The organism is Nostoc sp. (genome assembly GCF_036919555.1).
Lineage (GTDB): Bacteria > Cyanobacteriota > Cyanobacteriia > Cyanobacteriales > Nostocaceae > Nostoc.
Genome location: NZ_JBALCS010000041.1, coordinates 1 through 57,671 on the forward strand (window position 1 = coordinate 1; position 57,671 = coordinate 57,671).

Below are 57,671 nucleotides of genomic sequence, written 5' to 3' on the forward strand. Positions count from 1 at the left end.
ATTTCGTTTAACATATTCCCCTCCGTTTTTCATCTCTGGAGGGAATTTTATTGCACAAAGCGATCGCCTGAATCAATAACTAGCAACTTGGGTTAAGTACTGAATATACTGAGCTATTATATTGTCATTTTTGCTCGTCCATAATAGTCCAGCACTTTCCTGTATCAATATCCCAGAGGATGACCGTGTTGTGACCACCACCTTAGAAATAGTCTTTGGGATTCAGTTTAAAAGGATCATACTATCTATGCTCCACAGTCTTTAACTTTTCCCTAGTCACAAATTACGCTACAATCTTTAACCCCTGTTAGTTCTGTACGCTCGCCACATCCATCGTGAAACACTATCAACAACAAACCAACGCCTTCCCCAACGATTACCTAAACAACTTGTGGGGAGAAATCCAAGCTTGTCCTTACTTTGCTATCAACAACCTCAACCGCGATTTTGTCGCTACTAAAGGATTCTCCGTAGTATTTCAACGTTCTGGATTAGCAAAAGTAGAACAGCAGTTTCCGTACTTCAAGCCTTACCTCGATTTGGCTCTCCAGTCAAATTGTAATGCTTTTTACCTCAATCCTTTACAGCTAAAGGAAGGCTCCCGTGTCGATCAGCATATTGATCGCTCCTTACGTTCTTACTCCAAAACCATTGAACCGCCTGCGGTTGTCAGTGTGCTTTATGTGCGAGTCCCAGCAGATATGGAAGGGGGAGAACTGGTATTGCGATCGCACAAACGCCAACTTGGGCAAATTAAGCCCCAAATCAATACTTTACTTTATTTTCAAGGTGATTTAACCCATTCGGTTAACGCTGTGAAAACCCCAGGAAATCGCCTAAGTTTAGTTTGTGAACAGTATAGTTTGAGTGATGCTGAACTCCAGGAAATTCCAGAGTTTACCGTGGAGTCAAGAAGCTCTCAGTCTACAACTAAAAAGAGAAAGTATGCCTCATAGTTTAGTATTGAATTTACTACCTCAATCGCCCGTTTCACCACAGTTTCTCACAGGTAGACATCTCCACGCCCTATTTTTAACCCTCGTTAGTTCTGTAGATCCCACATTGGGCGATCGCTTGCACGATTCCACTGCTGATAAAGCTTTCACCCTTTCTCCCTTACAAATTAGTAACACAAACTCTCCCCTTTTAAAGGGAAATAGAGGGGAATCTAAATTGCAATACTCACATCAACAACCCATTCTTGCCAATACACCTTGTTGGTGGCGCATCTCTTTATTAAATGATACTTTATTTGGCAAACTTACCCAAGTCTGGCTAAATCTTAATCCCAATCGCCCTTGGCATCTTGGATCTGCTGACTTGTATATTACCAGCATTGAAGGCATACCTCAATCTATTCAACCTTGGGCAAATGCCAGTACTTATGTTCAATTATACGAAGAAGCTAGCGACCGCAATTGCTCTATTAACCTTACCTTCTCCACCCCTACCGCCTTCCGTCAAGGACAGTATGACAATACCCTTCCTACCAGAGAATCTGTTTTCAATTCCCTACTTTCGCGCTGGAATAAGTACAGTGGCATAGAATTTACTCAGATTGCGATCGAGTCAATCTTCGCTTCTTTTGTCAACATTCACACAGAAATATTAGCTGACTCCCGCAGCAAATTTATTGGCATTATTGGCGAAGTTAACTACAAGATTTTAGGACCAATTGAACCGATACAAATTAAACAAATTAACGCTTTAGCTGACTTTGCTTTATATAGCGGCGTCGGTAGAAAAACAACTATGGGCATGGGGATGACACGGCGGCTATATTCTCACTAATTTCAATAATAATTTAAAAACCACCTAAGTTATGAATAACATCGAATATACAGCAGATTGCAACAAGCGCCTCTGTACAGATTATTGTAAGGGCAGAACAATGTTGTGCCCCTACTTGTGTACCTCATTTATCTTAAAAACGCTGTATTTCCATTGCGGCGTTGAATCAATACGCTGGAAATTTTGGATTACAATTTATCAAAATTGGTTTGAAAGAAAGTTGCACACGGCGTTAAATTGGGGAAAGGGTGAGCAAGCAGCCCACCCCAGACCATTATTTATTTAGCAATAGTTTATACTGGTGCTTCAGTAGCAGTTTTGCCAACCAGCATTGCGGTATTTTCGTCGCTTTCGAGAATACCGAATTCAATCAACAATTCTTCTAGTTCTTCCATTTCGATGGGTGTAGGAATAGACAGGTTTGTGTTGTCGATAATTTTGGTAGCTAATGTCCGATATTCATTAGCTTGGTTGCTGTCAGGTGCATACTCGTTAACAGTCATCCGGCGCAATTCTGCGTGTTGAACGATGTTGTCACGAGGTACGTAGTGAATCATTTGGGTGTTCAAGCGTTTTGCCAGGGTTTCGATTAGGTCGATTTCCCGGTCAGTATTACGGCTATTACAAATCAGACCACCCAAACGTACGCCACCAGTGTGAGCATACTTGAGAACACCACGAGCAATGTTGTTAGCAGCATACATTGCCATCATTTCACCGGATGTGACGATGTAGATTTCTTGTGCTTTACCTTCACGAATAGGCATAGCAAAACCACCGCACACAACGTCACCTAATACGTCGTAAGATACAAAGTCTAGGTCTTGGTAAGCACCGTTTTCTTCCAAGAAGTTGATGGCGGTGATGATACCACGACCTGCACAACCTACACCGGGTTCTGGACCACCAGATTCTACGCAAAGAACGTCACGGTAACCCTTGAGCATCACTTCATGAAGTTCTATATCTTCTACTGCGCCACGTTCAGCAGCGAGGTGAAGAACGGTTGTTTGAGCCTTGCTATGTAGCATCAAACGGGTAGAGTCAGCTTTGGGGTCGCAACCGACAATAAGAATGCGCTTACCTATTTCAGCCATTGCTGCTAGGGTGTTTTGAGAAGTGGTAGATTTACCAATACCGCCTTTACCATAGAAAGCTATTTGTCTAATCTTTGGGTCAGTCATGGTTGTGTTTTCCTACAATGATTTAGTTAATTAATCTGAAGCTTGATGTGAAATTTTCACTCTTGATGCTATTGGGAAGTAGAGCCTATTGGCGTAGATATATAGCGATAAATTGCTATATATCACACCCTGACAAAAACAGTTGAAATCAGAATATATTTACCCAAAAAACGATTGCTTAAGGGATAGATAAATCTCTATCTCCTAATAACGAAGCCTTGAAAACTTTCACTTCAGCATTGTCAGTTGTTGTAACAAAATCCCAAATGGTTGCTCAAGCCTCAAGAGTGGTTGCAGCAGGAATTCAAATGAACGCAGATTTGTTCTCTGAACCACACAACCAACCAAATTGCAATCCACTCTAAATGGTCGCTACAACTTCTCTGATTTTGCTCATGTCAAGTCGCTAAGAACTTCTATAGCGCTTCTCGTTTCCTGATTCATGCAGCCGGATAAATTCCAGCCCAAAAGTGGTAGCTACAGGTGCAATACTATATATAATGTCTGCACAGGCAACCCCAAACATTTTGGCTTAGACTAGTATCTTGGTGACTTTTAACAGTATGGTTAAATTCCTGAAAATTTTGGAACGACACCATTCTGCTGAAAGTTTTCCTTCCAAAAGTCAGCAACTGCTTCAACTTAGTTCGCGGTTGAAAATATTTGCTCCTGCTTATACTAAGTTAGTAAATATTCTGTATTTCTATGGATTTGTCAGGCTGTACTAAGAGTCTTTCTTCCCAGACTCCAAGAGTAATTGCCTTTAGTGGGTAATGCTCTTGCTAGGTTAACCAACTATTATTGGCTGATACCCAGATAAATTTTGATTGACTTCAAGTTGTTACGGAGGCTACTATCTTACTCAATCTAGTTTTAGATTTTCGTGACAAACAGATGTAGCTAATTGAAGTGGACTTACCAGAGCAAAAAAACTTTCTTGAGATTGCCTCAAACTTGTCTTGAAGTCTTTTTGTGTTTTTACTTTTTTGATTCCTATAAAAACCATAACATACATCTCACTAATTTATTTGCCGAATATCCAATTATTTATCTACTCGCTAAAAGATTATCTTTAGAATCTTTAATAGTCATAAGTTACGCGCTCCCAGGTTGCCAGTTAGTGAAATTATTTATCATCGCCAATATGTGCAGTTAGATACTTTTGGGTATTTGATAAAAGTATTTAAAACTAATGTTTGACAACAAAAACATAATTTCTGATTTTTGCACTCAAAAATTTTTTAAAACCTCGTTTCTAGTCAAAGGCTGGAAATGCTCTTTATTGGGCTGCTGGCGCAAGTCTTGAGGCGGAACCTCAAAATAGGCATTCCCAGTCGGAGACTGGGAACGAGGTAAAACGAGCAACTGGTATGCGGTTTCTAACCGCTACAATCGATTAGTATCTTTTGTAACTAACTTCCAGCCTTCAGCTTGGTCAACTAGCTTCATCGACTCTAGTTGAAGATTGTTGAAAGCAGATGTATGAAGTAAAAAGTAGGGTTGGCCGTTGTAGTGCCAATAATATTGCAGTTCACCAACAGAAGCGGGAATGATGGTGCGATCGCTATAATAATCCAACGAGGGACGATGATAAGGAAAAGATGTGTAAATCTTCCTCGTGGCTGGATTTGCCCGCACAATCATGGCGGCGACTGGTTTAACTGGATAGGCTTCCGATAATTCCCAAACCCAGTAGTTAGATTTCATTAACAGCAGCAGCGAAATATAACTTCCCCAAAACAAAATCTTCAGAAATTGCCCATCGCCTCGTTCTGCCAAAATAGCTGCTAAGGTCATAGTTAAAGCTACTGCTGTAAAAATGAGTTGTAAGTCTGTTTTCGGTGTTGTACCCCAACTGAAATAAATACTACCAGCAGAAGCGACTACTGCAAGTATCGCCAAACCAGCCACCCAAGCACGGGGATAAGATGAGAGTAAAGGCGAATTTTCCGTCTCTGATAACTGGATACCAAAAGCTAAGGCTAAACTAGGGTAAATCGGGAATAGATACCAGGGAACTTTACTAATCATGAAGGAAATTACCAGCAGGTAAACACCACTCCACGCCAGTACTAATTTTGCCCAGCTAAGGTTACGATTTTCCCAGGTTAAGCGGACAGTTTGCGGTAAGAATAATAGCCACGGCCATGTATACTTGAGAAGTTCAATCACATAGTACCAAGGTGGTTGAGAATTCCCTTCTACAACAGAGCTAATTCGGCCTAGTGATGAGTTTGCAAGGCCAATTTGGGCGAAAGTGTAACCATAGTGAATTAGTTGAGCACCATACCAACCAGCTACGGGGAGAATGCCAATTAAGATTGCTATCCACAGATAGTGACAGGTGAGGAGTCGTGGCGTATCCCAAAACAGAAATGCGATCGCGATCGCACCTAATAATACACCTAGCAGTCCTTGAGTTAGGCAAATCAACCCAAAACTAACGCCAACACCAAGACAATAACGTAAATCTCGGCGCGATCGCAACACGCACAACATCATTACCATCAAAAAACTTACCATCGCCCCATCTAACATTGCTAACCGCCCATGACGCACCACAGGTAGCATTGTTAGGTAAATCAAGGCGCTATAAATCGCTGCCCAACGTTGGCGAAATATCTCTCTAGCAATGCAATACAGTAAAGGTACAGATGTCGCTGTTAAAATTGCTCCAGGTAGGCGCGTTGTCAACTCATTTTCGCCTCCTAGAGAATAAGCCCAAGCAATTAGCAAATGCATCAAAGGCGGCTTGTCATGATATGGTTCGCCTCCTAGTGTTGGGTAAAGCCAACGCATTGAACCTGCTGGTGCGTGCCAAATTTCACGAGCAACCTGTGCCACAGTCCCTTCATCCCAATCTCGCAGGGGCAATCCTCCCAGATTGATGCTAAACAGTAACACTGCTGCCAACAGCAACACTATTAGCCATACCCAATCAATCCATTTGCCAACCGTGCGATGCTGTTTTTCTAGATGACTCCAAATAAAGCTTCCTTCTTGCATATTCTCTGGTAATCATTTTACTTGCTGGTTTGATTACATAGAGATATCTAGCGAATCTCCAATGTTGCCACCCAGTAGCAACGTATATTCTTAACAATTGCTAGTTTCCAAGATTAACTCAACTTTCTCTAATTGGCGCTATTTTTTGAAAAATTTATCTTAGTTATTTCAAGAACATTTAAGCCGATAAATGATAAAAATAATACAGCCAATAAATTATTTATTACCTGCTGATTCGTCCGTAAATGAATTTGTATTTTATTTTAATGCCACGCTTAGTTTAATTTTTATCTACTTAGTTGTAAGCTAACTAAATTCCGAAAATTAGGAAATAATTGCTACAGAGTTTCAATGGGGGGAGCTGAACACTTCAAGGAATTATTTGTAATTTTTTTGCATAGTAATAACCAACATTTTTTAAATCTTCTGCTTAGTTCCCATCCCCTCTTGGAATAAATTCTGAGGCAATAGCTTGCATTCCTCTCAATGAGGACTAAATAAAAGATTTTAAGCGATATGAGCCAATTTTAGTATTTTAAATTTAATTAAGCGATTATTTAACTTAGATATCTGTGTTGTATAATTTTGTCAAAGCCTTTTTTACAAAAATAAGCAGCTATAAAATTATAGGAGCCTGTCAATGAATTTACCTGTAATTGTGGATATTACTGTTGGCTTAGTTTTTATTTACTTAATTTTGAGCCTGCTAGCTTCTGAAATTCAGGAGTTGATTGCCACATTTTTACAATGGAGAGCTAAACATTTAAAAAATTCAATTGAATTACTTGTAGCAGGTGGTAGCGAAACTGAAGAATCAGATATTACTAAGGCAAGAAATTTAGTACAGAAACTTTATAACGATCCTTTGATTAATACCTTGAATCAACAAGCAAAGGAGAAAGTAGAAAAGCAGTTTCGGGAAAATACTAAAAGCAGTAACAAAAAAGCACTAGGAGACAAACAAAGCGCCCCTTCCTATCTTCCTTCTGAAACATTTGCAATTACTTTATTAGATACCTTAAAAATCCCCCAGTTAATTAATTATGTGAAACATCCTAATGATGAAGTTCAAACCAATTTGCACATGATATTAGGATCTTACAAAGAACTTCAAGCCGGTATTAATGATCCAAATAGTGAAAGTTACAAAACGATTCAAAGAGTTTATGGAGATATTGACCAGAAATTTATAGATTTTGTTAATCAAGAGTTACCTAATGATGTACCTGATAGTTTAATTAACAGTCTTCGTGTGCTTGCTCAACGTAGTAGGATAAAAATTGGCGACCTCACAGAAGAAATAAATCAGTTTAAAAATGAAGTAGAAACATGGTTTGATCGCTCTATGGATCGAGCCAGTGGTGTTTATAAGCGCAATGCCAAAGGAGTTGGTATTATCATTGGAATATCAATTGCCATATTAACTAATACTGATACATTTCACCTCATTAATAGATTGTCGCAGGATTCGGTTATCCGCTCTGCCATTACTCAAAGTGCAAGTCAACGAACCGATTTCATTAAAGATCCAGAAGCCAGAAGTGAAATCGAGAAAGTTTTAGGAAATGCTTCTGTACCTATTGGATGGCAAAATATTAATCAACAGTTTGAGCCGAATAGTGGAAGCATTTTATTCATCAGAAGTTGGCAGGTTTTTAGATTAATTTGCGGTTGGATAGTCAGTGGTTTAGCTATTGCTATGGGTGCGCCTTTTTGGTTTGATATCCTCAATAAAGTTATTAATGTGCGGAATTCCGGGCCAAAACCTGTTGCGTATACTAAGGATCAACCCTCTCAGAAGTAGCGTTTTGGAAGTCCCTAAACTTAATCCAGATAAAAAAGCATATTTCTTATTTTCCAAGAAAAAGGTTAACTTTCCCTGCAAATAGAGATTTATAGCCGCATTCCTTATTCAGCCTCCAAAACACTTAACACTTTTTCTTCCAACCCAGTCAAATAAGCGCGTTTCAGCTTCTCCAACGACTCCAAAAACTTCTGCACCGACTCCTCCAATGCACCCGAATACACGCGACTGATGCGATCGTTCCTAGAAAAATGCCAAAAAAATCAAGGAGATAACCAGAAGTAAATTTATCACAATTCATCATACCCATTGGGGAATTGAAACTTTTCATCGAGCCATAAAACAAGTATGTGGAATTTTTCAGTTCATGTTTAGAGATACCTATGCAATCAAGACCCACATATTTTGTTCACTTCAAGCTTTTGTTAGATTGGAGTTTATGCGGTCTGAAAAAATAATTAGCAATTGGTACAAAGTACAACCGAATATGTTCACGTACAACTAACGTGAACATATTTTTGCAAACCTTAGCAGTGATGGCATTATCTAGACAACATCGATGATGTTCTTTGTCAATGCGCAAGTCCTATATTTAATAGGTGAGTTGAAGAAAAGCAGCCATCACAGAAAAAAAACTGAGGAGAGCGGCGACAAGAATGAGTCATCAGAACCAACTGAAGTTACCGCTTGTTTACCTTGATCAGAAGTGCTTCCAAATCAGCAAGTTGAACATCTTCGTTCAGAGGCTCTCCATTCAATGCCAGTCTAGGAGTACTATCAACTCCAATCTCTTCTGCGAATTGAATATCGTTATTAATAGCAGCAATAGCAGCACTGCTACTACGATCCTGGTTAAACTGCTTTATATCCAAATTCAATGCTTTGGCAGTTGCAGCATAGAACGAGTTGCTCAACTTGTCTTGGTTTTCAAACAGTGCATCATGGAACTCCCAGAATTTTCCTTGTTGACCCGCAGCCCAGGATGCTTTGGCTGCGGGCATTGCTTCTGAGTGAGTTGAGGTCAAAGGTAGATGCTTGTATACCAACGTAACTTGACCTTGATGTTTTGCCATAAACTGCTTGAGCGTTTGATGCACCTTTGCACAATAAGGACATTGAAAGTCAGAAAAATTTACCAATACAATTTTTTGCTCAGAGGCGCCAGTAGTTGGAGAAGAGCCAATCACCGATTTAGGGTTAGCTTTCATCCTTTTTAAAAAAGTCATTTGTGCTTTCTGTTGTTGTTCCTGTTTTTTCTGTTGATATGTCTTAACAGATTCCATAACAACTTCTGGATGGTTGCGGATGACTTGTATAACCTTGGCTTCTAATTGTGAATCTACTGGTTGAGAATTTCCAGCCTGTGTAGACATTGAACAGTTATTAAATCCCAAGCACAATAACAGCAACCCTGTGGCTGTAAGTACCCTGTTTCTAGAAACACCGTACCGACTGAATAATTCTTTCATAATAAATTTCCTAATTGCAAAATAAAGCTGGAGAATATTTAGCGACCGGCTTTGTCACTTTCAAAAATCATTTTTTGAGGAATAAAGATTGTCATATAACCTAATTTAATATAAGCATAATATTTATTATTCCTATCTATACTAGGCTGTAATGACACATTTTGAGTAATTTGATATGTATTAACTTCTCCAGCAGATATTGAAGCTGGAAAACCAAAAACAGCAGAAGCTAAAACAATAAGTGAGCTAAAGTGCCGCATAAATTTATTTTTAAGACTTTGCTAAAGGTTGCTAACTTCTAATAACTCGGGTTTCTTGACGATAAATTAAGGCTTTATAGCATAACCTTTCTCAACACACCCGGTTTCTGAATAAATTCTTTGAATAATCCAGATATAACCGCCCCTAGTGGGCGGTTATATCTGGATATATCAGAGGAATGAGGTATTATCAGCTAATGATGGTTAAGGGTGAAATTTTCTAGGATTAGTCACACACAATCACAAACCGACACAATCACAATACGAATTTTTGCCTGGGTCGAATGTATACCAGCCACCGGTCCATCGCAAACCGACTGAACTACAAACTTGAGGGCATCTTTGTTGTGCATGTTCATTGTTCCAGATAGGACCTGCAATAACATTTCCAGCTAAAGCTTGGTTAGCAAAGCTAAAGATAGCAGAACCACCAACAATCATTGCACTAAGTGGTAGTAAGAATCTCTTTGTAATTAAGTGACTAGAAGTATTAGACATGAATTTCTCCTTTGAGTTGTTTCATAGTTCAATTAATAGCCTTGAAAACTAGGATTAATAATTAAGTATTTTTTGGTAAAACTCAAACTCATAATTAATTATTTTTAGTTATTCATACCTGATTAACTTAGATATTGCTCCTAGAACACCGATTCAGTAATCGGAGAACAAACTAAAAATCCACTTTGCCGCTTAGTAAATAGTGAAGGATAAAATAGATGAAAAGCAGTCCAGGCAATGATTGTAGTCAAAAGCAAGGACTTGGCGATATTTAATAAACTCTCAAGATCAAGTGCGCTCTGGGTTCAGCTATATTCGGTACTTAGAGGGTGTTTATAAAATAAATATTAAGCAGTTGAGCAACGATGATTACGGGCTAATCGACGTAACATCAGATGTGTCATGGTAGCGTAGATCATGGTTTCACTGGTTTGCGGAAGATATTCGTAATCTTTACTTAGACGGCGGTAGCGACCAAGCCATGCCAGTGTACGCTCTACGACCCAACGTCGAGGTAAGACTTTAAAGCCAGAGGTGAGATCGCAACGTTTGACTTTTTTCTTGTCCGCAACCAATGAAATATCTGACCCAATCGACTAACAAGCCTGCATATGCGGCATCTGCCCAAATTAAATGTAACTTGGGGAACAAGTTGCAAATTTTATCGAATACGAGTTTTGCCCCGTCACGGTCTTGGATCGAGGCTGCATGTACAACAACCATCAAAATTAGACCCATCGTATCAACAACGATATGGCGTTTACGACCATTAATCTTTTTTCCGGCACATAGCCCTTTACTTCTCCTTTTTCAGTTGTTTTCACAGTTTGAGAGTCTATAATTCCGGCAGATGGTTCTACGTCTCGTCCTTCGAGTTGCCTGAGTTGCGTAGCTTGCCGCCGTAGGCATCGCAGAACTGAATGGATTTTTTGCCATATACCCTTGCGCTGCCAACGTTGAAAATACGAGTATGCAGTTTGCCATGCCAGGAAATCATGAGGCATCATTCGCCATGAGCAGCCTGCACGCAAAATGTAAAAAATGGCATTTACCACTTCCCGCATATCGACTTCGCGCTTTTTTCCACGTTTACGTTTACGTTCTGCTGGAATCATTGATTTCATCAAATCCCATTCGATATCGGAAATATCTGTGGGGTAAGGCTTTCGGCTCATTGTGCCCGACTCAAATATGACTACTTCTTGTTTTAAAATAAGTGTTCTAGGTGAATAACTGCGGTGTTCTTTATTTTTTATTTATAAATACCCTCTAAGTGGTTGGAGTGAAAAGTCAACCTTGAAAGTTATCGCAAAGTGCCAAATTCCAGATTCCAATTTTAAGACCCAAATAGACCAAGCGATCGCAGCTTAATTTCCGCACCTTTTTTATGCTGACGTGTACTAAGGGTGGATGCCATTCGTTGGGTCGTATACGTAAACTCTCGGTCTTTAATGCACCACTAAGTACCGAATATAGCTGAACCCAGAGCGCACTTGATCTTGAGAGTTTATTAAATATCGCCAAGTCCTTGCTTTTGACTACAATCATTGCCTGGACTGCTTTTCATCTATTTTATCCTTCACTATTTACTAAGCGGCAAAGTGGATTTTTAGTTTGTTCTCCGATTACTGAATCGGTGTTCTAGGAGCAATATCTAAGTTAATCAGGTATGAATAACTAAAAATAATTAATTATGAGTTTGAGTTTTACCAAAAAATACTTAATTATTAATCCTAGTTTTCAAGGCTATTAATTGAACTATGAAACAACTCAAAGGAGAAATTCATGTCTAATACTTCTAGTCACTTAATTACAAAGAGATTCTTACTACCACTTAGTGCAATGATTGTTGGTGGTTCTGCTATCTTTAGCTAAGTCCAAAGTTGCTACAGCCCAAGCTAACGTGGCTCAGGCTCAGGTAAGGTTAAATCGAGCAAAAGAAGAACTTCAGCGCAACCAACTGCTAGTAAAACAAGGAGCTATCTCCCTAAATACTTTGGGAGACTTTTCCAGTAAAGAGGGTGAGGCAAGGGCTAACCTAGAAGCACAATTAGCCCAGCTAAGAGAACAAAAGCAGACTTTGGAGAAAGTTCAAAACGGTACGCGCAAAGAGCAGATCGCTGCTTCTGAAGCCGACGTTACTCAAGCTCAGGCACAGTTGCGGTCTTACCAAACCCAACTGAAAGAGACTCTGATTCGTGCTCCTTTTGCCGGCACAATTACACGCAAATTTGCCCAAGAAGGTGATTTCGTTACCCCAACGACATCTGCTTCCTCCAGCGATGGTGCGACATCTGCTTCCATTGCTGAACTTTCCAGCGGTTTGGAAGTAGAAGCCAAAATTCCTGAAGCGAGTATTGCTCGCATTCACACAGAGCAGCAGGTAGAGATTCGCTCAGATGCCTATCCGAATAAGACCTTTAAGGGTAGCGTTCGTCTGATTGCGCCTAGAGCTATACAGGATAGTCAGGGAAAGCAATCGACTGGGGATGTTACCTCTTTTCGGGTCAAAGTGGTACTACAAACGGGTCGAGACTTGCTCAAGTCAGGCATGAATGTGAAATTGAACTTGATCAGCAATAAAATCCATAATGCCTTGATTGTTCCTCTAGCGGCAATTGTCACTCAAAAAGATGGACAGACTGGAGTGTGGGTAATGGATGAAAACAACAAAGCTCTATTCCGGCCAGTTACTACTGGTTCAGTTAGTGGCAATCAAATTCAGATTCTCAAAGGACTGATTAAGGGAGAACAGATTTTGCTCAACCCTCCGTCAGATCAAGCTATCCCTGGTGTTAATACTATGAAATAGCCACTTACAACTCATCATTGCAATATGGACATATTTGAAAGCGTCAAAATGGCAGTTACTACTCTGACTGCTAATAAGCTACGCAGCAGTCTGACAATGCTGGGAATTACGATTGGCAATGCTGCCGTGATTGCCTTGGTTGGCATTGGACAAGGTGCACAAAATTATACTTCCGAAAAGCTGGAGTCGTATGGGGCAAATAGTTTATTTGTTTACGTCAGTTTCGAGGATGCTGAAGGCTCAACGACGAGTGAAACACCCCAGCTAGTGTTGTCAGATGCGGAGGCGATCATTACTCAAGCACCCGCTGTCAAAGCAGTAGCTCCCCAAATCAGTTCCCAACTCTCAATCTCTTACCTCAACCGCAGTACAAAAACCAGTATTACAGGGACAACCCCAGGGTTCCTCTACGTCCATAATATGACTGTCGCTAAAGGACGGTTTTTCAATTCTTCCGAACAGCAACAGAATGTGCAAGTAATGACCTTGGGAGCAGAACTTGCCCAGAAACTATTTGGCAGTGAAGACCCGCTCGGCAAAAAGGTGCAAGTCGGCAACGTGAGCTTTCTGGTGATTGGAGTCATGAAAGCCAAAGGTTCCTTTGCTGGACAAAATTCAGACGATGCTGCTTATGTGCCAATTACCACAATGGCTGACCAGTTGACCGGACTGCGATCACCCTACGGTATTCCCATTGATAGCATGCAGGTGTCATAGTATCAAGGAGCATCCATTCCCAAGATTGCGTTCCTCCAGCAATACGTATGAATATCACCACAAGCAACACCATTATTCCTGGAGGTGCAGCTTGTGACCACAACCCAAATTCTTGGCGAATGCGATTCCAGATTCTCCTTTTCATCTCGCTTCCGGTTTGATAATCCTGTGTATTAATCAATTAAACCTTCTTCACGGGAACGAACTTCGGTTTGGATTCGCATATTCTTACCACTTTGCTTGCAGTCTTCCGGATACACTCCCAAAACATCCTGAATCTTCGTCCAGTAAGTACGTACTGCCCGCTCTGATTTATACATTCGATCTGCGATCACTTTATCTGTCAAACTCTCTTCAACAGCCAACCGCAATACCCCCAACCATTCCGGTTTGAGTTCGATCCCCGTTTTAATATCTTTGGTGTGAGTGGCACCATGAAGTGCCAAATGAACCCGCATGAGCATTTCCGATTCGGGTAATCCTTTGTCTGCGATCGCAAACCCAGCTTGATGATTATCAATCTCGTGTTTAATCCGGATTAACGCTTTCACATAACTACTTTGCACCATGAAATTGTGATCGGGATATTCTTTGAGCAAAGTTTGCAAAAGCTTAATTCCGGTATCAATTTCTGCTGTCTCCCCTTGCTGATTGGAAATCGACAAATCCATCACAATCAGGTCAAACGGTTGAGATTGAAGTTGATCAAGTGTCTCTTTGGCTGTCTGAGCCTTAAGTATATTAGCTTCTGGATACTCCCTACTTAATACATCTAGAGTACCAGTTAAAATTAATTGATGGTCATCGACAACAAGAATATGAAGCTTTTTTTCCACTGGTAAATGCTCATAAAGTTGATGTTTTTCTAAGCTTACTACTGCCATCGTATTCTACCCTTGTTCAGGTGAAGTTTTTTCTAACCTCAGTAGATCGAAAACTTTTAAGATTAAGAACCAAGGTAGGCAGCAGCCGCCCAATTAGGCATTCCCAGTCGGAGACTGGGAACGAGAATCTTTTGCTCCTACTGCGTGGTCTATTTATTTTAGGACTCACGCAAAATTGTCTTAAAAACCTGATTTGTCGTAGCGGTAATTTATGAATTACCGCTACTTCAGAACTTTTTTGCGTGAGTCCTGTACTTAAAAAATAAAAATAACTCGGAGTTTTAATTCTTTGTTCTGAAGAATAATCTCAATTTGCTTGATGAATTCTCGAAAGTAAAATCGTCGCTCTGTTTCCGACAAATCTAACCAAAATTGTGGAATAGAAACAGCTTGAGCAACAGAACGCAAGTTAACTGGGGGAAGAGTCGCCAACTTTGCTTCGAGTGCAGAAAGTTCTGTACGGAGTTTGTAAGCCCTTAACTTTGCTGTTTCAACATCTAAAATTCCAGTTTCAATTAATGCGGGTAACTGAGCAAGTATTTCTTGCTGACGTGCGATCGCTTGCCCTAAACTATTCTTGACTGCATCCAACTGAGGAAAATTCATCCCCGCTACAGCTAAGGGTAAGTCACGGCAAACGGTTTCAATTGTATGTTCTAAAACCTCTTGGTAGGGAATAGCCTTACACTTGGGGCGTTGGGGACAGCTAGTAGAACGTAAATAAAGATACTCCTTATCTTGGTTGCGTTGGGTGACACGAGTAACTGTCAGATGTGACTGACACTCAGCACAGACAACCAACCCAGCTAAAGAACGCCTAGCACTAGCAGTTCGGGATGGTAAACGGCTGTTACGGCGTAAAAGTCGGTCAACTTGGGCTGCTTCTTCTTTAGAAATTATCGGAATATGGGTATTGGAGATAATTTCACCATTTTGGTAAGCTGTATTGCCGCGATAAACTGGATTAGTCAGCCAGCGTCTTCCTGTGGTAACAGAGATTTTTTTGCCGTATTTTTTCGCCAAGTAACGAACTGAACCCCGCAGGGAACCATAGAGTAAAAAGTCTTCAAAAAAATCTTTGACTACTGGTGAAGTACTGCGGTCAATAGTATATTTTCCCTTACCTCTGCGATAGCCGTAGGGAACTTTTCCGGGTGGCGGTGCAACATCAAGACGATTACGGGCGTGTCCTTCACGGATGCGACGACTACGTTGTTGACGTTGGATTGTGTCTACCAAATTCAGCAAGTCAGCGCCCAGAGGATAATTTTCGGAAGTGTAGGGCTGTTCAGTAGCAATTATCGCTACTCCCATTGCTTCGAGTTTATGCAAGCGATCGCTAATTTCCTCTACAGTATCCCCTAATTCTTCCAACCGACGAATCAGGAGATAATCTGCTGGTTCAGTTTGACAATCGGTGAATAATTGTTGTAATTGCGTTCGCGTAGCGTGTCCAAAGGACTCTCGCTTGCCCAAATCTTCATAAACTCGATCCACCTCCCATCCCCAACTGGTTTGATCAGGAGAAGATTCTAATAGCGGATTGGTATAAGAGTAGGCAATGATTATCATTTATCATTTATCATTTGTCATGGTTATCGGAAATCGAAGGGTTGAAGACCTGTACCATTACACGTAGCTCGGAGGGGGAGTGTCTCCGACTGTGCTCAATTTCAGTCAGGGTTTAAATAAGAGTCTGAAATTGTCTAAAATGTTTGAATTTTGAATGCGTGAATTTTGAATTGTTAATTTCCTTGTCCCCTACTCCCCATTCCCTACTCCGCACTCCCTCTCACTGCTGACTCAACTCAATAATATTTCCATCAGGGTCTTGAGTAAATAGAGCAGGGCGACCGGAAGCACTGGGTTGAATGGGATAATTATGATTGAGCAACTCTTGTTTAGCAACGTCCAAGTAAGCAACTGAGAAAGCGACATGGGGGTTGCGTCCCCATTTTTCGTTTGGGTTTTCGGTGGGGACGGTAGGTGCAACTATCAAGTGAATTTGATAGTCGCCGACTTGATACCATGCACCAGCGTAGTTTAGCGAACGATCTATTTTGGCTAATCCTAATACTTTGCCATAAAAGTGTTCAGAGCGTTCTAAGTCAGTGACAAGAATTGCTGTATGGAGACTTTGGGTAATCTGCATTATCGGTAGGTGCGATCGCGTTTATCTAAATTTTGACGTAGTTTGAACCCTTGTGGGGAGTGGGAAAGCAGGGGAGCAGAGGAGAATAATAATAACCAATGCCCCATGCCCAATGCCCAATGCCCAATGCCCAATAACAAAAAAATGAGGATAAATGATGGATGCTCAACTAAGCCTTACAGAAATCAGTGTTGCACGGGAGATTTTACAAAATTACGACCCTGCACAACACGCTTTGAATCACTTGGAAAAACACAATGGCAAAGTTGAAACCGCTTTTGAGGATTTGTGGATTGAGAAAAATGGGCAACCGTTGATGCAGCAAAGTAAATCACTTTGGCAAGTAACACTAAAGGTATTGCGTGAGGAACTCTGTGGTGATGATGGTTTTCGTGGTCAACTTAAAGAATACACGAAGAATCCAGGGAGTTCGCCCTTGCTGACAGGGTTGATTATCTCTCTTGTGGGTGTAGCCACGGCACACGGCTTGCCAATTGATCCAGCGATCGCAACTGTTATTGTTTTATATATCCTCAAAATCGGCTTGAATATTTTTTGCGAATATACTGAATCACCCGTTAGCAATTCTGGAACTCTAGCGCCAGGAAACTGATGTCCTATCTTTTACGGTTTATCAAATAGCTTAAGAAAACCTCACCCTGGTTATGCTACGCTTTCACCTGTCCCTCTCTTTGGTAAGGAGAGGGATTAAAGTCGGGAGAGGGTGAGGTTTTTGTTTTGGGTAATTCGATGACCGAAGAAGACTCATGATACAGAGCAACTAAATTTATTTATGGACAATGTAGAGACAATTGTGCCGCTATGGCTTTTGCACAAGGCACAAAAAGTCCTTGTTTCAAGCCCCTAAATTTATTTATGGGGATTGTAATTTTGAATGCGTGAATTTTGAATTTTGAATTCCCCGAAGGGGTTGACTTGTGTGTATACCATAAATCGGTGTTCTAACAAACCATCCCCTGTGACTGATGGCTAGCAACGCTTTGCGTAATTCGTAATTCGTAATTACCATTGCATAAAGGTTTTAGGCATTCCAAATGGATGGTTTATTTACGCCGTACTGTACTAGTGCCTCAACAAGCGCCCAACTATTTATTAACGTCAGTTCGATGAACCTCTCCCCAACCCCTCTCCAACGCGGAGAGGGGCAGAAATATTCTTCGTTTCCAAGAGAAAATCATGGTTTCAAAGCCTCCTTGTGGGGGAGAGGAATGGAAGTGGGGTTTTTTAGATCCGTCCAGAATAGTTGAAGATGGGCCAATAATACTGGTTTCGCTAACCCCACCTAAAATGTAGATGTTTTTATAGTATTTTTAGGTGGGGACTGCGCGAAACATTTCTTGTTCAAATTCTCACTTTAGTCGCCTCTAGCAGCTTAACGCTGGCATAAATAGTATCAATATAAGGTGTGGGAATTTGAGTGAGTTTTCCCAATTCTGCCACCGCGCCAACAATAGCGTCTATCTCCGTGGGGCGTCCAGCTTCAATATCTTGTAGCATTGAGGTTTTATGGGCACCAACGTTTTCTGCCCCATTAATTCGCTGATCCATTGTGATGCCAAACTTTATACCCAAGTTTTCTGCGATCGCCTGAGTTTCAGTCATCATTTGCCGCGCTAGTTCACGGGTGAGGGGATAGCGACAAATACCTTCTAGAGTAGCACCAGTTAGAGCGCTGATGGGATTAAATGCCACATTACCCCACAACTTGATCCAAATTTCCGTGCGAATTTGATTGCGGATTGGTGCTTTGAATCCTGCCTGTTTTAAAGTTTCTGCTAATAATTGGATGCGTTCTGTTTTAGTGCCGTCGATTTCACCGAGACTAAAGCGATCGCCTTCAATATGCTTAATTACACCTGGTTCAATTATCTCAGTTGCCGGGTAAACGACACAACCGATGGCGCGTTCAGCACCGATACTAGCTTCAATAATTCCATCTGGATCAACAGATTGAATGCGTCTACCTTCATACTCACCGCCATGCTGACGAAAATACCACCAAGGAACACCATTTTGGGCTGTCACCACCATCGTGTGAGCATCATAGAGTCCAGGGAGAAAAGGTGCGATCGCAGACAGACTCTGAGCCTTGACAGTTAAAATTACTACATCTTGTAGCCCTGCTGACTGGATATCGCTAGTTGCCAGAGAGGGAGTAACAATTTGGCTAGAACCGTCTGCCATGAGCAACTTCAGCCCATTTTTTTGAATTGACTCCAAATGAGAACCACGCGCAATCAGCGTTACGGCTTCACCTGCCAGTGCCAGTTTTGCCCCTAAATATCCACCAATCGCACCCGCGCCAACAATACAGATTTTCATTTGATCTCCAGCCTTCCTTTAAAAGCATTTTCGCCTCGAAGGGCGTAAAAATAAATGTTTTGGGCAGGATAAATGACGATTACTGCTGCAAATTTACAGCCGAATTGCCGCTCGCTTAAAGATAATTAGCTGGGTTCACGGGTGTGCCATCTCGACGAACTTCAAAGTGGAGATGAGGCCCAGTTGATAAACCTGTGGAACCGACAGCAGCGATCGCTTGTCCGCGTTCAACAGCTTGTCCTTCGGTAACATACAATTCGCTGGTATGTCCGTACAATGTAGTAATCCCTTTGCCGTGATCGATAATTACCGCTCTGCCATAACCACCATACCACCCAGCAAAAATCACTATTCCCGAATCGGCTGCCCGAATTGTACTACCATAGCTAGCGGCAAAATCCAACCCGGCATGAAAGCGACGATAGCCGAGGATTGGGTGCATTCGCCAGCCGAAGGGACTGCTAGTAGGAGCATCACTAGGATATACCATTACACCAGTTCCCCGAATGATCAAACTTGTACGGCTGTTGGTTTTTACTTGCGCCTCTTCTGTTGCTTTGGCTTCTGCTACCTTTTGTTGAATCAAGACTTCCAGATTTTTGGATTCCCTCTCTAGCTGGTTTTGCGCTGCTTCCAAGGCGAGGCGATCGCTATTGAGGCGTTGAATCAATTCTGATTGTGACTGCGCCTGAGTTTGATAATCAGTTTTTTGTGCTAGCAGTTGCTCACGCATCAAGGCAATTTCATTTTTTTGCTGTTCTATTTCCGTTTTTTGTTTATTGATCAGGTTTGCTTGGGCGTTAAGTTTCACCAAAATTAGCTGGTCTGCCTGATACACTAACTTCAACTGATAACGGCGGCTGATAAAGTCGCTAATATTTTCACTTTGGAGCAAAACTGCCCATCCAACAGATGCTGGCGATCGCTGAAGATAACGCAATCGTGCTACTGTTCCTATTTGATGAGCTTCATAGTCACGTTCCGCTACAGCTAAATCAGTTTCCAATTGCTGGAGGCGTTGGGTAGCTCGTTGTAATTGCAATTCGCCCTCTTCAATATAGCTATCTGTGGTTTGCAGATTTTGCTCTAAACCAGTAAGGTGTTTTTGCGCCTCTTGTTGGATATTTGTTAAGCGATCGCGATCGTTAGCCCCACTCTGATGCTGCTGGTTCATTTGTTCCTGCTGTTGCCGCAGAGTATCAATAGATTCTATGGGCGTTGCCTGGGCTGGAATTAATGCCAAACAAATCCACAAAATGCAGCAAAATACAATAGATAAACAGCAATAAATCTGCTGTTTGACTCTAAATTGCGCTCTCATCCTGCGAACCTAACCAAAACGATGCTTTCAAAGAAGAGGCAGGGGGAAGGGGGCAGGGGGCAGGGGGAAAGAATTCTCTCCTTTTCTCCCCGCTCCCTGCTCCTTGTCCTCTTCTCCCCCAACTTCTTATAAGTGGTTCTCGTTCCGGTGGGATCAAATCCCTTTTCTGTTCTATCCCCCCTGCTCCCTGCTCCCTGCTCCCTTGCCTCTTTTTCAAACACTATGAGGATTATTTCCAAAATCTGATTCACCCACTCCAACACTATGTATCAAATTGGTCTGCCAAGTTTTAACACAAAGATTCCATTTGTGTCAGCATTCAGCAGGTATCTCTGCCGATGAGATGTGTGAACTATCTTTCAGTAAAATTTTATACTTATCATCTGGAAATATATTTTCTAAGCTTACGGAAAAAATTTTAATATACATTCCCATTCAGTATAATTTCTGTGAATTTTTGTGTGCTGAATCATAAATTAATAGTAAAAATTTTGACATCATATTTAATAGAAGAGTAATATTTCAAACAACATCAATCTTCAAAATGATGTTTATACTTAGAAATAAGCAAATGAAGGTAGGTGCATAATGAAACTGCAAGATTTCTTGGGAAAAGATGAGAAATGGGGATTTGAGGCGATCGCTAATGACGCAGACTTGGCTCGTCAGATTCAGACACTGTTAATCAGCTTAGGTTTGCTAGAACCTCCATCTGATGGGAAATTTGGCCCTGTTTCTGTGATATCTATCAAAAAATTTCAAGAATTAACAAAGACTGGAGAAAGTGACTTTTTAGGAGCAGTCACAGCCAAAAAACTAATTGAAACCAAACCAGATGAGCTTCCTAAACCCCCCTTAAAACTTGGTAATGACATTGCCAGCAGGATTGTGAAATACTTGCTATCTAAAAAGTATCAGGTATTCACCAATCCAAAAGAATACAACATTGTTTATATAGAGGGTATAAATGGAGACTGGACTCTCAATAGTGATGCACCCAATGAATTTAATGATCGGCGGATTGTCATTGAAGTAATAAATGATGTTCCCAAAATCGTAGATCACTGGGAAGCGACTACAGAACCAGGGAACTACTATACTTATAATCCGATGAATCCTAAAGGAGCAGCTAGGATTCAGTTTGGACAATACAAAGCTTGGGCTGTTGGCATCCACGGCACAGCAGAGCCTCACGAAGCATTAGTGCAAGTTGGAGATATAACTGTTTGTAGAGATTTCAACAAAGATTTTAAACGGACTGGGGACAAACTTGATACAGGTGATGATTTTTATGTGAATCAACACTACGGCTTTGATTTTCCCCGAAATGATATTCGCCTTGCCAGTGCGGGTTGTTTAGTGGGACGTAGCCGTGAAGGACATAGAGAGTTTATGGCGATTATTAAACAAGATCGTCGCTATGTCGCTAATCGCAAATATGTTTTCTACGCTACCGTGATTCCTGGGGATGATTTAGCAAAGATGTTTCCAGCATGAGGTCAATCAATTTTAGATTTTAGATTGACTCATAGCAATCAAGTCATTAGCTCTGTCAAGTAATTTACGATGTTTGGATAATAGAATTATTCTCGCGTTTAAATTCGCTTTTTCTCAAACAGGCATTAAATTTACGATGTTTGAATCTTCTTTTCCATTATCCAAAATTTAAACATCGTAAATTCGGTAATGGTTAATTGGTACGGGTTCTTGTTGTGATGCAACGTGTGGTATGGCAGCACATCTGTGTATTGGTGTCAACTTAAGTGCAAACCCTTTTAAAACCTTGTTTCCAGCCTCTGGCTGGAAATGCTTTTTCATTGCGGCTCTGCCGTAAGTCTTGAGGCGGCAGCCCCTACATTAGGCATTCCCAGTCGGAGACTGGGAACGAGACAAACCAAACCCCTTTCTACGAAGACGCGATAAATCGCCGTCTCTACGGAGGGCTGATTATTGTAAAGACGGCGATTTATAGCGTCTCTTGCCTTAACCGAACAGTAAGCTAAAAAACATCTAATTTGCATAATCGAATTAAACATAACTCTTGTGGGGTGGGCATCTTGTCCGCCCAACTTATGCAATTTAAATGTAGAACAGCTTATTGAACCCGAACTGAAGTTACTTAAGAAAAAAATCATGATTTTAAGAAAAAAATCGCGACTTTAACAAAAAAATCATGATTTTAAGGAAAAAATCACGACTTTAAGGAAAAAATCGTGATTTTAAGAAAAAAGTCGTGATTTTAAGGAAAAAATCGTGGCTTTAATGCAGAAATTTTGATTTTAAGAGCAAAATCGTCATTTTACTAACGATGGCTTCTCCATCCGTAGTGATGGTTCCTGAAATTTTGACAACTTGCCTAACAGCCAAGCAAACCCTTGTCTTGGGCTTACGAAATGTCGGGGCAATTCATGAATTATACGTGTCAACTTAACCAGGACTTACGCAAAAAAGTTCTGAAGTAGCGGTAATTCATGAATTACCGCTATGACAAATCAGGTTTTTGAGACAATTTTGCGTAAGTCCTATTAACGTAAAAGTTATGTTCCGCAAAGAACTGAAGTTCCTTGCTTATAGCAAAAGTAATCTAAAGATTACTAAATATCCGTAAAAATCTTTAGTCTACTTCAGTAGACTTTAGCTATTAGCCTTGAACTTTAGTTCAAGGCGGGTAACGAAACTAACAGTTAAACTATTTCTAGCTTAAGTTGACATCAATGACATCTGTGCTAACCTACTTTGTGTAAGACAGGAATTTTGTCTAACTTTGTTCTTGTGGTTGCCCTATCTCTGCCGTCAGCTTCTCTTTATCTTGCCGGCGTTTTTTGGCGTAAAGTTGAATAGTGACTGCCATCAAAATAATCATGGCGAAAATAGCCCAGGCAGCGATATCTGTAGGTAGATTATTCTTAAACACAGCCAGCAAGACGATCGCTACTAACATAACTGTGGGTGCTTCATTTAAAGCACGTAATTGCTGACTATTCCAGCCACATTCATCTACTGCTAACTTCTTCATCAGCCGAGCGCAGTAATGATGATAGCCAATTAAAATGGCAACAAACAGCAGCTTGATATGCAACCAACCCTCTTTTAAAATATCCGGTTCAGTACTTAATAAACCGATGGCCATTGCGATCGTCACGAACATTCCTGGATTAGTGATGATATGATAGAGCCGCTTTTCCATAATTTGATACTGATTTTTCAGTATTGTTCGTGCTGGTTCCGGTTCTTGGTTAGCTTCAACGTGATAGATAAAAAGACGTACCAGATAAAACAAACCGGCGAACCAAACTACAAATCCGACAATATGAAATGCTTTAAACCATGAATAAGCCATGAATTCTAATCTCCATCAGTATGGTTGTGATGCATTTTTAGTAGCAATCAAAAGTTCACAAATGCAGGCGCGGATAACATTTATCAATGTAGCAAAAATCCCAAATTTATTTTTTACCACAGATAAATATCTATGATTTATCTGTAGTAATCTTGGTTTCATTTTTATAATATCGATTTTTGCCAGAGGTATATTATCCGATGTGCGACTTATTGTTAAAACCCCACTTCCATTCCTCTCCCCGAAAGGTCGAGAGGCTTTGATTCTAGCTCCCCTTCCCTTGTAGGGAAGGGGCTGGGGGTTAGGTTTGAGAGAAAGTTGCACACCGCGTTATATTGTCAATGAGCATCTTTACGACGCACAAAGGGTAAAAGGTCTTCCAAAATCGCTTCGTGGTAATGTTCTTGAGGATAATGTCCGACGTTATTAAGTTTTATTAATTCGGCATTTGGTACCGCATTTGCAAAATTTTGGGCAATATCTACAGATAACCAAGGGTCAATCATCCCCCATTGAATCAGAATTGGCTGTTGCCATTCTTTAAAGCCAGATTCGATTTCTGTCATTGCTGAATCAAGCTGTAAATTCCGAATACTTGATAAGAGACTTCGACCAGATGCAGAAGTTTTCAAAAATGGTTTTCGATAAATATCTAATTCCTTATCTCCTATGCGATAACGGCTACCACCTTCTAACGTCCTGTCAACTAAAAGCGGGTCTTGGGTCATCACTTCACCTGCTAAAGGTAAACCCAATTGTTTAATTTTCCAGGGTAATTTGGCAGCAGTTGAAATTGGTGTATTTAAGATAGCTAAATTAGCAATTTGTTCTGGATGACGCAAAGCATATTGTAGTCCTACAGAACCTAAAAAGCCTTGGACAACTAAAGAAAAATGTTCAAGTTCTAAGGCTTTAATAAATCCTTCTAAAGCTGTGATAAAAGCATCAGGAGTGTAAGCAAAATCTCGTTTTTCTGGTTTTGCAGAAAAGCCATAACCAATCCAATCTGGAGCGATCGCTCTTGTCCCCTGATTCGCTAAAGCAGGTATAATATTCCGCCAACTGTAACTTTGTGAAACTAAGCCATGTAGCAACAACACAGGCGCTAAGTCAGTTCTACCGATTGGTAAAGATTCCCGATAAAACCATTCCAGTGAATCTACATTGATTTTATGTTCTGTTATTGACACGCTATATTCCTATGGATTGGGAATTGGGCATTGGGAATTGGGCATGGGGCATTGAGAATTGGGCATTGGGCATTGCATTAGTTATTCTTTTTTCCCCTGCTTCCCCTGCTCCCTCATCCCTCCACTCCCTGAGAAATAATCATCTCACGAATTGCATAAGCTGTGGCGGGTGCTAGTAAAACGCCGTTGCGATAGTGTCCGGTAGCTAGGAGGACGTTACTAAACCCTGGTAACTTACCAATAACTGGGGCTGGGCGTCCTTCAGGACGGGGACGGAAACCCGACCAGGTGCGGAGAATCTTTGCTGTGGCTAACTCTGGGCAAAATGCGATCGCTTGTTCTCTAAGAGATTCCAGCAGTTCTTGATTTGGCGTTATCTCATTTCCATTGCTGGGAAATTCCACTGTTGCACCCACCCAATAATCTCCACTGCCTACAGGAACAATATGGACATCGTTACCTGTAATCGCTGGCTGGAAGTCTGGATTGCCTAACGGATGCCCCACGCGCATTTGCAACGCTTGCCCTAGCACCGGGCGAATATCAACCATCTGATTGAATTTTGCTGTCAGTGGTGTTGAACCTAGCCCTGCTGCGACTACAAACCAATCTGCGGCTATTTTTCCTTCTGTAGTCTCAAGTTGAACGCAAAATTGAGGGGAAGACTCAGGTGGTGAGGTTTGGGCATCCAAAACAGCCACACCAAATTTGAAAGTCACACCATTTTGCTGGGCAGCCTCAACTAAAGCTAATGTGAGGACAGTCGGATCAAGCTGGCGGTCTTGGGGAGAATAGACAGCACCAGTAATTTTTTCGTGATCAACTTGAGGACAGATATTCTGGAGTTTAGCCGTGTCCCAGATTTCTAAATGCCAGCCTTGAGAGTGGCGAATTTCTACTAGCTTTTCCCATGCTGCTAAATTCTCCTCTTCCAAATAAAGACTGAGAATTCCCTGGCGATTAAAAGGGATTTTGCCACCTGTTAAAGCTTCTAGTTCAGGAATCAAAGTTTCATAGCGTTGAATGCTAGTATGTCGCATCTGCCAAGCCTTGCCCTTGACTTTTTGGCTGATTGCGCCCATCAAAACGCCAAGTGCAGCACCCGTGGAAGCTTGTGCTGGTGGTTGGCGATCGCAAACTGTGATTTTTAGCCCTTTTACTTGACTCAGTTCATAGGCGATCGCAGCCCCAATTACACCACAACCGATAATAACTACATTCATAACTTGTACTTAGAGTTAAAAGTGAGAAGTTAGGAGTCAGGAGTCAGGAGTGAGGAGTTAAAAATTTAAAACTATTAACTCTTAACTCCTGTACAGACGCGATTAATCGCGTCTCTCCTAACTCCTGTACAGACGCGATTAATCGCGTCTCTCCTAACTATTAACTCTTAACTCTCTTCTGTTTTAGGAAGTAGATCGAGAAATTTGTCAATGTCTGCAAAAGCAGCTTGGGAGTTACTCAAGGCAACTTGAGGATTGCCAGCACTAGTAGCTTTATCAAGTTTAACCAGGTCGTTAAACAAATTTCGCGTTATTTGACGTGCTGTGGGTTGGTCTTTGGGTAGAAGGTTGGGAGTCACATAAGTCAGGTTTAGCCTTGCTTCTGTTATGGGGCCATGTATAAAGTTACGCACATTGATCCAATCACCTTCTTGGATCAGGGTTTTCAACTCTTGTGAGCGATCGCGCACAGCCTGAATTTCAGGAACGTATGCCTGAATTCTTTCAAGTTGCGTTGCCGTATAAGTTGGAGGTGCCACCGCGACACCAGGACCGCCACAACTAAAGAGGAATGTGGCCAATAATACTAGAACGAATGAAAAAATCGAGTGTTGACGCACCATACACTGAACTTAATTGCTTTTTGTTTACCGATTAACAGTGTCATTTTAGATCGCTAGGGCAATTTATCGTTCAGGGGAACTGAATTATTTTGCACAATTCCTCGAACAACAAGTTTACTATTTTACTTATCAGCTTTAGAAAGGATGTGCTTACTCCCTAGCAACCTGGTTAATAGACGCGATCGCACTCGCAACCCAAAACCGAGCTTGTCAAACACGCTCATGTAGTTCCGATGATCATTGCTGGAACAGATATTCCTTATATAGCGATGTGGGCTATGCTGCTGGCAGTTCGCCACCATAACCAATACGGCGAGCAAAAAATTAACACTATTGCCTGTCCTGGATTGGGTACAGCAATAGGACGAGTGCCATATACTGAAGCTGCTAGACAGATGGCATTAGCCTACGATCATTTTCTCTATCCACCCAAGCATCTCAATTGCATAGTTGCAGCCCAAAGACAACTTCAGATATGGGAAGGAGGAGATTTTAGGTAAAGTTTAAAAAACGCCCTAGCGTATTATATTGCTGGGGCGATCGCTAATCTCAACTTGATGACAGGTAAATGCTGAGATGGAATGCGGCATAATATTTAAAATGGCAGGATTATAGAATTTTGCAACAGCTATTTGCGGTGTAGTTGCTTTGCATACTGTTAGTGAAAATCTCATGTTTTCACAAATGAGGTATTGCTGTTAAAAATGCGATCGTAACTGCTGTATAGGGAGCATCTCAGTTTTGCAAATACACCGATTCATGCTCCTTCTCCTTACTAAGGAGAGGGCTGGGGTGAGGTTTAAGCTTTCTACGAAAGTGAAATGCCCCCGATGTACATGCAGATGTAACCCTTGAATAAGCTCACAAATTTCTCTGATATCACTTCTTACTTAGTATACCATGTTTAATATTACTTAGATGCCTTTATCATGTCTTTACCTAATCTTTAATTTATCAATCAGTAATTCTATGTAATATGTTTTGAGTAAGATGGGATTTTATCTTATGAAGACACATAAATAAAAAATCACTAACTAACTTGAAAGTACAAAACTTGTGTGGATAGCCTAGTACTTTATTAAGCTAGTAATGAAGGGTTTGTAGTCAGGACTTTAGTGCTTAGAAAATAAGGACTAAAGTCCTGGCTACCAACTTGCTTACGCTTCAATTTAAACTTGACAGACTATTAGTACAGCAAGGCGTAAATAAACAGACCATTCAAAATAGACGAAAAGCTGACGAAAAATTCAGAGTAAAAATATTTTATATTAGGAGATTTGGTGATATGTCCCTAACTACCTCAAGCGTATTTGATGCCAATTTCTATCGTGCTGCCAATTCCGACTTAGCTGGTTTAAATGATGCTCAAGCTCTATCACACTTCCAGGCTTATGGTTTAAACGAAGGACGTTCTTTCTCACCACTTATTAATTTAAATTTTTATCGGGCTAGCAATTCTGATCTGGCAAAATTCAACAACAGCCAACTGTTAGATCATCTGGAGAATCATGGTGTAGCTGAGGGACGCAGCTTCTCTCCAATTGTTGACCTTAACTACTATCGTGCTAACAACAGTGACCTTCCAAGCTTTAACAACGAGCAATTATTTAATCATCTGGAAAACTACGGTATTACCGAGGGACGCTACTTTGATCCACTTTTCGGTTACGGGAATTATAAGTCGCTTAACTCTGATCTGGCAAACCTAAATAATTCTCAACTTTTGAACCACCTTGAAATCTATGGGATAAACGAAGGGCGTGACTTTTCACCCTATTTTGACTTCAACTACTATCGCGCTAACAACAAAGACTTAGCTAATTTGAACAACAGCCAATTGTTGCAACATTTTGAAATCTATGGGATAAATGAAGGGCGTAAATCCTCACCCTCATTTGATGCTGGTTACTATAAAGCAAATAATCTCGAATTAGCTTCTTTGAAAGGCATCAATTTACTCGAACATTTTGATTTTTATGGTGAGTTTGAAGGACGTCAGGCTGCGAGTAATTACGCTGGCAACACATTCAACACTGCTCGCAAACTTACGATAGGTTCAAATGATACTGTAGTCTTGGAACATGTCGGCTCATCCGAGCCTAATGATTACTATCAGTTTAGTTTAAATCAAACTAGTACTGTTACAATAAATGACTATGGACTTTCTAGAAGCGTAGTTGAGCAAATAGTTAATAGTAACGGTAAGATTCTGAATTCTAGAAATAGTGCAGTATTCAATCCTGATAATAGTGTTGTAGGCAATCCATCTCTAACGATTTCATTAAATCCAGGAACTTACTATATACACATTCAACGTCAAGCAGGGAATACTGATTACCAGTTCTACCTTAATACTGCACAACCTAACGTCGCGCCCGTGGTAGTAAATTCATATCTAACAGATCTAGAGAATCAAGCTTTAATAAATAGCCAGAATCTACAGAATCAAGCTATAATAGATAGGGCTAAGGCCATTAAATTCCTGGTCTAGTACAGCAGGGCATCATCAACTTCAAGAGTTGATAAACTGACACAAGACGCCGCAACAGATAGCGCTATGAGCAAAAATAATTCTCATGGTATCTGATGATCAAAACCATCGTCAAATTGCCTGAAATTTAGATATCAATTGGCAGATGGCTCTGAAGGGGCGAAATCGATGATTGCAAACTAATAATCAAGAGTTGTCTATTTTTCCGAGATTACAAGACTCTGAGCGTATTGGCGTACTAGTAAAATTTAGTACGGAGCAACTAATCGAACTATTAGCATACACACCTAAACATTCTTGGTGGCTCAATCAAGTTGAGATTTGGTTCAGTATTTTGGTTCGCAAGTTACTAAGAAGAGCAAGTTTTATCAGTCAAGATGATTTAAAAAATCGAACTCTCAATTTTATCGACTACTGTAATCAAATAATGGCTAAACGTTTTAAGTGGATATATAAGGGCAACGTTTTGGCTATTTAATGGTATGCTTATTTAGGCCGCGCTGTACTATAGCAATCCTAAATCATTCGTGAAAAAGAAAATCGCTGAAATGCTTATATCTACGTATTTTCTCACCTTTCAATTCGGATTGCTATAGACATAATACATAGACTATAGACAAAAATTATAACCCGAAGAACGCAAGGTGTTTGAAACTTTCTTGTAGTTGAGGTTGATAGATATTCCGTTTTTGTTTTAATAATCGTAAGCGTTCAGCACCAATTCTTACAGCTATTATGAATAATTTAGTTATTAAAAAATATCAGAAAAATTAGAGAGCAATATAACATGAAGAATGCTTGGAAGCGTTGGATTACGACCGTTAATTTAGCTGCGATGTTTACAACGGGCGTAACTGCGGCACTAGTATTTTTAGTATTCTCTCATCAGGCAACAGCTGACGATCCAGGAGCATGTTACATGATCACCTCCTCTGGTAAAACCGTTGGATTGGGAAGGCTTTGTGGCAATATAGCCGCACCTTCAGACAACAGAGTTTTTCGAGTCCCAATTAAACGCCGCTTTGGTGGAACTCCTGTGATTGATGTCACCTTCAACGACAAAAAAACCTTTGAAATGATTGTAGATACAGGTGCTAGTGAAACCATTATTACTCTAAATATGGCAAGTACACTTGAACTCCAGCCTACAGGTACAATGCAAGCCCAAATTGCCGATGGTAGCCAAGTAAAATTTCCAACTAGTAAGGTAAAATCTATTGCAGTAGGTGGAGTTACAGCCAATAATCTTCAGGTAGCGATCGCACCAAAAGCAAGCATCGGCTTACTAGGCCACGATTTCTTTGGCAACTACGATATTAAGATTCTGGAGAAAGAAGTCCAATTTCATCCCCGCTAATGTTCCCAGGTAAAAACCGCCTACCCACATTTGTACCGCCAAGCCACCGAAAATTGAATAGATGAGCGATGAGGATAGGTAGACGCGTAGCAACTCTTGCAGAAGATTGCCTATTTATGGTAGAGATTAATTAATCAAGTGGACTCAGGTAAATCAACAGTATCATATCTCTTATGTCAATCATGTTGAAGCTACTAAACGGTGCGATCGCGCTGATAAGACCAAGCCGCCAATAAACCAAAAACACCACAAGCCCAAAGTAGCCAAAGTAAATGTAGAAATAGCTGGTTATCGTAGTTCAAGTTAACCGCCGATAGTGCTTTCACTTCCAGTGCCAAAATAATTGCTTCAGCTTCACCCAAATCAATATTGTCTTGGTTTGTTTGAATTTCTGTGACTTTTTGAGTATCAGCAACTGTCTGAGTTTGAATCCAGGATAAGGTCTGCACTTCGACTGCGCCAGGAACAACCTTTCCTGCTGTCACCATTTCGTTATAAACCGCTAGAGGAATAACGATGCTTCCATAGAGTTGCTGCAACAGGTCTAGCTGACCAATAGCTGCGAGGTTTATGATGGGGGAAGTATCACTGACAACAATCACAGCAAGCCCATTGATTGCAAGGTTTTAACATCTGCTTGCAAATCTTCGACATCGTAGTTAATGCAAAGTCCCCGTTTTGCCAATTCGTGTTGAAACTCAATCACTGTCAGCCTAGTCCAAGCACGGGCTTTGCCAATACTAATTTTTTCCTGTTTGTATAACATGATGGCGATTTCGAGCTTTAATTCATCCTCAGTCATCTTGGTTGATTGGAGGATGTCATCAGGAATTACAACGCTCATTGGATTCTGCCGGAGAAAATTGATTTATTCTGATTTAAAGATAAACGATTCTATTGTGAAAGATGCTGGCAGCCTCTGAACGCAACCCTTAGCTGGCTGAGGTTAGATCGGTTTAGGCTTAGTGCTAAGAGGCAAGTTGCCACTGTTACCCACAACCTAACAATTCGGTTGCAGCGAATGATGGAGATATCTCAGTAGTGATACATAAGTTACCCGCCGCCGCTCAACCGGAACGGAACGTTAGTTGGCTTAGGTTATCTGTAGAGGTACGACCGGAAAGTTTTCTATGAGAGGCGATCGCTGGTTTAGTACTGAAACCGATGAAGCTCAATCCAATCAGCGACTCTAGATAAGTAATATCATGTCCGCCAAATTACCCATAATAAAAGAACCCCACCCCCAACCCCTCGCCGATCTTCGGGAGGCAGGGTGGTTTCATACAAACAGAGAAAAACTGTAACTAGCTTTCAAAGCCTCTCTCCGTTTCGGGGAGAGGTTTGGAGAGGGGTCAAAATCTATGGTCATACACGAGAAATAAAGGATCATTGAAAATTATCTGGTTTCCATCTCTAGAAGATTAACACTCTACTATATCCACTCTCGTAATTTTTTATGTACCTGCGCTAGATACCACATATAATCATCAATTTTGTAATTATCAGCAGCTTTAACTATATATTCCTGAGCTAAATCAACATTATTCTCAACTTCGTAATATAATCCCAAGTAAAGATGACTGTAAAAATTTCCCTTTATTCCTTCTGATTGACCAACAGTTAAAACATCATCTGGTGTACAATTTCCCGAATACAAATCATATACGCGCTGCATGATGCGTCGAGGGTCATTTTTTACAGTTAGCAAAGAATTACATGCCTCTTCAATACCTAACGAATGAGCTATGCAGAGATATCGCCATACTGTTTCTTCTACATCTTGAGCATTCACAGTCAAATCTATTTCAAATTGTTGAGCGCCCTCAGTAAATCTTTCTGCATAATAGTACGATAATCCCCGTTGCCAGAGGTAGGGTTTAATATGAGCATCCAATTGCTCTGCTATGTCAAAATCTTGAATAGATTCCTCAATCTTAGCTAGTTGAAAGTTAACCATGCCTCGACGTATGTAAGCATTAGGATTTTTCGGCTGATTGCGAATAGTTTCGTTCCAGCGCTGGAGTTGATTTTCTAGAGACTTTGAAAAAAACATGAGCTGCCAAGCCTATATGAGGATTAACTAACATATTTTCAGCTTTGGGGATAGTACGTCAATCTTCCAAATATTAGGCGTTGCTGATTTCCTGAAGCATTAACTCTAAAAAAACTGTTTCATGTCATAATTTTGATGCTATGTATTCATTTTCTCATGAGCAGCATTATCGAATTTCCTTGGCAGCAAGAGGCAATTATTCGCCACAGTCAGCGCCTAGTAAACAGTTTTCATCATTGGACGGGAAATTCTTTGTTGGATGTAAATAGTGTACCCCAGGAAATAGCGCAGGTATTATTTGAAGCACCTTTTGTCTTAGTTTCTCACGGCACTGAATCAGACCCAATTTTCAACTATGGTAATCGCAAAGCGTTGGAACTATGGGAGTTTTCCTGGGAGGAATTTACTAGAATGCCTTCCCGTAAATCAGCTGAAGAAGTAGTGCAGGAAGAACGCGATCGCCTATTATCAGAAGCAGCAACTAAAGGCTTTATCACCAATTATTCCGGTATCCGCACTTCTAGCACTGGTAAACGTTTCTACATAGAAGATACTATCCTATGGAACGTTTTAGATGAACAAAATTAGCACTGTGGTCGAGCTGCTTTCTTCTATAACTGGAAATTTATCACATGATGGCTACTGCTTCAGGGTCAGTCCTACAAATATATCTCAAATATCAAACTGAGATCCATCCATGAGGTAGAAGAAACTACTTGCAGAATTCAGTATTGTAGAATTTATGTCTTAAAATCAGGAAAAAACGCTCGTGGTTCCCATTAGAGATAATAATCCGACAACAATCACACCTTATGTAACTTATGGACTGATTGCTGCTAACGTCCTCGCTTTTCTTTATGAAGCAAATCTTCCTCCACAAGCATTAAATGGATTTTTACACCTTGCGGCTGTAGTTCCACGAGAACTGACTTTAAGCTTTGCTGGTAACTCTCTACATCAACCAGTGCCAGAGTGGGCAACTTTGATTACTTCACAATTTTTGCACGGTGGTTTCTTGCACTTAGCTGGCAATATGTTGTTTCTCTGGATTTTTGGCAATAACGTTGAAGATAAATTAGGTCATGTTAAATATTTGCTGTTTTATTTATCTTGCGGTATTTTGGCATCCTTAACCCAGTGGTTCTTCGCTCAAGATTCTAGCATTCCTTCTTTGGGGGCAAGTGGTGCGATCGCAGGTGTTATGGGTGCATACATTCTCCGCTTTCCTAACGCTGAAGTTCTCGGCGTTGTACCTTTAGGGTTTTTCTTCCCAACTTTCCGCGTCCCAGCATATTTCTTTTTGGGATTCTGGTTTCTCGAACAAGCCTTCTACGGATTTGCCAGCCTCGAAACACCTACTAACATTGGAATGGAAAGCGGCGGTATTGCCTACTGGGCCCATGCAGGCGGGTTTATCTTTGGGGCAATTCTCGGCCCACTGTTGGGTTTATTTAGTGATAAATCCCAGGAAGAATCTTGGTACAAGTAGTGCTTCATTGCATCATAATGCCCCTCAATTATACTGTTTGATTTAATAGGTGAAATTGCCTAAACTTCGCAACTCCCAGTCTTACAGGGTATATTGCAGTTAGTCAATAATTTAGGAAAAACACCTGTGTTTCCCCTCTACGACGAAAATCGAACGCGAATCACCCCGTATTTCACCTACGGGTTAATTGGCATGAATATTTTAGTTTTTATTCACGAGGTGAGTCTGTCACATGCACAATTGAATCAGTTTTTAAGTCAGTATGCGGTAATACCTCAAGAGTTAACCACCAATTGGAGTGGAGAGTGGATAACGTTATTTACGTCGCAATTCTTACACGGCGGTTGGTGGCACTTAATCTCGAATATGTTGTTTCTCTGGGTTTTTGGCAACAATATTGAAGATCGATTAGGTCATTTCAAATATCTGATTTTTTATTTGGCGTGTGGTGCTTTAGCTGCCTTGTGCCAATGGTTTATTGGCATGAATTCTGAGATTCCTTCCTTGGGAGCAAGTGGTGCAATTTCTGGGGTTTTAGGTGCGTACATTATACGCTTTCCGCAAGCTAGAGTGAAAACCTTAGTTTTTTTGGGGATTTTCATCACCACAATTAGAATTCCAGCACTAGTGATAATTGGACTTTTCTTTGTGCAAAATGTGATATCCGGTCTTGCTACCCTGCAAACAGCCGCTAAGATGAGCGTGGAAACTGGTGGAGTTGCCTATTGGGCACACATCGGTGGTTTTGTTTTTGGGGTAATTCTCGCTCCCCTGTTTGGGTTGTTTAGAGACGACTAAGTACGGCATTTCCTAAGACTCCTAATGCCTATCAAACCTCTGCGTATCCTCTGCACTAACCTCTGCGTTAAAATTTTCATATTTGAAAACTATTAGTTTTTGTTAGCACGGGCTGAAACTTCTTCTGATTCTTCTACCTGAGTTCTAAATGTTGGTGCTTCTACAACTTGTTCAGGTACAGAAACGATGATATCAGCACCATTGATAATTGTTCCCAATAACCCTAGTTCCGCTTCAACTAATTGATCAATAGCTTCACCTAACATGTTCTCTTGTGTATAGTGTGGTCGCGTCACTAGTACGATGCCATCGCTGTAGGGTTGGATTAACAACGGGTCATTGGATATGCTGAGAGAACTAGTGTCTAAAATAACTAAATCAAAACGTTCGCGGACATCCTCTATCAGCCGCCGCATTTCGCTAGATTCAAGAATGGCAGCTGATTGCCGCATAGGTCCAGGGCTGGGAAGAATGTATAAATTTTCCACATCAGGAACTAAACGAATACATTCACTCAAATTAGCGTAATAACGCAGGGGTTCAATAGTGGCGTCGGGGTCAGGAATTACATTCAGGGATGTACAACGGGAAGGCGATCGCAAATCTGTTTCGATAATCAAGGTTCTTTTACCAGCACGGGCTGAAGCTATACCCAAGTTATATGCACTTGCCGTTTTACCCTCTTGACTACTGGTGCTAGTAATCAACACTACCTTTAAGTTTTTACCACCAATCCGGCGCAGATTACTCCGGAATTTCTCATAAAATTCTAAATAAGGAGAATCGGGGGAAAGTACCACAGGCACCGCTTCTTGATCCAAATCATCAACTGGCATTAAAGGCAATTCTCCCAACAGTGCCACTTCCCGTTGCTTGAGGCTTTCGCGGATATCCTCCCTGGTTTTGAAAGTCCCTTCCATCGCTCCCAAGAAAAATATCACCCCGCCACCAATCAACACACCTAATAAACCACCTACAGCTAGGGTAATAGGCACACTCTTAGGAGGTTTGAGATCGGCAATGACTGTGGGGCGTCTGGCAATGCTGAGGCTGCTAGTAGTTTCTGCCTCTGCGGTTTTAGCATCGGTTAGCTTCACCTGCATTTGGTCATAGATGGCTTTTTTGAGTGTAACTTCCTGTTCTAAACGCGATCGCTCTAATTGCTTATTGGGTATCAGAGCATACTCTCGCCGGAGTCGCGCTTCTTGTTGAATTTCTTGGGCTAGTTGTTGTTGCAGCGTCTCCCCTTGGGTTTGCAACGCCACCATTTGGTTTGCTAACTGCTGACGTGCAGGATCTAAGCTACTTTGGGCGCGAATATTTGCAATGTTACCCGAAAGCGGGGCTGCTGTACCTTCACCACCTAAAACCTCTGCGGCACGTTGTTGGAGCAATTCCTCAGCAGCTTGTTTCTGACGCATCAACTGAATCATCGTTGGATGTTCCGGTCGCAAATCTTTTCTGAGTACGGCCATTTGCGACTCACTTTGATAAATTTGCGATCGCAAGCTAGCAATAATTGGATCGGCACTTAAAGCAGAAGAAATATAAGCCTGTCCGACTGTTAAGCCTAACTTATTTTGTAAACTGCGAACTTGACCATCAACCCCAGAAATAGTTAATTGAATTTGCCGTTGCAGATTTTGGCTGGTAGTAATAGCGCTTAACAAGCTGCCATTCTCTGCTGCTAATATTGCCGTTCGCTCGATGCGATCGTACTGTTCCAACTTCTTTTCAGCAATTTGCAAATCCCGTTTAGTTTGTGGTGTGCGATCGTTAATCTTTTGAATAATTGCCTGTAACCGCCCAGTATTGATATCACTGCTCAACTTAATCATTGATTGCATCAATTCCGCCAAGACCTGTATAGCTCGTTTGGCGTCAGTATCTACATATTTCAATTCCAATATACTAGATTCCAATTCTCCAGTCCTGGGGTTTTTTTTAGGTATTGTAATGGCAATACTGGTAGCGAGCTTTTTCGGTTGGACACCAGCTTTTTCTGCCACTGCTGCAATTATCTGGTTTGATAGTAAAACTTCCTCATTCAGTTCTTTGCCTTGCTGTTGGATTTGAGTACCAGTTGTAGAGAAAGAAACTGTTGGTCCACTATAGGTAAGTGCAGCAGATCCTATATAACTAGTTGGTGGCTCTGGTTGCATAGCCACCAGAGTTGACCCTGCTAAAACTAAAGCAAAACTAGCCAGTCCAATCCATTTATACTTCTCAAAAGCAATAAGATAGCGCTTAACAATTGGTGGGGTCATGGTCGCTTCGCTCCAATTAAAAATTAAAAATTAAAAATTAGGAAGTACCAACCTAAAGATAGTGGTTTTGAGACAAGATCGTTATCAACTTCCTACTGTATATATCGGTTGATATCTTTAATATTTTTACCTTAATTAATTCAAAGAGAAGTTGGAGATGTGGCTTCCTCCACTCCCAACTATTTCCAGATTGCATCCTTCTTTTAGAATTACTAATTTGATCCATTGCCACCGACGTTTCTAAAAAATTGGAGAAAGGATTGGACATTGAAGAAAGGTTGGGTAATGGTAGTCAGTAAATTAGTAATCTTACCGATGAGGTTCCGACCAACAACAATAACATCATTATCTTGAAGCGGCACATTTTGAGATGCATCACCGCCTAGAGCTTTTTTAGCATCAAGTTTTTGGGTAACAGCTTTACCTCGTTCAGAATCAAAGCGAACCAGAGCGATATCGCGGAGGTTCGCAGCGTCGAGATTTACTCCTCCCAAAGCATCTACAAATGTACTGCCGTTAGGCAACGCTTGAGTGGAAAGACCTCCCCCAGCGTAGTTTAAAACCCGGACTCTAATCTGTGGTGTCGCCAAGGATGAACGTGCTACCAAATTGCGGTCATAACCGTCATCATTACCAACTTCACGACGGGGCACGAGTATTGCATCTCCGTCTTGTAAGCGTAAATTAGGGATTGAACCGCCATTTTGCAGTGCTGCATATAAGTCAATATTTTGTGAAATCACGGAACCATCGATTAACTTCCGGCGTACTTGCACTTGTCGCAGGTCTGCATTCAACGTTGAACCACCAGATATTAGCAAGGCATCAGCAACGCGCGGTGTTGATGAATTAATCGGATAAATTCCTGGTTTAAATATTTCGCCGCTAATAGTAACTTGAACTGGTCGCGTCCCTGCCAAGGATACTACCACAATTGGATCTGGGAAAATGCGACTTAAACCCAAGCGAATTTTTTCTTGAGCTTCTTGCAAAGTTAAACCTTGTAATGACACCGTTCCCACTTGCGGCACTACAATGTTACCTTCTGGACTAATTACAGCTTGAAAACTGAAGTCTTGACGCTGCGTTGCTAAGGCTAAAACTATTACCGGATCAACTACATAACGATTTAAACCCAAGCGAATTTTTTCTTGAGCTTCTTGCAAAGTTAAACCTTGTAAGGAAACTGTTCCTAGTAAAGGCACCACAATATTACCTTCTGGGTTGATTAAAGCTTGAAAGCTCAAATCTGGAAAGCGCTGAACTGAAACGCTAATTACATCTCCTATTCCTAAGCGGTATGGGCCAGGAGGACGCTGAAGCACAACGCCAATTGTATCTCCTGGACCCAAGAGGTAGCGGCTGAGTTGGGGGGAAACTTCGTTATTTGCACCTGGAGGCACAACCTCAGTACCTGGCACAGGCGAGGGGGGTTGCCCTGGTGATTGTCCTTGAGATGGAAAAGGCAGGGCAACGACAAGTTGGATAGGTGTTGTTAAGAAAACTCCTACTTGAAGACTAACAAAACACAAGGCACTGAATCCACGCATATAAGAACTGGAATCTATAAACATCGGTGCAGAAAATGAAAATACTGATATAGAAATTAGTCGCGCGGAATGGTTATTCTACTCTATGAATGTCCTAAATGTCTCTTCTCTCTGCAAGTATTTACCAAGAAGAACAGGAGGGTTTATCAAAATTTTATTTCTAACTTCATAATATTGTTAACATCTTTTAGCTCAATTTCAGCCTGAACGCAATTTATTGAGATACTATTGATGAATTTCTGTACAAACGTATATGTAAACAAACGCTACAAAGGGCCTGCCATCAATACAGTTTGCACTGTTTCTCCGATAGACTGCGCTAAAGACCAAGATGTTTCTACTTGCCCCAAAGGTTCCATTGGAATCAGAATACTGACGGCCACCCAAGGAGTGCGTTGCTTATGCCACTGTGCCAATTGATCCGCCAAGAACCAGTGGAAAGGTGATGGATTTCCGCCGTCTGGCATAGCGTACCATTGCAAGACAGCGAAGGTTTGTTGTGGTGTGGAGGCGCGAAAGAACCTAGCTTCTACTTTAGTTTCGACATTAGAAGTCAACTTTACAGGCGGTTTGATAGTAAATTTAGCAGAGCGAGATTGAGCTACATCCCACTTTCCCCAGCGTGACCTTCCCCAGCCGTTAACCTCTGTCCACTCTACCTCTGGTTGATCCATAGGCCCGTTTTGTGGCAGCAAAAGCAGGATTGCCTGGGATGGGGAACCTTCTTTTTTAATTACCTGCAAAGACCATTTATGTTCGCCAATTTGCTGTTCTGCTTGTTCAATGGTTTTCCAACCAGGAAGGGTTAACCCAGTTTGGCGGATCTGTTTTAATTGGTTGAGGGTAGTAACAGGTGGCGGCTGTTTCCATTGCCAGTGTCCTGTCAGGTATCCGGGAACCCCTCCTATTGCTAGCAGCAGTAGTAATAACAAAAGTGCTGCTACCTGACTCAATTGGTTTTGCTTGAAAAACTTGGAGATGGAAATCATCAGTAAAATTTATAATACTTAGGCAAAATTTTACTTTATAAAATCAGAATATGAATTCAGTAATATTTATGACTTATGCATCACGAAAAATTTATCACCCAGCCCAAGAGATACCTCACCCTGGTTATGCTACGCAAAACCTGTCCCTCTCCTTAGTAAGGAGAGGGATTAAAGATAGGACAGGGTGAGGTTTTTGTTTTGGGTAATTCGATGACTTGTGTGTATATCGTAGGGATGGGGGATGAGGGAGATAAGGGGAATAACCCATGCCCAATGCCCAATGCCCAGTGATTCTAACTTTCTGCTTCTTGCTGTGTTTCTGGAGATGCTGAAAAATAGCTATTAATCCAATTCAGTAAGGGCACTAATGATACCAGCATACAAGCAGAGTAGAGATCACCACCCCAACCCTGATGCAACCATTTAAAAGCCGCTTCTTGACCTGTGCCGTGAAAGAAAGTCAGTAAAGTATTACGAATGATATTGGCAGTAGTACTAACGATCGCAGCAATACATAAAAACGATATAGTTGTGCGGCGTGAAGACAAACCATCTGTCCAATAAAGCAGCATCAAGCCTACGTAGAGAGTCGTAAACAACATTTTCAGCCCTGCACAATAGGGGGCAACTTCCACAATCCGTCCTCCCACGTAGAGATTTGTCTCATACACGGTTACTTCCATACCAAATTGATTCAGTATGAAGCCGGCTGTGCCAGCAATAAAGCTTTGGAGAGGGAAGGTATAGGGAGCAATGAGATAGGGTACTGCTGTTGGGGTTGCCAGAAATATTAATAGCAGGGGAAATCCTTGCGATCGCAAACCTGATATTCCCTTAAACCACAAGCATAATCCTGCCAATATAAGGGGCAAGGAAAGGTTAACCCACTCTGTAACACCGCTAAGATAAAAAACTGCTCCTAATAACAAGAAAACAGCGCCCAAAGGATGGCTGGTATCTGGCAAACGTCTCCACTTTTTCCGGTTCATCCAGCCCAGATAAGCAGCAAATGGTAAACCGATAATCCCGTGGCTGAAATATTCGTGTTCTGTGCTGATATTTTTGTTTAGCCAACCATCCAACCAGTGCAGCAATATCGGAGCATAAAGCAGCAGCAAAACGCCTAAAATGGCTAGATTTAATAAGCCTGATGCGTTTATGTTTTTAACCTGTTGCCGGAGTACCATGATTTTAAGTAATTTAAAAACTCTTAGTAGTCATTAGTCATTGGTCATTGGTCATTGGTCATTAGTCATTAGTCATTAGTTTTAGACAAAGCACAAATGACAAATTTCTAATTGTTTAGATGCATATTAGGTATGAATTAATTTCAGGCGACCACGCTGCCAAGGTCAGCAGGAGATAGGTTATCTGCCTTATAACTCGTTGAGACTGCATAAGCGATCGCTGCTACAACTTCTTTGATTTGACTACTGCTCAAACCAGGATACATCGGTAATGATAATATCTGCTTTGACAGTTTTTCGGCTTGGGGAAAATCTCCAAGCTGATAGCCTAAGTTGGTGAATGCTGGCTGGAGATGACAAGGAACTGGGTAGTGAATGCCAGTTTGAATTCCTACTGCTGTGAGCTTTTCCTCAAGTTGCTGGCGTTCTATTGGGCAAGAATCATCAACTTTAATTACATAAAGATGATAAACGTGTCCTGTACCACTTTGATTTTCTATAGGGATAATGCCAGCAGTTGCCAAGGGTGCTAGTTCAACATCATACTCCTGGGCAATAGTCAAGCGATCGCGATTCCATTGTGGCAAATATGGTAGTTTCTGGTGCAAGATTGCTGCTTGCAAAGTATCCAAGCGGCTATTCGTACCTGATTCAGTATGAAAATACTTTTGCGATGCACCATAATTTCGCAAGCGCCTCATCTTCTGGGCTATATCTGAATCTTGTGTCAGCAGCATTCCTCCATCCCCAAATCCGCCCAAATTTTTGCTGGGATAGAAACTAAAAGCTGCTGCTATTCCTACTGAACCAGCGTGATATCCGTCTCTTTCGGCGAGGTGTGCTTGTGCCGCATCTTCAAAAATTAGTAGTTTGTAGGTATCGGCAAAGTTGAATAGTTCACGCGGTGATACCATCTGACCATAGAGATGCACAGGGATAATAGCTTTGGTATGAGGCGTAATTGCCTTTGCTGCTTTTTTTAAGTCAATTAAAGCTGTTTGGCTGACGCAATCTACCAGAATTGGCTTGGCGCCAGCACGTAGCACCCCAATTAAGGTGGCTACAAATGTGTTTGCTGGTAAAATCACTTCATCGCCAGCACCAATATTACACGCTTGCAATCCCAGAGCGATCGCATCTGTTCCTGATGCCACACCAACTCCATATTCTGCCCCAGACACTGCCGCAAATGCTGCTTCAAAATCTGAGAGTGCTTGCCCTAAAATAAAATCTCCCCGTTCCAATACAGATTGGATTGCATCTTCCAATTGCATTTTAATTGGTTCGTGTTGTAACTTCAGGTCTACAAAAGGAACTCTAATAGTCATTTTATTCATTGCGAGTTGTCCTCAAAAAATATTTACTCGTATGGAAAAAAGAGAAAAGCCTGCACAATTTTCAGTCTGAAATTGTAATAGGTTTAATCTATCGGATGAAGAGTTCTAGAAACTATCTAGTATTGTCAGCGATCGGTACTAACTGTCATCAGTAAAATTGGCTATAAAAATCACATAGATATAGATTTAATAAGTAAAATCACGTTGATTTTTACCAGTGAAATTTTCTCTTCTGTACATAAAGAATGACAGACCTTTGATATTGTATCCTTAGCATTAGCTTACCCTGACTGAATCCAAATCTAACGCAGTCTGATTACAAAATCTCAAACAATAGAGATTACACCCGTGCTAAATAGAGAACATTCAGCACCAGTAAATAGTAAGTAGTAAAGAGCGCGTTACCGACTTAATCGAAGGGGTAAAAAAATTTTGTCCCAAACTTGTTTGTCAGAGGCAAAATTAGGGAATGCTTAAAGATAGGAATTGATAACCTAGAAATAGGACTTGTATCAATTACAGTATCGATAAATTATTAAGGTAACAGTGGCAATGGTAGAGCCTGAAAACAAATTATTTGCCCTAAAGGATGGTTGGGATTCTCCTGAATCAAGAGAACAACAACGCCTCAAAGCTTTGTCAGATTTAGGTTTGCGGCAACCCGAAACGATTCCGGTTTTTGAAGAAGCCACACAGACTGCTGCCCACTTTTTGGAAGCACCAATTTCCATTTTGGGATTTGTGGATCAAGAACGCCATTGGTTCAAGTCGGCGGTGGGCTTATCTAGGCTGGGATTAATGAATCATTTGGCACAAAGCCGCCAACTATCACGCCGGGAATCCTTTTGCACTCAGGTAGTAGAAAATTCTCAAGTATTTGTAATTAATGATACACATAAATTTACAGATCCAGTCCTTGCTAGCAGCAAGCTGGTGCAGGATTATGGTATTCGTGCTTACTTAGGAGCGCCACTGATTGATGCTGAGGGAAATTGTTTGGGTGCATTGGCGGTGATGGATTTAGTACCGCGCAGTTTTACACCCCGAGACATTGAGTTTTTACAAATCATAGCTCGTTGGAGCATGAGTGAATTTGAGCGTAACCGACTCTTGCAAGGGAAACTCAAATCAAGGACTCCCAAGAACACTCCGATATTTTCACTCAATGAGGAACGTAACACCGAGATTAAAATCACCCCACCCACTAAAGATAGCGACTCCCTTTCTACTAAGCAACTGAAACTGGAACTTTTGGGTCAGCTAACTCACGAGTTACGCACGCCCTTAACATCTGTACTCGGTATGGCTAGTGTTTTAGGACGTGAGATTTATGGGCCTTTGACGACTAAGCAGAGAGAATATTTGGAAATTATCCAACACAGTGGTCGGTACTTACTTTCCCTAGTAAACGAAATTACCGAACTAGGAGCTATGGATGAAAACTCTACTGTGCTGAATGTAGCTCCTGTGGATATCGAAATGCTGTGTCAACAAGCTATCAATACTCTAGAAGAAGTGGCTAATCGCCGCGAGCAAGATATTCGCCTTTCTATAGAACCGGGACGCAATCGCATTTTGCCTTTAGATAAAGACAAGGTGCGGCAAATCCTCTATCACCTGGTTTTCAGTGTGATTCAACTTGCGGCTACAGGTAGCATTGTTCGCATTCATGTCTCTTACAAGGAAGATATGCTCAACATTACTATTTGGGTTTCCCATCCTTGGCTAGGGGACGGCATAACTGAGGTTGATCCCTACTTCCGTCTGAATTCTTTATCGCTGTTGGATCTGACAGGTGAGGTAGCAACTTACAATACTCATACAGACAGTCAAGAGCAACCAGATACTTCATCAGTAGTGAACAATTCAAAAAACTTGAGTGATTCCCACTCAAAATTCTTTGCTAGTAGTTCAGGTATAAATTTAGCTAAATCACATGGAAGTCTTTCTCGTGAAAGCTTGGGTCTATTGCTAAGTTGTCAGCTAGCAGAGTTGCACGGTGGACAAATTTTGATTCAAGGTACACCAGAATCAGGATATCGTTATGTGCTTTCTTTGCCACTGCAACTGGCGAGTCCCTCACAAGCTAATTAACGGTGTCTGATTACAATCTATAGGGAACATCTGACAGGTGATAGTGTATGAGAACTGGGGAGTAGGGATTGGGAAAGAGGTATTTTGATCTATTTGCTGTGTACTAAGTAGATGAAGTAGTTTCGGATTAAAGGTAGTGGCTGATGGCTAAGAATAAGAATGCCACCACGGAGATTGCAATCTCCGTTATTACCTTTTTATAGCCATAGGCATTATGATCAATTCCAAGTTCTGCGTCGGCAGGCTAATTGATCGCAATGTTTTTTATGAATTTAGTCTGGCAACGATTTACTTTATCATCTTTACCGCTCAAAGAATATCTTGCTACCAGTTACGTACATCGTTCTCTGGTTGGACTGTTGAGTTCTTGGCGGCAAACCAGCGTCTTACTCCAGTGGGGAGATGCGACAGCAGCTGCTTTACTCAGCTTAATATATGCCCTTGCACCTTTTGCCTCAAGTACATTGGTGGGCTTGTTGCTGGTGGCTTGTGTGGGATTTTGGCTGTTGTTGACTTTATCTGATGAAGTCACACCAGCAAATGTCTCGTCAGTCACTCCCATTCACCTGCTGGTATTGCTCTACTGGGGAATTGCCGCAGTCGCAACAGCATTATCACCAGTGAAAAAGGCGGCGCTTAACGACTTGGGAACGTTGACCTTGTATTTGCTACTATTTGCCCTTTGTGCCAGGGTATTAAGGTCGCCTCGCCTCCGGTCGTGGATTATCATCCTTTACCTGCACATATCGTTAATTGTCAGTATATATGGGTTGCGGCAATGGTTTTTTGGAGCCACAGCACTGGCAACTTGGGTTGACCCAGAATCTCCTATGTCTAAGACTACAAGGGTCTACAGTTATTTAGGCAATCCCAACTTGTTAGCTGGATACCTCTTACCAGCAGTCATTTTTAGCTTAGTGGCAATTTTTGCATGGCAAAGCTATCCTAAAAAAGCTTTAGCATTAACAATGTTAATTGTCAATACTTCCTGCCTGATCCTAACTTTTAGTCGTGGCGGTTGGATTGGATTAGTAGTGGCATTTTTGGCTGTGATGGCATTGCTAGTTTATTGGAAAAGCGTGGAAATGCCTCGTTTTTGGCGTACTTGGTCGCTACCGATTGTCTTAGGAGGTTTGATCGGGGTATTGCTGCTAGCAGTGATATTTCTAGAGCCAGTTCGCCTGCGGGTGTTCAGTATTTTTGCCGATCGCAAAGATAGTAGTAATAATTTTCGCCGAAATGTGTGGGATGCTGTCTTTGAGATGATTCGCGATCGCCCGATTTTCGGCATTGGTCCCGGTCACAGCTCTTTTAATAAAGTTTATCCCCTCTACCAACACCCTCGTTACACTGCTTTGAGTGCTTATTCAATATTGTTTGAAGTGACTGTAGAAACTGGCTTTGTTGGTTTAGCCTGCTTTCTCTGGCTAATAATCGTGACATTTAATACGGCATTTTTGCAAGTGCAACGATTACGAAAATTGAGAAGTGTAGAGGGATTTTGGTTAATTGGAGCGATCGCTATTTTGTTGGGTATGCTAGCTCACGGCACCGTAGATACTGTCTGGTATCGTCCTGAAGTAAATACCCTTTGGTGGCTGATAGTTGCCTTAATTGCCAGTTACTGGACACCTTTAGCTCAAAACCACACATATTCATCTAACTTAGAACCAACAGTAAACTAACATCAGTAAGTTGTCAGTTGTTTTTATACTGAACAACTGACAAATGAGTTAATTTTGAATTGTCTAGTCCTTGTAGGTGGTGCCACCTGGAGCATTAGGGTCTCGATAAGCAGTCGGTTTGCCATCACGCTTTTTGCCAGCCAAACCAGCTAAACCTAATAGACCAATTAATCCTAGCCAACCCCAATCAAAATCCTTGTGATCATCGTAAGTCGTCGTTGTTGGAGCAGTAGTGACTCCGGGGTTAGCAGTGGTCTGAGCTTGTGCGGATAGAGTTAAGGGTAAAATTGCCATACTCAAGCTAAGAACGCCAGCGCCAACAGATGTAATGAAATTACTTTTCATAAGTTGTGACAATTCTTCATGCCATCCGAATTTACTCACCATTATATCGAGTCCCATCCTTAGCAAAATCAATCTGCGGCTATAAATTAGGCATTTTCATAACTCACGCTATAGAGATACAAAATGCTTTTCACCGCAATCCATTTCTGACTTTGGTGTGATAGTTTAGCCACACTGACCCTTAATAGTTTTTCATTGCCCGTTGAATATCACGCTGGTCTTGGCGTCGTTTCAGGTCTTCTCGCTTATCGTGGAGCTTTTTACCTTTGCCAAGGGCTATACTCACTTTTACCCAGCCTCGTTTGAGATACATTTTCAAAGGGATTAAAGTTAAACCCTGCTGTTCTACTTTGCCAATTAACTTGCGGAGTTCTTGGCGATGCAGCAGCAGCTTGCGTGTACGCCGTGGTTCATGATTGAAATATTGTCCACTAGCGGTATAAGGCGAGATATGCACATTGATCAACCATGCTTCGCCATTGCGAAGCAAAGCATAGCCATCTTGGAGATTAACTTTACCCGCACGAATCGACTTCACCTCGGTTCCTGTCAATTCAATTCCAGCTTCGTAAGTTTCCAGAATTTCATACAAATAACGGGCTTGACGGTTGTCGCTAATAACTTTGTAACCTTCGTTCTTGTCGCTCATTGATAATTTTGTGTGCTTTAAATGTACCTAAAAAATTATTTGGATTGGCTTATGAATTATAGGGTTTATCTTATAACCGCTATAAATGTTGAACTGTATATCACTAATTTAGCTTTTCTGAGTTCATAATTAAGAGTTTTCCGGCAAATTTAAGTTACCTGGAGCCAATAATAAGCGTGGCTAATGGTTTGGAATATCCGATAACGAAGTAGCAATAGATACCATTGTTGATTGCAGCTAGCTGGCCTTGATTTTGATTTCCTTAGTTAATTTAGCAATATCATAGCGATCGCTGCTGCAATGTCTTTTAACCTAAATATGCTCTTTACGATCGCTTTTTGAAAAGTTAACATTATTTTAGCCATTTCAAAAGAAGTTCAAGATAAGTTTTCTCCCATTTCTTTACCCTCAAATAGATGTTTAAGTTTCTGCGTCAAACCATAGACTGCAACTATGGAGTGGTATATAAAATTTATCTTACCTAAGCCTGGTTTGGATTGATTGTGGGTGATTCATCCATAAGCTAATTTTATGATTAATCCCAGCAATCAGCTTTTGTGCAGTCTCCAAAAAACGGTATCGTAAACTAATATTTTTTAGCGTAGGCGTAGCCCAAACTAGGCATCGCTGAACTTTTCGGTCTACTTACAATGAGATTCAATGTGTTTTCAGATTGCCGTAATTATCTACATACATGTATCATCATGAGAAACAAATTAGTTGTTCTTAGCATTGGATTGACCATGCTACTGACAGGAAACCGCAGTATGGCTGGAGTAATTACTCTTTATGATGGCGCATCAGGTGTCACACCCAATCAATATAATGCACCATCCCAGTGGCTAAATTTCGGCAGTGTGAATCCTGTCACTGGCACTACTCCTATTGGAACACAAAGTGTTAGTGGTGGGTTAACAAATTTAGATACCAGTTCTAGTTCTAGCAACGCTATATATGGTGGCTATAGCAACTATAATGTCGCTAACCCGCCAGTTTCGCCTTTTTCTGTCATTACCCCTACTACCCTGGTTAACTCATCATTTCCTTCTCTAGATAGAAATGCTGGTTATGACCTGAGTTTTACTGTGAAGATTAACTCTCAATTCAACGATGGAACTAATGGCCCTTATCGTGCTGGCTTCAGCGTCATAGTTCTCAGTAGTGACAAACAAGGAATAGAAATAGGTTTTAGAAATACTGATATTTTTGCTCAGGTTAATTCCTCTTTTAATTCTATTTCTCCTGCTGAACAAATAACTAGCGTTTCCAGTTTGCTATCAAGCCTCACTACTTATGATTTAAATGTTTCTGGTAATAACTATACGCTAACTAATGGTGCGACTACTCTCTTGAGTGGTTTGCTACGCGACTACACCGCAGCTAGTGGAGTTGGAAGTGATGTTTATAAAACTCCTAACTTTGTTTTTCTAGGAGATGATACTACATCTGCACGAGCTAACATCGGCCTTCAATCTATAACTCTTACCAATAATAGTGCTGGCGTACCCTACGAATTTTCACCGACTGCTGGAATTTTTGCATTAGTCGCTGGGAGTATTATAAATCATTTGTTAAAAAAGAAAAAGTCATGAAAGTATCTGGCTTTGATATTATAGAACAGCTAAAAAAATCTAACTTTTGGCTATCGGCGATCGCTGTTGGTTTAACAATCATTCAACTCGATTTAAATTGGAAATTTATTGGTAGTATTGATGCTCTAACTCTCAGAGGTTTATTTTTAACAATTATACTATATTTAATTTGGAAAAAACAGCATATCCTTAATCTAAAAAGCGACTTATTTTCTACTTTCATTGGCTTATTCTTGATTAGCTTTATTCTAATCAAAAGTTTATCTTTGTTCTGGTTTGAATCTTTTTTTATCAAAATATTTGCTTTATTTTCATTTTTAGGGCTGGCTTTAATAGCATCAGGAATTAAAGGATTAAAGCAATACTGGCAAGAATTTATAATTTTGCTTTTATCCTTATCTGATGGATTACTTCTATCGTTAGTTGCAGCCAAAATAGATGTTAGTTTGTTAGCTGCTAAGGTTTCAAACTTTGTGCTTTGGTATCTAGGTTTTGCCGTCTATCGTCAAGGCGTGAAAGTCATTCTTCCCACAGGAGGCATCGAGATATATCCTGGTTGTTCTGGCTTAAATGCCATATTATTATTATTACAATTATCACTGGTTTTTATTTTAGTATTTCCTCTTAATATATTTCAAAAAATCATGTTACCAATTGTGGCTGTATCTCTAGCATTTATTATTAACATTTTCCGATTAGTATTGATGACATTGCTACTAGCAAACTCCAATCATCAAGGTTTTGAATACTGGCATGGGGAATCTGGAAATCAAATATTTTCTACAATTTCGATTTTAGCTTTTGGATTTGTCTGTCATTGGACACTAATGCAAAAGAAACCAGCATGATTAAATTTACTCAATGGAAAAAAGAAATGAAATTTTGGGTACATATCCGAATATCATTGCTAGCTATAACTTGTATTGGGGTTTTTGTTACCTTAGGAAAGTTAATATTTGATGCCGATGCTGCGAGTCATCAAGTTAGCAAGTTTGTATTTCCAGCCAATGTCTTATTAACAGACGGGAAAATCTTAGAAAGTCAATTATTAATTGATAAAGTGGTACAAGAATCAAGAAAATATGATGCTATAATTGCTGGTAGGCGCTATCGATATAGCTATAACAGCATTCCTGTGGATATAGAGATGCGTTATGTGGTAGGTACATCAGGGGACGTTGAAGGATTAATAATAAATAATACGACTATAAATTTGCCTCCTGGTAAGGTATTTAAAACAGTACGCCAGCAGCTAGGGATAGGATATTATGGTTTGTTTACCTATCAAAATAAGGCATATCTAAGTAGCTGTATAAATCCCCAAGGTGATAGTACATTTACTACAGAACAATTTCTTCACAATAGACACATTTATAATATTCGCTTCAATCGTTTTCTACCTTGGTTTATTGGCGAGCAAAGCTTTTTAGATAGACGTTGTTTATGGGCACATTTATCCATTGCTGTAAATAATGCTGACTATCAAAGTGCCTATAAATTATTGGAAAAAGCTTGGTTATCTTGTTATCGTTGGTGGAGTCCTCGCTTTCCTAAACATTAAATTTTAACAAATATAAATAGTTAATTATGAATAACTTAGACAAAGATTACTGGTCTTCTATTTTTAATTTGCGTTTTCTTGGTTACATATTATTAATATTGTCTTTTATTGATGTTGTCAATATTTTTATTCCCTTTCAGTTTACTAATCCTGTCTGGGAATTTCAAATGATAGGAGCGCTAGTAGAACATGCACCTTTACCTTTAATAGGATCAATGCTTGTATTTTTTGGAGAAATAAATTATCGGAGACAAGTAGAGATATATCTATTAAATTTTATTTCATGGGCTGCTCTATTAGCTGGGATTTTATTCTTATTGCTTCTGCCTTTAGGAATTAATAATACCTGGCGTATCGATAATCAAAATCGGGCGCAAATTATAAATCATTCATCACAACAGATTACCCAAATGCAACAAATTAAAAAAGTGTTGAGTAAGGCGACAACAAACCAAGATATCAATCAAATCATAAAATCTTTAAATCCCCAAGAGAATACGCCAGAGTTAAAAAATCCTCAAGAGGTGAAAAGTCAACTTTTATCACAAATTTGGCAATTAGAAAAAAACACTAATAATCAATCTCACGTAGTACAAAATAATACACACAAAGAACTCATTAGAAATTCTATAAAATGGAATTTAGGTGCTTTCATTTGTTCATTTGCTTTTATTTCGATTTGGCGTGTTACACACTGGGCACGTTGATCTTAGTGATGTACCTGTTTATAGTGGCTGCACATTAGGGATTGGAAGGGGGACAAGGCAGACAAGAGAGTTGTTAAATTCGGGAGTCTAAGTACACAATGAAAGGAAATCCGTGGCAATTGAGGGTTGAAATTTAAATGCATAGGCGCTTCGCCTTACCCCTGGCTAGGGGCGCAGAGGAGCGCAAAGTTTGTTTGATTCCATTCGCTATGAACTTAGGCAAAGCCATACTTAGCTTTTGAAAAATTATTAATTAACTTAATAAAAAGTTACACTATGATCAGCATTTACTCTGCCTTATTGATGAGTTGTTACAAATTACAAAGCTTTCTGTGCCTCCCAAGCAGAGGGAGTCAAAGGTAAATTTAACTTCGTTAACTCATCCTACAGATTTAAGATTTTCTTTATAAATCAACCTTGAGGCATTTCTTAGCTGGTCATGCTTTCATGTATAAAACATAAGAACACTATTCTTGCCTGTGTTCACTGATGAAGCACGTAGAAGCAAATTTCTGAGTAAAAAAATGTTAGGGATGTATTGTCCATGCCATTGACGATCCTTGTAGTGGATGATGATTTGGGCACTCGTCTGTCTGTTAGCGACTATCTTGAACTGTCTGGCTACTCGGTGATCACGGCTAATGACGGTCAAGAGGCTTTGTTCATGGTGGATGAATATCATCCTGATTTGATTGTCACGGATATCGTTATGCCACGGATGAATGGCTATGAATTGGTGCGCCGGGTGCGTCAACAACCAGTGTTTCGTTTATTGCCTGTAATTTTATTAACGGTACGCACTAAGACCCAAGAAAGAATTATGGGCTATCAGTCAGGGTGCGATTTATACTTACCGAAGCCTTTTGAACTGGAAGAGTTAGCAGCAGCAATCCGCAATCTTTTGGAGCGATCGCAAATCATTCAATCGGAGTATCGGTTTTCTCATAAACAGAGTTTGGGCATTTCCGCCTCGACAAAAGCGGTGGATGTCCAGAATTCTCTGTCCACTCAAATTCAGAAATCCCACTTGCACTTATCCCTAACTCATAGAGAACAGGAAGTCCTAGAGTTATTGACTCATGGTCTTTCTAATGCCGAAATGGGTCTTCAGCTACACCTGAGTCCTCGAACAGTGGAAAAGTACGTTAGTAGTTTATTGAGAAAAACTTCAACCAGCAATCGAGCAGAATTAGTGCGTTTTGCGATTAAGCATGGACTGGTGGAATGAAAGTTAGGAGTTAAGAGTGAGGAGTTAGGAGTTAAAAGTGGGGAGTTAGAAGTTTTAACTCATAACTCATAACTCCTAATTTTTGTCAACAGACCTTCACAAGCATCGATCAGTAAATCAATAACCCGATTAAATCCCTCTTGACCACCGTAATAGGGATCTGGAACTTCCTTTAAAGTGTGTTGAGAGCAAAACTCGCACATCAAACGCACTTTATGCTGATATTGCTTAGTTTGGTCAAGAGTGAGGATGTTCTCATAATTTTCTTGATCCATCGCCAAAATCAGATCAAAGTCTTGAAAGTCTGACTTTTGAAACTGGCGTGCTCGACCACGCAGTTTAATTCCCAACTTTGTAGCAGCCGCAGCACTCATGCGTCTGTCAGGTGGGCTACCAATGTGATAACTAGATGTACCAGCAGAGTCACAGAGGATGTGTTCGCTCAAGCCAGCCTGCTCAATTAGATGATTCATGATGTTTTCTGCCGATGGCGATCGGCAGATGTTACCTAAGCAGACAAATAGCAACTTGTAAGGCATAGATATTTTTTGTCCTTTGTCAATAGTCATTTGTCACTTGTCCTTTGACCAATGACCAATGACCAATGACTCTTGACTAAAATCCAGGAAGTTCCAGTCCACTGGTTAATTCTTCCATACGTTCCCGCATTGTTGCTGTGGACTTGTTGTAAGCTTCTTTCATTGCTACTGTCACTAGATCAGAAAGTACTTCTGCACCTTCCCCTAGAGCATCTGGAGAAATTTCCACCCGCTTGGGTTCTTGGTTCCCACTGACAATCACCTTCACCAGACCACCGCCAGATTCTCCTAGAATCTCCATTTGCTCCAATTCTTCTTGGAGTCGCTTTGCGCCTTCTTGAACTTGCTGCGCTTTCTTAAAAGCTTCGGCCAATTCTTTCATTTTTCCTAAGCCAAAGCCGAATCCCTGTCCTTTTCCTGTCATAATTATTTGTACGCGTGTGCGTTGAATAACAAATCAAATTCAATTATAGATGCGGTAAGTAATTTGCCTCTTTTTTTACCAATAATTAATGCATCCTAGAATTGGGCATTGGGCATTGCTTACACGCCATCTCCCTGATATCTCTCATCTCCCCAGTTCCCAACCCCCATCCCCTGAATTGAAAGTTTCAACAAGCAGCTTGAAACTCTCCGAGCATTTTGACTTCTGGCTCTAAATTAATAGACCAACGTTCTTGTACTTGATGTTGGATGTGGCGAATAAGACAGAAGATATCACTAGCTTTGGCTCCACCACGGTTAACGATAAAATTAGCATGGAGTAGTGCTACTTGTGCCCCACCAATTTGGTAGCCTTTGAGACCAGTTTGTTCAATTAACCAGCCAGCACTGTAAGGTTTGGGATTGCGGAACACACTGCCACAACTGGGGAAGTTGTATGGTTGGGTGCTTAACCGATGCTTTTTGTGTTGTTTGGTGATTGCCACAACTTTTGCTGGGTCAGTACCTGGGGTGAGTTGTAAGGTGGCTTGGGTGACTATGCGTTGGCGACGCCTCTCCGTTCGCGCAGCGTCTTTGCCAGGAGAAGGAGACTCGCCACCTTGCAATAATGAAGTCCGATAGCTATAACCTAACTGTTCTGGGGTCAGAGTTTCCAGTGTACCATCGGGTGAAAGTACCTGGGCGCTAACTAACATATCTGCGATACAGCTATTATGTGCCCCGGCATTCATCACCACGGCGCCTCCGGCTGTTCCGGGGATGCCAACAGCCCACTCCAATCCTTGCCAACCTAATTCTGCTGCCGCCCATGCCAAGCTGGGAATTGATTCTCCCGCAGCAACGGTTAATTGACCTGTCTCTGGGTCAAAGTAGCTGAAGCGGAGATGACGAGTAGCAATCACTAAACCTGTTATACCGCGATCGCTCACCAGCAAGTTAGAACCTGCTCCGAGTGTTGTCACCTTTAAATCACGTTCTTTTGCGTATTTAAGACTTGCTTGCAGTGCTTCTAAGTTTCGGGGGGCAACATACAAATCAGCTGCTCCTCCAACTCTATAGGAAGTAAACGCTGACAAGGAAGCCTGGGACTTGATCGCACAATCAGTATTGGGTAAGTAAATTACTTCACTATCTACCGAATTAGTTGTTTGGTGTTTCTTTGTATTCAAAGCAGAAACTGTGCAGACGTTTCCAGCTGCCTGGGAAATTGTCATCTTTACTTTATATTGGTAAAATTTTTACATTTATTTACCGCAAAGATACGGTAATAGAGTTAACCTATGGAATCGTTGCTAGACGGGCGCTTTGCTCAGAAATAAAACTTCGCAAAGTCTCCACTTAGGATGTGGCTTTAGCAGGTTCACAAAGTGTCGTCATTACTTCAGGAATCACCTGATTCAAGTTCCCAGCCCCCAAAAACAGCGCCAAGTCACCTGGGCGTAGTGTTTGCACCAAAAACTCACACACTGAAGGTAAAGTTGGTTGATAAACTACCTGCGAATGCTGTTTAGCAATTTCCGCCGCTAGATGTTCACCACTAATTTGCCCTAAATTTGGTTCACCTGCACTGTAAATATCAGTCAGCACAATCAAATCAGCATGGGTAAAAGACTCGGCAAATTCTTTTAAAAAGGTCAGTGTCCGGCTATAGCGATGGGGTTGGAAGATGGCAACCACTCTTTGCCCTGGTCTTGCTTGTAAACGGGCTGCGGCGAGAGTTGCGCGAATCTCGCTGGGATGATGAGCATAGTCATCAATGAAGGTAATACCATCAACTTCACCCCGGAACTCAAAACGGCGTCTTGCTCCTTCAAAAGTGGCGATACCTTTGGCAATTTCTCCAAATTCTAAGCCCAAAGCGCGACCAACAGCTACTGCTGCTAAGGCATTACTGAGATTGTGCCGACTGAGCAGCCGCAACTTCAACACGCCCAAAGCTTTGCCTCTTTCCCAAACTAAAGCCGTGGTCCCATCAGCACGATAATCAATATTGGTGACGGTGTAATCAGCGTCTGTATCTGAGTGTAAGCTGTAGCTCAGGGTAGGTTGCAAGCGATCGCGCACTGTAGCACAGTCAATGCTACCTATTAACGTTTTACAACCCTTAGCAAATGTCTGGAAGATGTCAATGACTTCTTCTAATGTATCGTAATGGTCAGGATGATCGAGTTCAATATTGGTGATGATGCCAATCTCTGGAGCGTGTTTTACCAAGGAACCATCAGATTCATCTGCTTCGGCTACCAAATACTGGCTTTGTCCCAATCGAGCATTACCTTCCCAAGCATTTACTTCGCCACCTACTAAAATCGTTGGGTCTAAACCAGCTTGCAGAAGCATATAGCCAATCATACTACTGGTTGTCGTTTTGCCGTGTGTTCCTGCCACTGCAATACTGTAGTAATCGGCAATTAAAGCTGCCAGTACATCTGAACGATGTAAGATTGGACAACCTAATTCTAGCGCTGCTTTGTATTCTAAATTATTCGTGTTAATTGCTGTTGAACAAATGACTTGAGGCAGTTCTGACTTAGTATCAGTAGGTAATTGTTCTTGCGAATTTAATACTACTGCATTCGCCAATACCTGAGGGCGAAAGAATTCGAGATTGCTGGCCTCTTGTCTATCAAAAATATGAGCACCGATAGATTCTAACTTGTGCGTAATGTGGTTTGGACGAAGATCCGAACCTGATACTGGAAATTGACGCTTGGCGAGAACGTATGCCAGAGCAGACATACCTATGCCACCGATGCCAATGAAATGAAATGGTCTACCACTAAAATCTACAGAATTAGTCATTTATTGCTCCTTTTACACCACACCACACCATAATCGCAAATGACACGCGTATCATAACAGGAATTTGATTTATTACCGTAACTGCTCCTATATGATGTTTATGTTTGATGCCCGAAGGATGTTTCCGCCCTGGCTTTCCTTATTCAGAATGATTTTACCTTGGTTGGAGGTTTTTGCTATTTTTGAACTGTTCTTAAGATTATTCTGAAAATTTTCGCCGCATCGGGAAAGAAATTCTTGTAATGTCAAATACATATTTTTGGCTACCTTACTGGAATTGGCTACATAATACATTGTTGAGTGAAACTGATTTGAAATTGCATCAAGTCTAGACGTGAATTGAGTACAATAGTACATTGGTAGTGAAACTATTTTTCAATTGCATAAAACCCAGGCATAACTGGATGCAACAAGTTGCAATTTTTGGTGGCACATTTGATCCAATTCATTGGGGACACCTGCTCGTAGCCGAGACAGCTTTGCATCAAGTATCCCTTGAAAAGGTAATTTGGGTGCCATCTCTAAATCCTCCTCACAAAGAAGCAGCTTTGTTTGAGCATCGTGTGCAAATGCTGCAATTAGGCATAAAAGATAACCCAGCGTTTACTGTCTCACTAGTGGAGGCAAATCGCTCTGGGACTTCCTATGCCATTAACACCCTGTTCGATTTATCTGCTTCTTATCCAAATACTCACTGGTACTGGATTATGGGCTTGGATGCTTTCCAAACCTTACCCCGTTGGTACCGTGGACACGAACTAGCACAAATGTGTGATTGGTTAATCGCACCCCGACTGCTAGGTGGTGAGACTATAACTCAAAGCAGATTAATCTGCAAGCAAGTGGAGGAACAAATCAGGGAGCAGTCACATGCCATTCACTGGCAACTCTTGAATATACCTTTAGTAGGAGTTTCGTCAAGTCTAATTCGCAAATCTTGCCGCAAACGCCAGTCAATTCGTTATTTAGTCCCGGAATCGGTTAGATCATATATCACTAACAACAACCTCTACTCTCACAAATCTGAATAAATTATGTGTTTTTTTATTGATCTAACAGTTTATGGTTAAGAGTGTTTCCCCCCTTTGCGATATGATTGGGGTCAATGATATCAACATATAAGCATAAATACAGAGGGCAAGACACTGTGATTAGAGTTGCAATCAACGGTTTCGGGCGGATTGGACGTAACTTTACGCGTTGCTGGGTGGGTAGAGAGAATAGTAAAATCGATCTTGTCGCTATTAATGACACATCAGACCCTAGAACTAATGCTCACCTGCTGAAGTATGACTCAATGCTAGGGAAGATCAGGGGTGCTGAGATTAGTGCCGATGATAACTCTATCATCGTTAACGGTAAGACCATTAAGTGCGTATCCGATCGCAACCCAGAAAAGTTGCCCTGGAAAGATTGGGGAATTGACCTAATTATCGAAGCAACGGGGGTGTTTACTAGCAAAGAAGGAGCGCTCAAGCATGTGAATGCTGGAGCCAAGAAAGTTCTGATTACCGCTCCTGGTAAAAACGAGGATGGCACTTTTGTGATTGGTGTGAATCATCACGACTATGACCACAACAAACACCACATTATCAGTAACGCTAGCTGTACTACCAACTGCTTGGCACCGATCGCCAAGGTGTTGAATGATAAGTTTGGCATCATCAAAGGCACGATGACCACCACCCATAGTTATACAGGCGATCAGCGCTTGCTAGACGCTTCTCACCGGGATTTGCGACGGGCGAGGGCAGCAGCGATCAATATTGTACCCACCTCCACGGGTGCAGCAAAAGCAGTAGCGCTGGTAATCCCAGAGCTTAGAGGCAAGCTAAATGGAGTTGCCTTGCGTGTACCTACCCCGAACGTCTCAATGGTAGATTTCGTAGT

Annotated in this window: 57 protein-coding genes and 2 pseudogenes (1 of these 59 running past the window's edge); 26 read left to right on the top strand and 33 right to left on the bottom strand. The window is 41.1% G+C overall.

Features of this window, described 5'->3' with window-relative positions; genetic code table 11:
* Positions 1–335 precede the first annotated feature (335 nt).
* Both V7K36_RS12475 and cas6 read left to right on the top strand, forming a co-directional pair.
* Positions 336–956, top strand: coding sequence for a 2OG-Fe(II) oxygenase (locus V7K36_RS12475; protein WP_335116108.1), 621 nt, complete (start codon positions 336–338; stop codon positions 954–956).
* Positions 946–1,791, top strand: coding sequence for a CRISPR-associated endoribonuclease Cas6 (gene cas6 / locus V7K36_RS12480; protein ID WP_335116110.1), 846 nt, complete (start codon positions 946–948; stop codon positions 1,789–1,791). The genes V7K36_RS12475 and cas6 overlap by 11 nt, the downstream gene beginning before the upstream one ends.
* Positions 1,792–2,084: 293 nt before the next feature.
* On the opposite strand, the gene nifH is transcribed toward cas6, so the two are convergent.
* Positions 2,085–2,975 (bottom strand): nitrogenase iron protein, encoded by an 891-nt coding sequence (gene nifH, locus V7K36_RS12485; RefSeq protein WP_335116112.1) that lies wholly within the window; start codon positions 2,973–2,975, stop codon positions 2,085–2,087.
* Positions 2,976–4,361: 1,386 nt separating this feature from the next.
* Entirely contained in the window at positions 4,362–5,981 is a 1,620-nt protein-coding gene (locus V7K36_RS12490; RefSeq protein ID WP_335116114.1) for an ArnT family glycosyltransferase, read from the bottom strand.
* A 640-nt stretch (positions 5,982–6,621) separates the two neighbouring features.
* Here V7K36_RS12490 and V7K36_RS12495 point away from each other — a divergent pair.
* Both V7K36_RS12495 and V7K36_RS12500 read left to right on the top strand, forming a co-directional pair.
* Positions 6,622–7,785 (top strand): hypothetical protein, encoded by a 1,164-nt coding sequence (locus tag V7K36_RS12495; RefSeq protein WP_335116116.1) that lies wholly within the window; start codon positions 6,622–6,624, stop codon positions 7,783–7,785.
* 262 nt (positions 7,786–8,047) lie between these two features.
* Positions 8,048–8,290 (top strand): annotated as a pseudogene (locus V7K36_RS12500) (IS701 family transposase); the annotation flags it as partial.
* A 175-nt stretch (positions 8,291–8,465) separates the two neighbouring features.
* Here the strand turns inward: V7K36_RS12500 and V7K36_RS12505 are convergent.
* The 4 genes and pseudogenes from V7K36_RS12505 to V7K36_RS12520 all read right to left on the bottom strand — a co-directional run bounded on the left by V7K36_RS12505 (position 8,466) and on the right by V7K36_RS12520 (position 11,187).
* Entirely contained in the window at positions 8,466–9,254 is a 789-nt protein-coding gene (locus tag V7K36_RS12505) for a DsbA family protein (protein WP_335116117.1), read from the bottom strand.
* Between the two features lie 38 nt (positions 9,255–9,292).
* A complete protein-coding gene (locus V7K36_RS12510; protein ID WP_335116119.1) occupies positions 9,293–9,514 on the bottom strand; it encodes a hypothetical protein in 222 nt (73 codons plus the stop codon).
* Between the two features lie 240 nt (positions 9,515–9,754).
* Complete coding sequence (locus V7K36_RS12515) at positions 9,755–10,012, bottom strand: mannan-binding lectin (RefSeq protein ID WP_335116121.1); 258 nt, start codon at positions 10,010–10,012, stop codon at positions 9,755–9,757.
* Positions 10,013–10,359: 347 nt separating this feature from the next.
* Positions 10,360–11,187 (bottom strand): annotated as a pseudogene (locus tag V7K36_RS12520) (IS5 family transposase).
* A 677-nt stretch (positions 11,188–11,864) separates the two neighbouring features.
* On the opposite strand from V7K36_RS12520, the gene V7K36_RS12525 reads away from it, so the two are divergent.
* Positions 11,865–12,824, top strand: a complete 960-nt coding sequence (locus V7K36_RS12525; RefSeq protein WP_335116123.1) for an efflux RND transporter periplasmic adaptor subunit — start codon at positions 11,865–11,867, stop codon at positions 12,822–12,824.
* A 24-nt stretch (positions 12,825–12,848) separates the two neighbouring features.
* Positions 12,849–13,541, top strand: a complete 693-nt coding sequence (locus V7K36_RS12530) for an ABC transporter permease (protein WP_335116124.1) — start codon at positions 12,849–12,851, stop codon at positions 13,539–13,541.
* A 173-nt stretch (positions 13,542–13,714) separates the two neighbouring features.
* On the opposite strand, the gene V7K36_RS12535 is transcribed toward V7K36_RS12530, so the two are convergent.
* From V7K36_RS12535 to V7K36_RS12550, 4 genes are all read right to left on the bottom strand, one after another.
* Positions 13,715–14,425 (bottom strand): response regulator transcription factor, encoded by a 711-nt coding sequence (locus V7K36_RS12535; RefSeq protein ID WP_335116126.1) that lies wholly within the window; start codon positions 14,423–14,425, stop codon positions 13,715–13,717.
* A gap of 255 nt (positions 14,426–14,680) precedes the next feature.
* Positions 14,681–15,997, bottom strand: a complete 1,317-nt coding sequence (locus V7K36_RS12540) for a recombinase family protein (protein ID WP_335116128.1) — start codon at positions 15,995–15,997, stop codon at positions 14,681–14,683.
* A gap of 220 nt (positions 15,998–16,217) precedes the next feature.
* Complete coding sequence (locus V7K36_RS12545) at positions 16,218–16,577, bottom strand: VOC family protein (RefSeq protein WP_334948467.1); 360 nt, start codon at positions 16,575–16,577, stop codon at positions 16,218–16,220.
* Complete coding sequence (locus tag V7K36_RS12550) at positions 16,577–16,717, bottom strand: hypothetical protein (RefSeq protein ID WP_335116130.1); 141 nt, start codon at positions 16,715–16,717, stop codon at positions 16,577–16,579. Before V7K36_RS12550 ends, V7K36_RS12545 begins: the two co-directional genes overlap by 1 nt.
* Before the next feature lie 17 nt (positions 16,718–16,734).
* Here V7K36_RS12550 and V7K36_RS12555 point away from each other — a divergent pair, with 17 nt between their 5' ends.
* Entirely contained in the window at positions 16,735–17,190 is a 456-nt protein-coding gene (locus V7K36_RS12555) for a hypothetical protein (RefSeq protein ID WP_335116200.1), read from the top strand.
* Positions 17,191–17,939: 749 nt separating this feature from the next.
* Here the strand turns inward: V7K36_RS12555 and V7K36_RS12560 are convergent.
* From V7K36_RS12560 to V7K36_RS12570, 3 genes are all read right to left on the bottom strand, one after another.
* Positions 17,940–18,920, bottom strand: a complete 981-nt coding sequence (locus V7K36_RS12560; protein WP_335116132.1) for a 2-dehydropantoate 2-reductase — start codon at positions 18,918–18,920, stop codon at positions 17,940–17,942.
* 115 nt (positions 18,921–19,035) lie between these two features.
* Positions 19,036–20,241: a murein hydrolase activator EnvC family protein gene (locus tag V7K36_RS12565; protein WP_335116134.1), complete on the bottom strand. Its 1,206-nt coding sequence runs from the start codon at positions 20,239–20,241 to the stop codon at positions 19,036–19,038.
* A complete protein-coding gene (locus V7K36_RS12570; RefSeq protein WP_335116136.1) occupies positions 20,238–20,480 on the bottom strand; it encodes a hypothetical protein in 243 nt (80 codons plus the stop codon). Before V7K36_RS12570 ends, V7K36_RS12565 begins: the two co-directional genes overlap by 4 nt.
* Before the next feature lie 349 nt (positions 20,481–20,829).
* Between V7K36_RS12570 and V7K36_RS12575 the strand changes: the two genes are divergently transcribed.
* Positions 20,830–21,738, top strand: coding sequence for a peptidoglycan-binding domain-containing protein (locus tag V7K36_RS12575; RefSeq protein WP_335116138.1), 909 nt, complete (start codon positions 20,830–20,832; stop codon positions 21,736–21,738).
* Between the two features lie 168 nt (positions 21,739–21,906).
* Here V7K36_RS12575 and V7K36_RS12580 read toward each other — a convergent pair whose 3' ends face one another.
* Positions 21,907–22,059, bottom strand: coding sequence for a hypothetical protein (locus V7K36_RS12580; RefSeq protein ID WP_335116140.1), 153 nt, complete (start codon positions 22,057–22,059; stop codon positions 21,907–21,909).
* Positions 22,056–22,277, bottom strand: a complete 222-nt coding sequence (locus V7K36_RS12585; RefSeq protein WP_335116142.1) for a hypothetical protein — start codon at positions 22,275–22,277, stop codon at positions 22,056–22,058. The genes V7K36_RS12580 and V7K36_RS12585 overlap by 4 nt, the downstream gene beginning before the upstream one ends.
* A gap of 272 nt (positions 22,278–22,549) precedes the next feature.
* Here V7K36_RS12585 and V7K36_RS12590 point away from each other — a divergent pair, with 272 nt between their 5' ends.
* Positions 22,550–22,672 carry a hypothetical protein gene (locus V7K36_RS12590; RefSeq protein WP_335116144.1) on the top strand — a complete coding sequence of 41 codons (123 nt, stop codon included), beginning with the start codon at positions 22,550–22,552 and terminating at the stop codon, positions 22,670–22,672.
* A 327-nt stretch (positions 22,673–22,999) separates the two neighbouring features.
* Here the strand turns inward: V7K36_RS12590 and hemJ are convergent, their stop codons facing one another.
* A complete protein-coding gene (gene hemJ, locus V7K36_RS12595) occupies positions 23,000–23,581 on the bottom strand; it encodes a protoporphyrinogen oxidase HemJ (protein WP_335116146.1) in 582 nt (193 codons plus the stop codon).
* Here hemJ and V7K36_RS12600 point away from each other — a divergent pair.
* Positions 23,580–23,717, top strand: a complete 138-nt coding sequence (locus tag V7K36_RS12600) for a hypothetical protein (RefSeq protein ID WP_335116148.1) — start codon at positions 23,580–23,582, stop codon at positions 23,715–23,717. The genes hemJ and V7K36_RS12600 overlap by 2 nt on opposite strands.
* Positions 23,718–23,919: 202 nt before the next feature.
* Here V7K36_RS12600 and V7K36_RS12605 read toward each other — a convergent pair whose 3' ends face one another.
* The 3 genes from V7K36_RS12605 to psbQ all read right to left on the bottom strand — a co-directional run bounded on the left by V7K36_RS12605 (position 23,920) and on the right by psbQ (position 26,617).
* Positions 23,920–24,771, bottom strand: coding sequence for an alpha/beta fold hydrolase (locus V7K36_RS12605; protein WP_335116150.1), 852 nt, complete (start codon positions 24,769–24,771; stop codon positions 23,920–23,922).
* A gap of 113 nt (positions 24,772–24,884) precedes the next feature.
* The gene (locus V7K36_RS12610) at positions 24,885–25,994 is read right to left on the bottom strand and encodes an NAD(P)/FAD-dependent oxidoreductase (RefSeq protein ID WP_335116152.1); all 1,110 of its coding nucleotides are present in this window, start codon (positions 25,992–25,994) and stop codon (positions 24,885–24,887) included.
* Between the two features lie 167 nt (positions 25,995–26,161).
* Positions 26,162–26,617 carry a photosystem II protein PsbQ gene (gene psbQ, locus V7K36_RS12615; protein WP_334828488.1) on the bottom strand — a complete coding sequence of 152 codons (456 nt, stop codon included), beginning with the start codon at positions 26,615–26,617 and terminating at the stop codon, positions 26,162–26,164.
* 233 nt (positions 26,618–26,850) lie between these two features.
* On the opposite strand from psbQ, the gene V7K36_RS12620 reads away from it, so the two are divergent.
* The 4 genes from V7K36_RS12620 to V7K36_RS12635 all read left to right on the top strand — a co-directional run bounded on the left by V7K36_RS12620 (position 26,851) and on the right by V7K36_RS12635 (position 30,465).
* The gene (locus V7K36_RS12620; RefSeq protein ID WP_335116154.1) at positions 26,851–27,117 is read left to right on the top strand and encodes a hypothetical protein; all 267 of its coding nucleotides are present in this window, start codon (positions 26,851–26,853) and stop codon (positions 27,115–27,117) included.
* Positions 27,118–27,902: 785 nt separating this feature from the next.
* Positions 27,903–29,108, top strand: coding sequence for a hypothetical protein (locus V7K36_RS12625; protein WP_335116156.1), 1,206 nt, complete (start codon positions 27,903–27,905; stop codon positions 29,106–29,108).
* 193 nt (positions 29,109–29,301) lie between these two features.
* The gene (locus tag V7K36_RS34105) at positions 29,302–29,586 is read left to right on the top strand and encodes a transposase (RefSeq protein WP_442948459.1); all 285 of its coding nucleotides are present in this window, start codon (positions 29,302–29,304) and stop codon (positions 29,584–29,586) included.
* 309 nt (positions 29,587–29,895) lie between these two features.
* On the top strand, positions 29,896–30,465 hold the full coding sequence (locus V7K36_RS12635; protein ID WP_335116158.1) for a retropepsin-like aspartic protease family protein: 570 nt from the start codon (positions 29,896–29,898) through the stop codon (positions 30,463–30,465).
* Positions 30,466–30,659: 194 nt separating this feature from the next.
* Here the strand turns inward: V7K36_RS12635 and V7K36_RS12640 are convergent, their stop codons facing one another.
* The 3 genes from V7K36_RS12640 to V7K36_RS12650 all read right to left on the bottom strand — a co-directional run bounded on the left by V7K36_RS12640 (position 30,660) and on the right by V7K36_RS12650 (position 32,518).
* Positions 30,660–31,067: a DUF3368 domain-containing protein gene (locus tag V7K36_RS12640; protein WP_335116160.1), complete on the bottom strand. Its 408-nt coding sequence runs from the start codon at positions 31,065–31,067 to the stop codon at positions 30,660–30,662.
* A complete protein-coding gene (locus V7K36_RS12645; protein ID WP_335116161.1) occupies positions 31,064–31,309 on the bottom strand; it encodes a UPF0175 family protein in 246 nt (81 codons plus the stop codon). The genes V7K36_RS12640 and V7K36_RS12645 overlap by 4 nt, the downstream gene beginning before the upstream one ends.
* Before the next feature lie 588 nt (positions 31,310–31,897).
* Positions 31,898–32,518, bottom strand: a complete 621-nt coding sequence (locus V7K36_RS12650; protein ID WP_335116163.1) for a tetratricopeptide repeat protein — start codon at positions 32,516–32,518, stop codon at positions 31,898–31,900.
* A gap of 156 nt (positions 32,519–32,674) precedes the next feature.
* On the opposite strand from V7K36_RS12650, the gene V7K36_RS12655 reads away from it, so the two are divergent.
* The 3 genes from V7K36_RS12655 to V7K36_RS12665 all read left to right on the top strand — a co-directional run bounded on the left by V7K36_RS12655 (position 32,675) and on the right by V7K36_RS12665 (position 34,805).
* Positions 32,675–33,106 carry an MEKHLA domain-containing protein gene (locus V7K36_RS12655; RefSeq protein ID WP_335116165.1) on the top strand — a complete coding sequence of 144 codons (432 nt, stop codon included), beginning with the start codon at positions 32,675–32,677 and terminating at the stop codon, positions 33,104–33,106.
* Positions 33,107–33,287: 181 nt separating this feature from the next.
* Positions 33,288–34,007 carry a rhomboid family intramembrane serine protease gene (locus tag V7K36_RS12660; protein WP_334828508.1) on the top strand — a complete coding sequence of 240 codons (720 nt, stop codon included), beginning with the start codon at positions 33,288–33,290 and terminating at the stop codon, positions 34,005–34,007.
* 126 nt (positions 34,008–34,133) lie between these two features.
* The gene (locus V7K36_RS12665; protein ID WP_335098547.1) at positions 34,134–34,805 is read left to right on the top strand and encodes a rhomboid family intramembrane serine protease; all 672 of its coding nucleotides are present in this window, start codon (positions 34,134–34,136) and stop codon (positions 34,803–34,805) included.
* Positions 34,806–34,897: 92 nt separating this feature from the next.
* Here the strand turns inward: V7K36_RS12665 and V7K36_RS12670 are convergent, their stop codons facing one another.
* The 5 genes from V7K36_RS12670 to V7K36_RS12690 all read right to left on the bottom strand — a co-directional run bounded on the left by V7K36_RS12670 (position 34,898) and on the right by V7K36_RS12690 (position 42,135).
* A complete protein-coding gene (locus V7K36_RS12670) occupies positions 34,898–37,072 on the bottom strand; it encodes a GumC family protein (RefSeq protein WP_335116167.1) in 2,175 nt (724 codons plus the stop codon).
* Positions 37,073–37,284: 212 nt separating this feature from the next.
* Positions 37,285–38,646, bottom strand: a complete 1,362-nt coding sequence (locus tag V7K36_RS12675) for a polysaccharide biosynthesis/export family protein (RefSeq protein ID WP_335116169.1) — start codon at positions 38,644–38,646, stop codon at positions 37,285–37,287.
* 242 nt (positions 38,647–38,888) lie between these two features.
* Positions 38,889–39,611, bottom strand: a complete 723-nt coding sequence (locus tag V7K36_RS12680) for a cyanoexosortase B system-associated protein (protein WP_335116171.1) — start codon at positions 39,609–39,611, stop codon at positions 38,889–38,891.
* A gap of 293 nt (positions 39,612–39,904) precedes the next feature.
* A complete protein-coding gene (gene crtB, locus V7K36_RS12685; protein ID WP_335116173.1) occupies positions 39,905–40,798 on the bottom strand; it encodes a cyanoexosortase B in 894 nt (297 codons plus the stop codon).
* Between the two features lie 143 nt (positions 40,799–40,941).
* A complete protein-coding gene (locus tag V7K36_RS12690) occupies positions 40,942–42,135 on the bottom strand; it encodes a DegT/DnrJ/EryC1/StrS family aminotransferase (RefSeq protein WP_335116175.1) in 1,194 nt (397 codons plus the stop codon).
* Positions 42,136–42,687: 552 nt separating this feature from the next.
* On the opposite strand from V7K36_RS12690, the gene V7K36_RS12695 reads away from it, so the two are divergent.
* Positions 42,688–44,229 carry a GAF domain-containing sensor histidine kinase gene (locus V7K36_RS12695; RefSeq protein ID WP_335116177.1) on the top strand — a complete coding sequence of 514 codons (1,542 nt, stop codon included), beginning with the start codon at positions 42,688–42,690 and terminating at the stop codon, positions 44,227–44,229.
* Between the two features lie 266 nt (positions 44,230–44,495).
* Complete coding sequence (locus tag V7K36_RS12700; RefSeq protein WP_335116178.1) at positions 44,496–45,914, top strand: IctB family putative bicarbonate transporter; 1,419 nt, start codon at positions 44,496–44,498, stop codon at positions 45,912–45,914.
* Between the two features lie 63 nt (positions 45,915–45,977).
* Here the strand turns inward: V7K36_RS12700 and V7K36_RS12705 are convergent, their stop codons facing one another.
* Together V7K36_RS12705 and smpB are read right to left on the bottom strand one after the other, a co-directional pair.
* On the bottom strand, positions 45,978–46,259 hold the full coding sequence (locus V7K36_RS12705) for a WGxxGxxG family protein (RefSeq protein WP_335116202.1): 282 nt from the start codon (positions 46,257–46,259) through the stop codon (positions 45,978–45,980).
* A 181-nt stretch (positions 46,260–46,440) separates the two neighbouring features.
* Positions 46,441–46,908 (bottom strand): SsrA-binding protein SmpB, encoded by a 468-nt coding sequence (smpB, locus tag V7K36_RS12710; protein ID WP_292767870.1) that lies wholly within the window; start codon positions 46,906–46,908, stop codon positions 46,441–46,443.
* Positions 46,909–47,612: 704 nt separating this feature from the next.
* Here smpB and V7K36_RS12715 point away from each other — a divergent pair.
* From V7K36_RS12715 to V7K36_RS12735, 5 genes are all read left to right on the top strand, one after another.
* Positions 47,613–48,500, top strand: a complete 888-nt coding sequence (locus V7K36_RS12715; RefSeq protein WP_335116180.1) for a PFE-CTERM domain-containing protein — start codon at positions 47,613–47,615, stop codon at positions 48,498–48,500.
* Positions 48,497–49,348 carry a cyanoexosortase A gene (gene crtA, locus V7K36_RS12720; protein ID WP_335116182.1) on the top strand — a complete coding sequence of 284 codons (852 nt, stop codon included), beginning with the start codon at positions 48,497–48,499 and terminating at the stop codon, positions 49,346–49,348. Before V7K36_RS12715 ends, crtA begins: the two co-directional genes overlap by 4 nt.
* Positions 49,345–50,061 (top strand): cyanoexosortase A system-associated protein, encoded by a 717-nt coding sequence (locus tag V7K36_RS12725; RefSeq protein WP_335116184.1) that lies wholly within the window; start codon positions 49,345–49,347, stop codon positions 50,059–50,061. Before crtA ends, V7K36_RS12725 begins: the two co-directional genes overlap by 4 nt.
* Before the next feature lie 26 nt (positions 50,062–50,087).
* A complete protein-coding gene (hpsJ-A, locus tag V7K36_RS12730; RefSeq protein ID WP_335116186.1) occupies positions 50,088–50,768 on the top strand; it encodes an HpsJ-like protein, cyanoexosortase A-associated in 681 nt (226 codons plus the stop codon).
* 544 nt (positions 50,769–51,312) lie between these two features.
* Complete coding sequence (locus V7K36_RS12735) at positions 51,313–51,996, top strand: response regulator transcription factor (protein WP_335116188.1); 684 nt, start codon at positions 51,313–51,315, stop codon at positions 51,994–51,996.
* A gap of 59 nt (positions 51,997–52,055) precedes the next feature.
* Here the strand turns inward: V7K36_RS12735 and V7K36_RS12740 are convergent, their stop codons facing one another.
* The 4 genes from V7K36_RS12740 to murC all read right to left on the bottom strand — a co-directional run bounded on the left by V7K36_RS12740 (position 52,056) and on the right by murC (position 55,781).
* Entirely contained in the window at positions 52,056–52,535 is a 480-nt protein-coding gene (locus V7K36_RS12740; RefSeq protein WP_335116204.1) for a low molecular weight protein-tyrosine-phosphatase, read from the bottom strand.
* A gap of 76 nt (positions 52,536–52,611) precedes the next feature.
* A complete protein-coding gene (locus V7K36_RS12745; RefSeq protein ID WP_069070420.1) occupies positions 52,612–52,959 on the bottom strand; it encodes a YbaB/EbfC family nucleoid-associated protein in 348 nt (115 codons plus the stop codon).
* A 187-nt stretch (positions 52,960–53,146) separates the two neighbouring features.
* Positions 53,147–54,193 carry a UDP-N-acetylmuramate dehydrogenase gene (gene murB, locus V7K36_RS12750; RefSeq protein WP_335116190.1) on the bottom strand — a complete coding sequence of 349 codons (1,047 nt, stop codon included), beginning with the start codon at positions 54,191–54,193 and terminating at the stop codon, positions 53,147–53,149.
* A gap of 124 nt (positions 54,194–54,317) precedes the next feature.
* Positions 54,318–55,781 carry a UDP-N-acetylmuramate--L-alanine ligase gene (gene murC / locus V7K36_RS12755; RefSeq protein ID WP_335116192.1) on the bottom strand — a complete coding sequence of 488 codons (1,464 nt, stop codon included), beginning with the start codon at positions 55,779–55,781 and terminating at the stop codon, positions 54,318–54,320.
* 404 nt (positions 55,782–56,185) lie between these two features.
* On the opposite strand from murC, the gene nadD reads away from it, so the two are divergent.
* Together nadD and V7K36_RS12765 are read left to right on the top strand one after the other, a co-directional pair.
* A complete protein-coding gene (gene nadD, locus V7K36_RS12760) occupies positions 56,186–56,812 on the top strand; it encodes a nicotinate (nicotinamide) nucleotide adenylyltransferase (protein WP_335116194.1) in 627 nt (208 codons plus the stop codon).
* Positions 56,813–56,928: 116 nt separating this feature from the next.
* A protein-coding gene (locus V7K36_RS12765) for a type I glyceraldehyde-3-phosphate dehydrogenase (protein WP_334833180.1) crosses the window boundary here: on the top strand, positions 56,929–57,671 show its 5' portion. Its footprint extends 271 nt past the window's final position; the window shows 743 of its 1,014 coding nt (coding positions 1–743); the start codon lies at positions 56,929–56,931; its stop codon lies off the right edge, out of view.

Excerpts from the sequence above, each read along its gene's own strand:
- cas6 (WP_335116110.1), top strand. The coding sequence starts at position 946 with ATGCCTCATAGTTTAGTATTGAATTTACTACCTCAATCGCCCGTTTCA.
- nifH (WP_335116112.1), bottom strand. The coding sequence starts at position 2,975 with ATGACTGACCCAAAGATTAGACAAATAGCTTTCTATGGTAAAGGCGGT.
- V7K36_RS12490 (WP_335116114.1), bottom strand. The coding sequence starts at position 5,981 with ATGCAAGAAGGAAGCTTTATTTGGAGTCATCTAGAAAAACAGCATCGC.
- V7K36_RS12495 (WP_335116116.1), top strand. The coding sequence starts at position 6,622 with ATGAATTTACCTGTAATTGTGGATATTACTGTTGGCTTAGTTTTTATT.
- V7K36_RS12505 (WP_335116117.1), bottom strand. The coding sequence starts at position 9,254 with ATGAAAGAATTATTCAGTCGGTACGGTGTTTCTAGAAACAGGGTACTT.
- V7K36_RS12510 (WP_335116119.1), bottom strand. The coding sequence starts at position 9,514 with ATGCGGCACTTTAGCTCACTTATTGTTTTAGCTTCTGCTGTTTTTGGT.
- V7K36_RS12515 (WP_335116121.1), bottom strand. The coding sequence starts at position 10,012 with ATGTCTAATACTTCTAGTCACTTAATTACAAAGAGATTCTTACTACCA.
- V7K36_RS12530 (WP_335116124.1), top strand. The coding sequence starts at position 12,849 with ATGGACATATTTGAAAGCGTCAAAATGGCAGTTACTACTCTGACTGCT.
- V7K36_RS12535 (WP_335116126.1), bottom strand. The coding sequence starts at position 14,425 with ATGGCAGTAGTAAGCTTAGAAAAACATCAACTTTATGAGCATTTACCA.
- V7K36_RS12540 (WP_335116128.1), bottom strand. The coding sequence starts at position 15,997 with ATGATAATCATTGCCTACTCTTATACCAATCCGCTATTAGAATCTTCT.
- V7K36_RS12545 (WP_334948467.1), bottom strand. The coding sequence starts at position 16,577 with ATGCAGATTACCCAAAGTCTCCATACAGCAATTCTTGTCACTGACTTA.
- V7K36_RS12555 (WP_335116200.1), top strand. The coding sequence starts at position 16,735 with ATGGATGCTCAACTAAGCCTTACAGAAATCAGTGTTGCACGGGAGATT.
- V7K36_RS12560 (WP_335116132.1), bottom strand. The coding sequence starts at position 18,920 with ATGAAAATCTGTATTGTTGGCGCGGGTGCGATTGGTGGATATTTAGGG.
- V7K36_RS12565 (WP_335116134.1), bottom strand. The coding sequence starts at position 20,241 with ATGAGAGCGCAATTTAGAGTCAAACAGCAGATTTATTGCTGTTTATCT.
- V7K36_RS12575 (WP_335116138.1), top strand. The coding sequence starts at position 20,830 with ATGAAACTGCAAGATTTCTTGGGAAAAGATGAGAAATGGGGATTTGAG.
- V7K36_RS12580 (WP_335116140.1), bottom strand. The coding sequence starts at position 22,059 with ATGAAAAAGCATTTCCAGCCAGAGGCTGGAAACAAGGTTTTAAAAGGG.
- V7K36_RS12585 (WP_335116142.1), bottom strand. The coding sequence starts at position 22,277 with ATGTTTAATTCGATTATGCAAATTAGATGTTTTTTAGCTTACTGTTCG.
- V7K36_RS12590 (WP_335116144.1), top strand. The coding sequence starts at position 22,550 with ATGGCTTCTCCATCCGTAGTGATGGTTCCTGAAATTTTGACAACTTGC.
- V7K36_RS12600 (WP_335116148.1), top strand. The coding sequence starts at position 23,580 with ATGAATTCTAATCTCCATCAGTATGGTTGTGATGCATTTTTAGTAGCA.
- hemJ (WP_335116146.1), bottom strand. The coding sequence starts at position 23,581 with ATGGCTTATTCATGGTTTAAAGCATTTCATATTGTCGGATTTGTAGTT.
- V7K36_RS12610 (WP_335116152.1), bottom strand. The coding sequence starts at position 25,994 with ATGAATGTAGTTATTATCGGTTGTGGTGTAATTGGGGCTGCGATCGCC.
- psbQ (WP_334828488.1), bottom strand. The coding sequence starts at position 26,617 with ATGGTGCGTCAACACTCGATTTTTTCATTCGTTCTAGTATTATTGGCC.
- V7K36_RS12620 (WP_335116154.1), top strand. The coding sequence starts at position 26,851 with ATGATCATTGCTGGAACAGATATTCCTTATATAGCGATGTGGGCTATG.
- V7K36_RS12625 (WP_335116156.1), top strand. The coding sequence starts at position 27,903 with ATGTCCCTAACTACCTCAAGCGTATTTGATGCCAATTTCTATCGTGCT.
- V7K36_RS12635 (WP_335116158.1), top strand. The coding sequence starts at position 29,896 with ATGAAGAATGCTTGGAAGCGTTGGATTACGACCGTTAATTTAGCTGCG.
- V7K36_RS12645 (WP_335116161.1), bottom strand. The coding sequence starts at position 31,309 with ATGAGCGTTGTAATTCCTGATGACATCCTCCAATCAACCAAGATGACT.
- V7K36_RS12650 (WP_335116163.1), bottom strand. The coding sequence starts at position 32,518 with ATGTTTTTTTCAAAGTCTCTAGAAAATCAACTCCAGCGCTGGAACGAA.
- V7K36_RS12655 (WP_335116165.1), top strand. The coding sequence starts at position 32,675 with ATGAGCAGCATTATCGAATTTCCTTGGCAGCAAGAGGCAATTATTCGC.
- V7K36_RS12670 (WP_335116167.1), bottom strand. The coding sequence starts at position 37,072 with ATGACCCCACCAATTGTTAAGCGCTATCTTATTGCTTTTGAGAAGTAT.
- V7K36_RS12675 (WP_335116169.1), bottom strand. The coding sequence starts at position 38,646 with ATGTTTATAGATTCCAGTTCTTATATGCGTGGATTCAGTGCCTTGTGT.
- V7K36_RS12680 (WP_335116171.1), bottom strand. The coding sequence starts at position 39,611 with ATGATTTCCATCTCCAAGTTTTTCAAGCAAAACCAATTGAGTCAGGTA.
- crtB (WP_335116173.1), bottom strand. The coding sequence starts at position 40,798 with ATGGTACTCCGGCAACAGGTTAAAAACATAAACGCATCAGGCTTATTA.
- V7K36_RS12690 (WP_335116175.1), bottom strand. The coding sequence starts at position 42,135 with ATGAATAAAATGACTATTAGAGTTCCTTTTGTAGACCTGAAGTTACAA.
- V7K36_RS12695 (WP_335116177.1), top strand. The coding sequence starts at position 42,688 with ATGGTAGAGCCTGAAAACAAATTATTTGCCCTAAAGGATGGTTGGGAT.
- V7K36_RS12700 (WP_335116178.1), top strand. The coding sequence starts at position 44,496 with ATGAATTTAGTCTGGCAACGATTTACTTTATCATCTTTACCGCTCAAA.
- V7K36_RS12705 (WP_335116202.1), bottom strand. The coding sequence starts at position 46,259 with ATGAAAAGTAATTTCATTACATCTGTTGGCGCTGGCGTTCTTAGCTTG.
- smpB (WP_292767870.1), bottom strand. The coding sequence starts at position 46,908 with ATGAGCGACAAGAACGAAGGTTACAAAGTTATTAGCGACAACCGTCAA.
- V7K36_RS12715 (WP_335116180.1), top strand. The coding sequence starts at position 47,613 with ATGAGAAACAAATTAGTTGTTCTTAGCATTGGATTGACCATGCTACTG.
- crtA (WP_335116182.1), top strand. The coding sequence starts at position 48,497 with ATGAAAGTATCTGGCTTTGATATTATAGAACAGCTAAAAAAATCTAAC.
- V7K36_RS12725 (WP_335116184.1), top strand. The coding sequence starts at position 49,345 with ATGATTAAATTTACTCAATGGAAAAAAGAAATGAAATTTTGGGTACAT.
- hpsJ-A (WP_335116186.1), top strand. The coding sequence starts at position 50,088 with ATGAATAACTTAGACAAAGATTACTGGTCTTCTATTTTTAATTTGCGT.
- V7K36_RS12735 (WP_335116188.1), top strand. The coding sequence starts at position 51,313 with ATGCCATTGACGATCCTTGTAGTGGATGATGATTTGGGCACTCGTCTG.
- V7K36_RS12740 (WP_335116204.1), bottom strand. The coding sequence starts at position 52,535 with ATGCCTTACAAGTTGCTATTTGTCTGCTTAGGTAACATCTGCCGATCG.
- V7K36_RS12745 (WP_069070420.1), bottom strand. The coding sequence starts at position 52,959 with ATGACAGGAAAAGGACAGGGATTCGGCTTTGGCTTAGGAAAAATGAAA.
- murB (WP_335116190.1), bottom strand. The coding sequence starts at position 54,193 with ATGACAATTTCCCAGGCAGCTGGAAACGTCTGCACAGTTTCTGCTTTG.
- murC (WP_335116192.1), bottom strand. The coding sequence starts at position 55,781 with ATGACTAATTCTGTAGATTTTAGTGGTAGACCATTTCATTTCATTGGC.
- nadD (WP_335116194.1), top strand. The coding sequence starts at position 56,186 with ATGCAACAAGTTGCAATTTTTGGTGGCACATTTGATCCAATTCATTGG.